The following is a 57671-nucleotide window of genomic DNA, read 5'->3' on the forward strand; positions in this document are numbered from 1 at the left end:
CCTGCTCGCTGCTCCGTCGGCTCACCGCCCGAGGCCCATGGACGAACGCCGAGGGCGTTCGAGGCGAGATTCCTCACTACGTTCGGAATGACAAACGCGGTTATTTGCGTTGATTCGCGCCCATTTGTGAAATTCGCGTTCGGATACCCCTGCATAACAATTGACAATTAACAATTGAATTACGTCAGGCTTACAGCCCTTCGCCGAGATGCGATGCCTTTTTCCCCAACGCTTCGCATTGGGCTGAATTAATGCGCCCTTTCAGGGCTTTTACAGTGGTCAGTAAACAGATCAACAACTAAACATTTCAACCCCTCAACCCCTCAACGCCCCGAAGGGGTTAGCCCGCACGGGGCACAAGGGCTGAAGGCCTGAATTAAATTCATTCTTATTTCTTCTATTGCGGAATCCGGGATAAAAAGAAAATTTGATGGCAGTTGGATTCGTAAAAAGATTAGAATGAACGGTTAAAATGATTTTTTGCTCGGACGATTTTGGGGAATCTTCCGATAAGCGAAGGCCGTTTTCTCTTTACGGGATGCGAAAAGCCGGAGAAGTGCGCTCTTTGTTGGGGGGGAGGATATTTAGAGGTAGCGATCTTTTTGCACAACAGTCGACGCTTCGAGTTCCAGCAGTTTCTTTTTGATGTCGAGCCCGCCTCCGTAACCGGTAAGCGTTCCGTCTGCACCGATGACGCGATGACACGGTGTAACAATCGAAATGGGGTTGCGGTTGTTGGCCATTCCTGTAGCGCGATATCCATGCGGTGATCCGGCAGCTTCGGCTATCTGTTTGTAAGAGCGTGTCTGTCCGTATGGAATTTCACGGAGCGTCGCCCAAACGCGCTTTTGAAAGTCTGTGCCCTGTTCGTCGAGCGGAAGGTCGAAATGTCTGCGTCGCCCTGCAAAATATTCTTTCAATTCCGTTACTGCCTGTTTCAGCAGAGGGGTTTCTTTTTTGCACGCACCGGCAGGCAGAACATGCTCGTTCCTGACGTATTTGATGGCCGTAATCCCTCGACCGTTTTCAACGATGCGTAACATGCCGACCGGCGATGCGTAATCTGTAAAATAATTCATAACGGGTAATTTTGGCGTGTGCGAAGATACATCAAAAAAAGGGATGAAGTTTATGGAAACAGCAATACAAAGGTCGTTCGATGATTGGGGGCGTTCGATTTCAGTGAGATGGAACCTCCCGAAAGACGCATGATCTGGCGTGCAACGGACAGCCCGATGCCGCTGCCTCCTTCTTTGGTCGTAAAGAATGGCGTGAAAATATGTTCGGCTTCTTCGGGCGGGATGGCAGGACCGTTATTGCTGATCTCGATCACGATGGATTCATTGCTGTTGCACGAAGCCCGCACCATGATCTGTCCGTCGGGATGGTCGGGGCCGATGGCCTGTATGGCATTTTTCAGCAGGTTGAGTACGACTTGTCCGATCAGGTCTTCGTCGGCATACAGAATCAGGTCGTCCGGGCGGATATCGGTCTGTATGGCGATATGGGAAGCATGGTGATGGCTGGCGAGCTGTGTCATCCGTTCGATAAACCTGCCGACATAGAAGAGGGTCGGCTGCGGAGTCGGGATATGTGTAAACCGGCGGTACGATTCGACGAAGGAGATCAATCCTTTGCCGGTATCGCTGATCAGTTCGAGGCCGTTGCGGAGCTCTTCCTTCATTTCGTCGTGTCGCGAGAGGAGCGTGCTGCTGATCGAGGTGATGGGGGTGACGGAGTTCATGATCTCGTGCGTCAATACGCGCGTCAGACGAATCCATGTATCGACTTCCTTATCTTCCATTTCGCCGTGAATGTCGTTCATCGCGATAAGTTTCACGCGTTCGCCTTTCAAAACGGTTTCAGACACGCGGACAGAGAGGTTGACCGCTCCGCGTTCGTTACGGAACGAGAGGTGATATTTCTCGCCGGGCTGAAGATCGGTAAAACGTTCGGCAAGTTTCTCATCAATCCGTTCGAGCTGTCTGATGTGAGTAAATACGGGCAGTCCGAGCAGTCGGAGTGACTCGCTGTTTTGTTGGAGTACGAATCCTTTCTCGTTGATGACGACGATCCCTGTGTTGACTGAGTTCATAATCATCTCATAATATTTCTCCCGTTCTTTCGCGTCGGCTTTTGCCTGCAGGAGAATCTGGAGGATACGGTTCAGCGACTCGTTGATGATGCGCTCTTCGGTAGCATGCCGTGCTGTAGCGTAATGAAAAGCGTAATCGTTGTTATCCACGGCGTCGAACATAAAGGAGACCTTGCGGAGGTTGCGACGATAGAGCCGTACGCTCCATCCGAAGGCAAAAGCGACGGACAGCAGGCTTGCGGTAGCGGCGATCCAGCGATGCTGCATCACGAATACCGTGCTTGCGGCAACGAGTGCTGCAAGAACAATCAGTCGAAACGTCAGGCTGTTGTACAATCGCTTGTCCATCGAGGTCAGAGTCCGTAACGTTTGATTTTATTGTAGAGCGTCTGTCGCGAGATGCCGAGTTCGGAAGCCACGAGCGAGAGATTGCCGCGGTGCTTATCCATCGTGCGGCGAATCATGCGGCACTCCATCTCTTCGAGTGTGGTCGCATCGTTCGGCGGAGATTCGGACGGAGGGGCGGCGGACGGAAAATCGAAATCCTCCGCATCGAGCATCTTTCCGTCGCTGATGATAACGGCTTTCTCGATGGCATGTTCAAGTTCGCGGATATTGCCGTACCAGGGTTGCGCCTTCAGTTTGTCGCACGCGGCAGGCGTGAGGATCAGTTCCGGCTTGCCGTACAACTGTGCTTGTTTACGGAGAAGGATATGTGCCAGCGGCGCGATGTCGTCCGTCCGTTCGCGCAGCGGCGGGATATGCAGGTGAATGGTGTTGATGCGATAGAGCAGGTCTTCCCGGAAAAGTTCTTTCCTGACCATGGTGTCGAGGTCGCGGTTCGTGGCGCACAGGAGGCGGATATTGACCGGTATGGGCGTATTGCTCCCGACGCGCACGATGCTGCGCTGTTGCAGGGCTGTGAGCAGCTTGGCCTGCAAATGATAGGAGAGGTTGCCGATCTCGTCGAGAAAGAGCGTGCCGTTATCGGCTGCTTCAAACTTGCCGGGACGGTCGGAATGAGCGCCGGTGAATGCGCCTTTGACATGGCCGAAAAGCTCGCTTTCAAAGAGTGTTTCGGTAACGGCGCCCATATCGACGGCCACCATCGGATGACGATTACGTGCCGACAGCCGGTGAATCTCGCGTGCAATCATTTCTTTTCCCGTGCCGTTCTCGCCCGTGATCAGAATATTGGCATCGGTATACGCCACTTTTTCCGTGAGCATGCGCAGTTGCTGCATCGCTTCGCAGTCGCCCCAAAACATGCGGCTTGTCTCGGCGGTGGAGGTGGCCGCCTGCCGTTTGTCTTGCAGCGTGCGGGCCCGGAGAGCCGTCTGCAAGGCTTCGGTCAGTTTGTCGTTGTCCCAGGGTTTGACAACGAAGTCCGAGGCGCCTTCTTTGATGCCTCGCACGGCCAGTTCGATATCGGCATAGGCCGTGAAGAGTACCACTTGTACCGAGGGGTCGATCTTCTTGATCCGGGAGAGCCAGAAAAGACCTTCATTCCCGCTGTTGATCCCTGCACTGAAGTTCATATCGAGCAATACCACATCCACCGGTTCGTCGTGCAGAATCGTTCGGATGCGGTCGGGCGCGGAGGTTGTGATTACCCGGGCAAACTGTGGTCGCAGCAGCAATTCCACGGCCGCAAGGATGCCCTTGTTGTCGTCGACCACGAGAATGGTACCTTGTCGTTTCGTCTTGTTCATGCGTTTTCTTTGAAAGTCGATTTGCCGCTTAAAAGATTATTTAAATAGTAGATTTCTTTGATCGCTGAGATGGAAGAAACGGGAGTACCTAAGGTGGTAGACAGCTCACTGTGTATCTTTTCAACCTCTTGTGCCTGTTCTTTATTCAACACCTCCGTTTGGATAATTTTCCCAAAGGGGATTGTATAGAGAGGAGTACCCTTGAGGGATAAATCAGTATTGATTTTGATGTTTTTTTGTGAAAGAACACGAATGTATTCGTTTCCTTTGTAGGCGATCTTCACAAAAATCGAATCATCGGGTTTGGCAAAGGAGGTAAAAAATAAAGATGACTTATCGAACAGTGCGTTTGTATATTCGTAATTTTGTTTTTTTGACATTAAGGTAGATACTGCAATACGGTTGACAAAGCCGTTTTCATAGATATACAGCAAGTATCCGGATAGATATTCGTCGTATAACGGCAATGCGATTCGTGTGTTATGTTGGTAGGGGAATTCTTTGGAGAGCATGAATTTTCCTGATTCGAGGATGGAGAAAAATGCAATGGCCTCTTGTTCTTTATTCGTTTTTAAAACGGAAGTGTAAATGGGAGGAACCTCTGTTTGAGGTAAAGGATGCGCCGATTCGACAGGTAGTTTATAGGTCGGTATGTTTACCGGAAAGATATTATCTGCTTGATCGGCAGAAGTATTTTCCAATTCTTTGAAAGGTGTTTCTGTATTTTTTTTCGACAGGATAAGCGCACTTCGGCGTTCTTTCAACAGTCGGATTTCCGGCGTATCCAACGGCCGGGTGGAGTTACCTTGCCGTTGCCATACGATGCCTTTGTAGGAGACTGCCTGATGGTACGAAGGTACGGATACGGCACAAACCGTTTTTTCGTTGAATGAATGAAAGTCGATTAAAATCAGACTGTTTATATCTTTTCCTAAGTCTTTTACAATGTATTTTCGTATCAGCAGTTGATATTTGTCTTCATTACAACGTAAGTAGTTTAAATCCGTTTCGATGCCGCGCGGATAACCGATATCATTTACGCCGATATACAAGATACCGCCATCGGCATTCAGAAAGCCGCAAATCGTTGTAAGGATATGTTCCATCTGCTTATCGATATCCGCTTCGTGATTACTTTCGGGTGGGTAGACGATTGTCGATTTGAACTCTTTGGTATTCCCTTCTCGTCCGAAATTGATATTTTCTGTTTGGGGAGCAGGGGCTTTTCCCTCTTCGATAGCAAGCAGAGCCAAGATTTTTGCATTGACGGATTTAGCGATGTCCGGAAAAGCCGTGCGGGCAAAGTGTTGTATGAGAAGCAGGCGAGCCAAGTCGGAGATTTGTTTTTCGTTGGAAAGGATTTGTGTTTGCAAGGTCGCAACACAATCGATGGAATCGTTCTTTGCCGAGAGCATGGAAAGAATACGCAAGGGCTTGGACAGTCGCGGATATTGTTGTACGGCTGCGTCATCGATGATAGCGTCGTCCATTGTTTTTTTATGCAGGAATTTGTGCAACTCTTTCAAATACAGAATACGATAGGTATAATAAGATTCAAGGGACGAGGAGTTTACGATTTTTGCCAAAAGCCGAGTCGTGTTGAACAGATTGAAACGTAGAATATGGTCTTGGGTCGATTCGGCATGAAGGTCGATGATGTAAATCAGTTGGCGTACATAGTCGCTCTCCAGATAAAAATTGTTTATGCTATTGTCCATCTTGCTTTCGTCGGCATCATAATCTTCTGTTCTCTCATCGATATAGTAACTTATTAGATCGGCTACGGCTTTCGAGGTGTCTATCGTAACATCTTCCGGTGCCGCTTCTTCAATTTCCGCCTTAACGTAACCGTTTTTGTATACACTCGTTAGCCTCAGCATATAAATATCGTCAATCTCAAGTTCCGAAGAAGTATCGGGAGACGGAAGCGTATAGAGCGGATATCCTTTTTCACTGACCCATATATCCAGATTTTCTTTTTGGGCAAGCAGCTTGGCATATGTGTAATCGTCTTTATGAAACCGGGCACTGATGGAAAAACCGATTTCTTCTAAGATGGAAAAAGAAAGCCGGTTATCCGACGTTTCGAGTACATGTGCAGTTACGAGATCACCGACTACGAAAATATCGGATAATGTATTGAGCTTGATACGTGAAACCTGGCTGGCATGCAGGACGCCATACCCCTCATACCGATCATCTTCGATGCTGGCGAAAGCAAGCAGCGGGTAAGCCGGATTCATTTTGGTGATTCTGACTTTTAGCGAGGTGCCTGCAGGGGGTGTTTCTTTCATATGATGCTGTTCGAAGACCGGTTTCGCTTTAAAATCATCGAACGCAGTATTCCAGGCTTTGTACAGCAGATGGATATCCGTACAGGAATTCAGATCGGTAGGGGAGGGGTGGAACGTATTTATTTTAATCGTATCCTCCCATAAAGAAAGTAATTTATGATTCCGTTTTCGGATAAGAGGATTCGGATGGGGAGACAGGGTAATCCGCTGGTCGGATAAGTTAATGACACCGTTTCCTTCGAAAGAAAATGAGTTTTTGTTTTCAAGTATATCTTCAATGAAATATGAGATTTTATCGACGAACAGCGGAAATGAAAAAAGAATCAATTCCTCCCATGTATATTCCGGGGGACGACTGTTCCGTTTTAAAAAAGTACTTAGCATAAGATTTTTCAGGGCTGGTGTACGGCGTTCGTCTAATAGGTATAAATAGCGGTAAAACATCAACCGGTGTACGATATTGATCTCGCTGTCTGCTGCTCTGCTAATCAAAAATTCGGCACCGGCAATTTGGATCAAGCTCTCTGCTTTTTGCCGAATTTCTGCCGTGATTTCTCCTGTGAGTAATATCGTATCTATCCGGTCACATTCTTTTTTTATCAACGATTCGAGGTTGTTTATCCAAAAACTATAGGAAAAAAGAGAAGATGCGTATTCGATAAAAAATCTGAATAAACGAAGATAGGCGATCGTCCTGCCCGTAAGCGCTTGCGGATCGTACAGGAATAAATACATGAGTATGTTTATTTTTTTCTCCAGATTATAAATATGAATGTCCGGTATCTCCGTTTTAGCGGACAAGTCGGAAATAAACAAACTGACTTTGTTTTCTTGAATGATGGACAACGCTTCCTGATGTGCGTAAGCTTTGTGCAACATCTGTTCGGCACGGAAAAGGATGGAAGAATGTTTGTTTTCCGGATAAAGGTTTAAAAAGCGTCTGTTTTCCAGAAGATGTTCTTCGATACGAATATAAAGACTCAGTATGGTTTGCGTTCTATCGGTATCTTCCCGACATTTTTCGTAAAGACGGTCCAATGCTTTTAAGAAAGCGAATATCCAAAAAGGCGAACCCGTTTTCAACAAAGACATAAAATCGGAATCCGAGGATTTATAGACAGCCTTTTTCGACAGTTCTTCAAAGAGGGCTACTTGTTCTTCTGTCGCGTTGATCATTCGCATAAATGCCCTTCCATTCGTATAGTCCTCATATAGAATATCCATATTGTATAAAATAAAATTAATGATAATATAGAAATATAATACATATATAATAATAACGCATATACATAATGCTTCGCAAAGTTAGGAAAAAAAATGAACTGTCTGGGGCATGTCTTTTATTGTTGGCTCGTCTGTTTATGTCCAAAAATTGGACACAGACGTCCAATTTTTGGACACAGGCTGTTCTTGAATGATTTTATAAATTTTTTGATGTTAGTGATTTGAGTGTTTTGGCATGGTTTTGGCATCTTATATATCGTGAACTAATTTTGAAATGATGAGGAAGATTTTTTGGAATATGTTTTTAAGTATCGCGATTACGTCGGGCGGGATAGCTCAGGAACGATACTGGACGATGGACGACTGCATGCGCTATGCGGTGGAAAATAGTCCGAAGGTGCGACAGAAGCAGCATTTGAACGACTCGTACAGGGCGGCGCACCATTCGGCGGTAGCGAGCTTCTTCCCGTCGATCGGTGCAAATGTAGGCGGGCAGTTCAGCTTCGGACGGTCTATCGACCCGAAAACGAATACGTATAACAACATCTCGACGTTTAATAATTCCTACGGAATCAGCGCTTCTCTGCCTCTCTTTGACGGCGGACAGCTGATCAACAACCGGAAGATGACGCATATCCGCCGTTTGTACGGTCTTCAGGAAGAACAACGTGCCAAAGACGATGTGGCGCTGGCCGTGATGGAGGCGTTTATCAACATGATCTACTATCGGGGGACGGTGAAACTGGCTTCCGACAAGTTGAATGAAAGCAGGCATACCCTCTACAAAACACGCCGGATGGAAGAGTTGGGCATGAAGGGCAAAGCCGATGTGGCGCAGTTCGAGGCTCAGGTAGCGGCCGACGATTATAACCTGACCCGCCAACAAAACCTCTACGCGTCGGCCTTCTTGAAACTCCGGGAGAACATGAATTACGGCGGGGCCGACTCGTTACGCATCGATACGGCCGTCTACGTGCCCGAAACGCTCTCCTTCCCCGAGTCGGTCAGCGATATTTACGCGTATGCCGGCACGCATAACCCCGTCGCACTCTCGGCCCAATACCAATCCAAGGCCGCCCGCTACGAATACCGCATGGCCAAAGGAGCCATGTTCCCTCGACTGTCGTTCGAAGCCGGCGTATCAACCAACTATTTCAAAAATCTGTCGAGCGGAGAAACCGTTTCGTTCGGAAAGCAGTTTTTCGACAATAACCGCGGCGAATACCTTGCCATGGTGCTCCGTATCCCCTTGTTCGACGGACTGAGACGATATAGCGAAGCGCGTCGTGCGCGTAACGCCATGCGGATTGCCAACGAACAGCGCGATGAAGTGATGCGACAGTTACAGACAGCTGTCGAACAGGCCGTTTTAGACCGAGACGGATTTGCAAAAGAAACCGTACAGATGGAAAAAAAAGTAGAAGCAGACGAAATCTCCTATCATCTTACCCTGCGCAAATACGAAGAAGGCCTGATGAGTCCGATCGATCTGCAAACGGCAGCCAATACACTGATCGAGGCGCGTGCCAACCTGTTGCAGAAACGATTGTCGTATATGCTTAAAAGCAGATTGGTGGCATATTATAAAGGAGAAGGAATTATCGGGAAATCCGAAGAATAATCACGGCATGTCAAAAGGGTAAAATGCAATGCCGGAAAGGTAAATGCAATGTCAGATCGAAAAAATATATCGTCAGAACGGAAAAATGCGACGTCAGAAGAGAAAAATATACTGTCAGGCTTATATTTATAACATGGAATAGAATATAAATACTTACTGCAATGGATATACAATTGGAAAAAAAGAAAGGGATACGAAAAAAACATCTTCCCTATATTGTCGGGGGGATTGCTTTTTTATTGCTTGTCGGATGGATGATTTTCGGCAATCATGCGTCGACGCTGCGTGTAGACGCGCGAGGCATCAGCATCGGCCATGTAACACATGAACAGTTCAATGATTTTGTGCGTGTAGACGGGCAGGTACAGCCGATCACGGTCGTGCAGCTCAGCCCCGAAGAGGGCGGAATCGTGCAGGAAAAAGTCGTAGAAGAAGGGGCGCAGGTACGCAGAGGAGATATCATCGTCCGGCTGAGCAACTCGAACCTCGACCTGCAAATCCTGAATGCCGAAGCCGAACTGGCCGAAAAGCAGAATCTGCTGCGCAATACACAGGTGACAATGGAACAGGACCGCCTCCGGAACAAGACGGAGAAGCTGCAACTCGACCTCGACATCACACGGCGACAGCGGACGTACCGTCAGCAGGAAAAACTCTACGACGAGAAGCTGATCGCCCGCGAGGATTTCCTGCAAGCGAAAGAAGACTACGAACTGGTGCAGCAAAAACATGCACTCATCATCGAGCGGCTGCATCAAGACTCGATCTATCGATCCATTCAGATGGATCAGATGGAAGATAACCTCGCGAACATGCGGCGTAACGTGCTGCTTATCCGCGAACGCAAGGAAAACCTGAACGTGCGCTCCCAGATCGACGGCGAGCTCGGACTGTTGGACGTCGTGCTCGGACAGAATGTTTCACCCGGACAAAAAATCGGGCAGATCAACGATTTGTCGGACTACAAGATCGAAGCCTTGATCGACGAGCATTACATCGACCGTGTAAAAGCCGGGCTGGCCGCCACGTTCGAGCGGCAGGGCGGGAACTTTGAACTGTCCGTCCGCAAAGTCTATCCCGAAGTGCGAGACGGTAAATTCCGCACGGACTTTGTCTTTACCGGCGAACGCCCCGACAATATCCGAAGCGGGCAAACATACTACATCAATCTTCAGCTCGGACAACCCACCGAAAGCATCATCATCCCGAAGGGTACGTTCTTTCAGAGTACGGGCGGAAACTGGATTTTTGTGCTCGATAAGGACGGGAAAAAGGCTTACCGCCGCAAAATCAGGATCGGCCGGCAGAATCCGCAGTATTACGAAGTGCTTGAAGGCCTCGAAGCCGGCGAACGCGTCGTGATCTCAAGCTACGAAAGCTATAAAAACAGTGAAATACTGATCCTGTCAAAGTGAATCGTTGGTTAGGTTGTTGAGTTGTTGAATTGTTGAGTTGTTGAATTGTTGAATTGTTGAACTGTTGAGTTGTTTGCTGAAAACCGAAAACTAAATAACCATTGACAATTTGGGAAAAAGCCCTGAAAGGGCGCGTTAATTCAGCCCAATGCGCAGCGTTGGGAGAAAAAAGCAACCCCACATCGGAGGGCTGTAAGCCTGAATTAATGTTGGTGTAATTGTTGAACTGTTGATTTGTTGAATTGTTTGATTGTTGAATTGTTTAAGCAACTAAACAACTAAGCAACTAAACAACTAAACGACTAAACAACTAAACATCTAAACAACTCAACATCCGAAGGACTGAAAACTAAAAAAAAAATGAAACGGGAAATGATCATTGCGCTTCGTTCGTTGACCAAACGCGGACGGAACAACGGAATTAAGATTATCTCGCTGGCCGCAGGGCTTGCGATGGGATTGGTGCTGATTGCCAAAATCTACTTTGAGCAGTCGTACGATGCGTTCTATCCCGATTCGGAACGTATTTTCCGGCTGAACCAGAAAATCATTCAGAATAATGAGCTGAAAGAATATCCTCAAGTGAGCGGCGGCGTGGCTGTCGGGATGAGGGAAGAGGTGCCGGGCGTGGAAATGGCTACGCGATGCACCGGAATTTACGACGGCGAAGCCTATACCGACGATGGAAAAGGATATACGGTATCCGTGATTGCCGCCGACGAATACTTCTTCGATGTGTTTCCTCGCAAGATATTGCAGGGAGATGCGAAAGCCGTCTTATCGAAAAAAGGCGCCGTTTTGATTTCGGAAGAGCTGGCTCGGAAGATCGGGGGCGACGTCATGGGAAAAACACTTTGCCTCGGAAGCAAGAATAAGAATAAAATCCCTATCGGCGGCGTCTTCGAAACCGTACCGGAGAATGCTCATCAGCGTTACGATGCAGTCATAACCCTTCAGGTGATGGTTTCACCCGATTACGACGGTACCATGAACTGGTTAGGGAATGACCGTTATCGCGGCTATGTGAAGCTCTATCCCGGTGTCGAGCCCGATAGTCTGGCCGAACCGATGCGGGCGATGCAGAAGAAATATCAGGATTTTGAGGTCTTGAAAAAGGCCGGTGTCGATCTGAGTTATACGCTTACCCGGCTGACCGATCTGCACCGAAAGACACCTGAGGTAAAATCGATGACCTCGTTGCTGATCATGCTCGCTTTCGTGCTCATCTTCGCGGCGGTGATGAACTATGTGTTAGTCGTCATTTCGTCGTTTGTCAGCCGAACGAAAGAAGTAGCCGTACATAAATGTTACGGAGCGTCGGGCAGAAACATCGGCGGGATGATTGTTTCCGAAACGTTTCTTCATCTGTTGATTTCGATTGCGCTGGCGCTGTTGCTTATCTTTGCGTTTCGCGGCACGGTAGAGGAGTTGCTGGCCGCGTCGCTTCGGGCACTTTTCTCGTCACAGAGCATTACAATCCTTGTGGCCGTGTGTATGGTCGTGTTTCTCGTGACGGGGCTGCTCCCCGGTCATCTTTTCGCGCGTATCCCCGTCGGGGCGGCTTTCCGGAATTATCGCGAATCGCGCCGTTACTGGAAACTTGCGTTGCTGTTCGTACAATTTATCGGTGTAGGCTTCCTGTTCTCTTTCCTTGTGATCATTACTCTTCAGCATAGACGCATGACGAACGACAATCCCGGATATAACTATGAGCAGCTCGCCTACTTCAATATGGGGGGCACAGATTCTACGCTGCGCTCCAAAATCGTCGACGAGGTGGGACGTCTTCCCGAAGTGGCCGCCGTCACCACGTTTTCGGAGCTTCCTTTCGAAAAACAGTCCGGAAATAACGTCTACCTTCCGGGCAATGATCGTGAAATGTTTAATATTGCAGACCTGTACTGGGTGGGTAACCGTTATCTGGAAACGATGGAAATCCCGGTCGTGGGAGGACGTTCGTTTACGGAAAACGTCTCATCGTCGCACGAAGTAATGGTCAGCCGCCGGTTTGTGGAGAAAATGAAGAACTTTGCCGACTGGAGCGACGGGGCGATTGGCAAAGAAATTCTGATTACGGAACACAGTCAGAGTATGAAACAGCCTTTTACCATTTGCGGCGTATACGAAGATATCCGCATCAACAGCATCGAGAACGAAGATACGCGCCCTTCGGTGATGTTCTATGCTCCCGATGTGCAATGGACGCGTATGCTGCTGGTTAAGTTTCATACCTTGACGCCGGAAGGTATGACGCATGTGCAGGAAACGATACAGGCGCTGCTGCCCGATCAGAATGTGGCGATAAACGACTGGCGTGCGGAGATGACGAATTTATACCGTTCTTCGCGACTGTTTCGCGATTCGGTAATGATCGGATGTATCATCACGTTGATTATTGCGTTGACCGGATTGATCGGATATACGCGCGATGAGATCAACCGTCGCCGGAAAGAAATAGCGATCCGTGAAATCAACGGGGCAACCTTTAAAGAAGTCTTGTTGCTCTTCGAGCGTGACATCATTCGTATAGCCGTTCCCGCATTGATCGGCGGCTGTGCTCTGGCGGCGTATTTTGCCGCCGGATGGCTTTCGGGCTTCTCCGAAAAGGTGTCGCTGGCATGGTACCTGTTCGCGATATGCGGCCTGATGATGCTGGGAGTAATCATAACCGTGGTGGCATTCCATGTACGGAGTGCGGCGAACGATAACCCTGTGAAAAGTTTGAGGAGTGAATAGGTGAAAAGTGAAAAACGAAAAGTGAAAAGTGAAAAACGAAAAGTGATGCCCTTCGGGCGTTGAGTTGTTGAGTTGTTTGCTGATTACTGAACGCTGAAAACTAAATGACCATTGACAATTTGGGAAAAAGCCCTGAAAGGGCATGTTAATTCAGCCCAATGCACAGCGTTGGGAGAAAAAGCAACCCCACGTCAGAGGGCTGTAAGCCTGAATTAATATTGGTATAACTGTTGAATTATTGAATTGTTTGCTGATTACTGAATGCTGAACGCTGACTGCTAAAAAATAAAAAATATGAACTTAAAATCTTTTTTGAAGTTTCTTTCCAGAAACAAATTGTATACGGTGATTAATGTCGTCGGTCTTTCCGTATCGCTGATGTTTGTGATACTGATCGGTATTTATGTCGTACAGGAGCTGTCGGTCGATCAGTTTCAGCAGGATGGCGACCGCATCTACATCTTGGGAGATGTGAATAAAGACGGTAGCAGGGATTATCTGAATGCTTTGCCCGTAGCATGGCGCGTGCAGGACCGTTATCCGGAGGTAGAAGCTGCCTGTCCCGTGGTGATAGAAACCATGCCTCAACATGTTAAATTGCAGAAGGGAGCGGACGAAAGTCTGAAGACCACTCTGCTCATGGTGGATTCTTCGTTCTTCTCCTTCTTTTCGTTCGGCTTGAAAAAAGGGCTGGAGCATCGTGTCTTGGAGTCGATGCAGTCGGCCGTTGTATCGGAATCGTTTGCGCAGCGTGCATTCGGCAATGAAAGCCCGATGGGCAGGAGTATTTGGTTGAACGATACAGTGTCGGTGATCGTCAGTGGCGTGATGGAAGATATGAAACCGTCCGTCATCCCTTCATCCGATATCGTCATCCGTGTCGAGCATCTACCGACATTCAACTATACTGTCAGTTTAACGAACTATAACAATGCAGGCAGTACGGTGGCTTTCCTGAAATTGAAAGCCGGTGCTGACCTGTCTGTCAAGCTCGACGATATGCGCGACTGGTTCAAAACGTTCTATTGGATGTATGCGAAAGGCTATTCCGAACAACCGACTTTGACAAAGCTGCCCGATGTGTATTTCTCTCAGGCCGGTTGGCCTTTGAAAGGCGGTGATAAACGGTTTGTCCTGATTCTGACATCGGTCGGATTAGTGATTCTTATTTTCTCCATCATCAATTACATCAACCTGACAATGGCGCAATCGGGTTTCCGTGCCAAGGAGATGGCGCTGCGGCGGCTGCTCGGTTCGGAACGTACAATGCTTTTCATGCGATTGTTGTTCGAATCATTCGTGATGGTGCTGGTGTCGTTTGGTGTGGGGATATTGCTTGCGGGCTGCTTCGTGTCTTTCGTGAATGACCTTCTGCAGACCAATATCTCTTTGCGCATCTTACTTACGCCGGCAGGTATCGGAGCTATGGCAGCTGTTATTGCCATGCTAAGCGTCTTATCGGGATTGCTTCCGGCCGTCATGATATCGAACACGAAACCGATCGAGGTGGTGCGCGGTACGTTCCGTCGCCGCACGAAGATGACCTTCAGCAAGGTCTTTATCACGCTGCAAAATGTCGTAACGATCGTGATGATCGCGTGTGCCCTGACAATGTACCTGCAAATACGCCATCTCATCGATGCACCGTTAGGATACCGGACGGAGAATATTATCGATATGTGGAATAATTTCGATAATCCGGAGCAGTCGGGCGTGTTTCGGAATGAGGTGCGGCAGTTGGCGTGCGTGCATCGTGTGGCGGTGTCGCAGGGTACGCCTTTTAACCGAGGTAATAATTACAGCGGAAGCTACGAGGGGAAGAATATCAGTTCGCAAAATATCAATGGCGATTCAACTTTTTTCAGTATGCTCGGTCTGGAGATCATCCGCAATAACCGCCTTGCACCGGGCGAAGGCGCTTTCGTGAACGAAGAATTTCTACGCCAGACCGGTCTTTCGGAAGAGGCTCCGTGTTTTCATTATTATGACCGCGAGATCAAAATAGCCGGTGTGATCAAGGACTTCCAGATGGCAAATATTACACATGTCAAAGAACCTGTTTTTATGAAGGTGCAAAAAGAAGCAGACATAAATGCGTGGAATATCCTGATCGAGGTGCAGGGTGATCCTTACGAGGCTTATCGTGAAATTGCGAGTGTTTATCAACGTATTACCGGCCGCGAGTTCGAAGGAAAATATATTGATCAGCAGGTGATGGACTCGTTCGATTCGCAGCGACGGACGGCGAAGATCGTTACGCTTTTTGCGGGGATTGCCGTGTTGATTTCGCTGCTTGGATTGTTGGCCATGTCGACGTATTTTATCCGTCAGCGGCTGAAAGAGGTGGCGGTGCGCAAAGTGTTCGGTTCGACAACGAATGAAGTGATGAGAAGGCTAGTGCGGACATTCCTCTCGTATGTGGGGATGGCATTCGTAGTTGCCGTACCGTTGATCTGGTATTTTATGAGCGGGTGGCTGTCGGATTATGCGTATCGCATATCGCTCTCGGTGTGGATTTATCTTACAGCCTTTGTATTTTGCCTGATCATCTCGTTTCTTACAGTCTTCTGGCAAGCGCTGCGTGCAGCACGTACGAACCCTGTGAAAAGTTTGAGGAGTGAATAGGTGAAAAGTGAAGAGTGAAGAACGAAAAGTGAAAAGTGATGCCCTTCGGGCGTTGAGTTGTTGAATTGTTGAGTTGTTTGCTGATTACTGAACGCTGAAAACTAAATAAAAAATAACAATCATGATTAAAGTAGAAAATTTGACGAAGTATTTTGAGACGGAAGAAGTGCAGACGATTGCGCTGAACAAGGTATCGATGGAAGTGAAAGATGGCGAATTTGTCGCGATTATGGGCCCTTCGGGCTGCGGCAAATCAACCCTGCTGAACATCCTCGGACTGTTGGATAACCCGACCGAAGGGAATTATTTCCTCGGCGAACATGAAGTCGGCCATCTCAAAGAGAAAGAGCGTACACAGGTGCGCAAAGGCAATATCGGGTTCGTGTTCCAGAGTTTCAACCTGATCGACGAACTGAACGTGTTCGAGAACGTAGAACTGCCGCTGACGTATCTCGGCATCAAATCCGCCGAGCGTAAGGAACGTGTAGCCGCCATCCTGAAGCGGATGAGCATTGGCCATCGGGCAAAGCATTTCCCGCAACAGCTCTCGGGCGGACAACAGCAGCGTGTGGCCATCGCACGTGCCGTGGTCGCTAACCCGAAGCTGATCCTCGCCGACGAGCCGACAGGTAATCTCGACTCGAAAAACGGTCTCGAAGTGATTCAACTGCTGACCGAGCTGCACAATGAGGGTACAACGATCGTCATGGTTACTCACTCGCAGCACGACGCAGGCTTTGCCGACCGCATCGTCAACCTCTTCGACGGACAAATCGTGCATACGACAAGACTGTAGGAGATAAACGAAAAGCGTATTTTCTTAAGTAGTCAAAGCAGTTAATGTAGACGGGCGACCCTCAGTGTTCGCCCGTCATAACGCCGATTATGAACATCCCCCCTTCAAGGGGGGAATGCAAAAGCGAAGCGCACGAAGCCTTGACCTTTTGGTTACTTTTGGGTCAAGCCAAAAGTGACAGAAAAATTATATCAGGCTTTCAGCTCTGCCGGTAGGAGATTCTTCGCTCACGCTCTGAATGACAAAAAACGGTGTCCCGAACGCAGAGGTACATCCCCCAGCCCCCCCCTTCAAAGGGGGAATGCAGAGCAGACCGCTGACTACTGATCGCTAACAAATAAAAGAAACAGAAATGAAAACGATTTACAGAAATCTATTGAGTGTGATTCGCCGTTTTAAAATGGCGACGTTGTTAAACGTGGCGGGGTTGTCGATCGCCTTCGCCGCGTTTATGGTGATTATGATGCAGGTCAATTACGATCGGACATTCGACACCTCCGATCCCAACCACGACCGCATCTTCCGCGTCGAGTTTATGTATCAGGAGAACGCGCAGGTAGTCATCAATCGACCGTTGGCCGAGGCTTTTTTTGCTTCTTCACCGCATATTGTTGCCGGTGCGCTGTCTTCTCCTTATAGTACCGATCGGTTTTTCTCCGTCGAAAATAATGGTATCAAACAGTTTTATGAAGAGAAATGCATACAGGTTTCTCCCGAATATACGGAAGTGTTCACGTTCGATTTTGTCGAAGGAACGAAGGAAGTATTAAAGCAGCCGGATCATGTGATGATACCGCTTAGTATGGCACAGAAACTGTTTGGCAATCAACCGGCCGTAGGCAGACAATTGACCGGTCGGCACAGTAATATGATCGTCGGTGCGGTGTACCGGGACTTCCCGGCTAATACCCTTGTACGGAATATTGTGTACGCTACGATCCCCCCGAACGAGAACAAAACGAATTGGGGAAATTGGAACTATCAGATGTTTGTTCGGATGGACGATCCAGACAATATGCTCTCTGTCTATGAAAACTTTAAAAAGAATAACAAAGCCAATCCGCAGATGATCGGACAAACGGACGAATTCGATTGGGAAAAACTAAATGCAGCCTTGCGTTTTACTCCTTTGACCGAGGTGCATTATGTAACCGATGCGATCTTTGATTTTACTCCCAAAGCCAGCCGGCAGACCTTGCGGGTCTTGTTTGCCATAGCCATTGTCGTGATTGTAATTGCGGGGATTAATTTTACGAATTTCAGCACGGCGCTGACACCTGTGCGGATCAAAAGCATCAATACGCAAAAAGTGCTGGGAGGGAGTCAGGGTGCCATTCGGCGGTCATTGGTCTTGGAGGCGATGCTGATCAGTTTATTTTCGTATGTGATAGCCATCGGGTTAGTGATGTTGTTTGCTCGCACGGAGCTCTCGTCGCTTGTCGATGCGGACTTGTCGGTCGCTTCGCAGCCGCTGATCGTGGGAGGAACAGCACTGATCGCGTTGCTGACGGGGCTACTGGCCGGACTGTATCCGTCGTTCTACATGACCTCGTTCCCTCCTGCGCTGGTATTGAAAGGGAGCTTCGGATTGTCGCCGAAAGGCCGAGCGCTGCGCAACGCGCTTATCAGCGTGCAGTTTATCGCTTCGTTTGCATTGCTGATCGGTGCGTCGTTTATGTATTTGCAAAATCATTTTATGCAGCACACACCGTTGGGATACGAAAAAGATGCGCTGATCGTCACGAATATCAATTCGCAAATTAATAAAAGTCTGGACGCTTTTACGAACCGTATGAAAGAATTTGCGGGAGTCGAAGACGTTACGTATGCCGAGCAGTTGTTGTCCAGCACCGACTTTTATATGAGTTGGGGACGGGATTACCAAGATAAGGAAATCCGATATCAAGTGCTTCCTGTCAATTATTCCTTTTTGGAAGTGATGGGTATTCCGGTTACGGAAGGACGCGATTTCCGTATCGAAGATACGAATACCCGTTACGGTGCGTATGTCTTTAACGAACGTGCACGCCGAGAGTTCGGATTGGAGTTAGGTACGATGATCGACAGCACGGAGGTCGTTGGCTTTATGCCCGACGTGAAGTTTGCTTCGTTCCGTACCGAAGTAACTCCGATGGCGTTCTTCGTCTGGGGCACCCAAAACTGGGGTCATTGGCCGAATCATGCCTATGTCAAGGTAAAGGCCGGATCGGACATGCGGGCGGCAATGGAGCATGTACGCACCGTGCTGGCTGAGTTCGACCCCGAATATCCGTTCAACGTCCGATTCTTTGACGATGTTTTGCAGCAGTTGTATGAAAAGGAGGGAACGCTTAGCATGCTGATTACGCTGTTCAGTATGATTGCTATTTTTATCTCTATCGTCGGTGTCTTCGGTTTGGTGGTGTTCGACAGCGAGTATCGGAAGAAAGAAATCGGCATCCGCAAAGTATTCGGTTCGACGACACCGCAGATTCTGGTGATGTTCAACAAGACCTATCTGAAGATCGTCGTTGTTTGTTTCGTCTTTGCCGCCCCTGCGGCGTATTACGCGGTAGTGAAGTGGCTCGAGAACTTTGCCTACAAGACCCCGCTTTACTGGTGGGTGTTCGCCCTGTCGTTCGCAGTGGTGGCCTTCGTGACGTTCGCCACAGTGACCTTTCAAAACTGGCGCGCGGCGAATGCCAATCCGGTGAAAAGTCTGAGAAGTGAATAGTTAAAAGTGAATAATGAAGAACGAAAAGTGAAAAGTTTTTCGGGTGTTTAACTGTTGAGTTGTTTGACGGTTGAATGGAACAATGACGAATGACGTGAATAACCGCAAATGAAAACTTGCGAACCTTGCGGAATCCTTTGTGAATCTTGCGGTTTATTTTACCGCAAAGCACGCAATGGAAACCGCAAAGGGCGCGAAGGTTGTTATCACGGGCGAACACAGAGGTTCGCTCCTACGCGGCATACCGAACGCTGTGTCCTGGCCTGAAAACTGATGGCTGACCGCTGAATGCACAGTCGCTATTTGCTAAAAAATATAATGTATTCCTGCCTGATAACCGATATAAATCTGTTGTGAGCGGGAGATGCCGGTGTGTTGCCAGAGATTGCGATAGGAAACGAGTCTTTCGTTCGTTTTTCCTGCATTCATATAGCAAAGGCTCGGCCCTCCGAAGAGTTCGAAGTGCGGAGATAAACGAATGGCTGGAAGCACTGAATAACTGATATGGAAGACTGTATGACGCAGGTGATCGTTTTCGATAATCAAGGGATTGTTGGAATATCCGAAGCAGGAAAGTTTCAACTCGTTGTGGATTCTTATCCGTGACAGACAGTAGATATGCGCACCGAAGCCAGCCTCCGTCACATACGAACGTCCCGATGTTTTATGATTATATCCTATTCCGACAATGCCGTAGAGGAATCTGCCCCCCGAACGGAAAGTGGTTACTACACTTCCTGTTTCGTTGTACGTGATGGCAATGCTTTTCTCACCGTGGCGGATCAGATTGATCAGTCCGATCGGATAATCGCTGTTTTCGGCGATGTTGATCAATCCTGCCCATTGTACACCTATTACGTTTCGGGCCTTGTTGACTAGTCCCGCCCATTGCATCCCTTTGACGTCGCCTGATACATTGATTACTCCTGCAAACTGAAAGCCTGCGTGATGCTTCGACGTGTTCGCCAGTCCGGCGAACTGCACGCCACGGCTCTCCTTGCCCGCGATATTGACCAGCCCGGCCAGCTGAAATCCGTTCGCCTCGTTCGTGACGACGTTGGCCAGTCCGCCAACTGTAAGGACGTTTTCATTCTTCGAAAGACCGACAAGCAGATTCAGAGAAACGTCATTCGTATAACGATATGAGTGCAGTCCGTTCGTACTCAACGGCGGGAAAAGACCGAACTGAAATCCTGCTTTTCGTTCCGTTTCGACCTGGGAGAAAGCTTGTCCGCACATCAACGCGAAGGCAAGCATGATAGAGCATATTGTTTTCATTTTTCTATGTTTTTATTTGTTTGACAATCATGAATCATATTTTTCTTTTCGAGCAAGCAAATGTATCGACCGCAAGACTTTTTGTACAATCTATTTGACGAACCCCCTATCTGCTTTTGACGAATGGCACTCTTCTTCTCTTTTTCCCGTCCGTTATATCGTTAACTTTGCGCCATGAAAAAATACTACGTCAATAACTACCGGCAGGTTGTTTTTATCTCGTGGACGGTCATCATCGTACTGCTTTGGATACAATATGTTTATCTGTCATCCTTTTTGACAGCCACACTGCTACTCCTTGTACATATCCCTTCGGTTTATTTGTCTGTTATCCTGACCAATCGATGGTTTTCGAGGGCGATGCACGGAAAAAAACTGAAACGGTTTATGCTTCATTTTGCCGCTGTCACGTTGTTTATCGCTTTCCTGCTGGCTGCCAACTTTCAATGTATGAGATGGGCCGAAACCCATGGATACTTCCCCCGTTCCCGACTTCTGACGAATCATATTTCTTTTACGGTCGATTTTCTTTTCGCCATCCCTTCGGTGTTGGTCATCAACTTCGGCTTTTGCGGATTGAGGCTTCTTTACGATCATATCCACTTGCAGAAGACTCATCTCGAAACACAATTGCATGTTTTACAGTCGCAGATTAACCCGCATTTCATGTTCAATATATTGAATCATATCCATACGCTGATTCAAACCGATGTAGAGTTGGCTTCCTCATTACTGCTTCAGTATGCCGAAATACTCCGTTATCAGCTCTATAACAGTCAAAACACATGGATACGGATGGATCAGGAAATACGTTTTCTGAAGAACTTCGTAGCCGTCGAAAAAATACGGTGGAGCGATAAGGTTCACGTATCCTGTGTTTGGGAAGTAGAGAATAACGACAAGCAGATTCCGCCGTTGCTCTTATTCGTTCTGATTGAAAACGCGTTTAAATATGTATCACGTTCTGTTTCGAAACCGAATTACATCCGAATTTGTTTTACCCAAAAAGGAGATTACGTTTTGCTCGATGTGGAAAACTCAAAATTGGATATGCACGATAAAAACAAGACTTCTGGTCTCGGGCTGGAGAATATGAAACGCAGGCTGGATATTCTTTATCATCGAAATTACCACCTCTCGGTCAGAGAAACGGACACGGTTTATCATTCCCGACTTGAATTATGGCAGAAATAACGATTCATAAGGCAGAATATCCTCCTTTGAGATGCCTCATCGTCGACGATGAAGCACTCGCGATTAAAGGTATTGCACTTTATATCGACAAGCTCGGTTTTCTACAAATTTCCGGTACTTGTTCTTCAGCTATCGAAGCGGTAACAATGCTTAAAGAAAAGGAAATCGATCTGCTCTTTCTCGATGTCAACATGCCTCATCTTTCGGGGCTCGAATTTCTGGAGGCACTCGAACATCCTCCAATGACGATCTTGACAACGGCTTACTCTGAGTATGCGTTGGAAGGCTATCGGCTGAACGTCGTCGATTATCTGCTCAAGCCGGTGGCGTTTCATCGTTTTTTTCAGGCCGCATCGAAAGCTCGGGAACTCTATCGATCGCGTTGTATGTTGCAATATGGCGAACGACAGACAGACGCCGACGCTTTTGTTCGTCAGGGGGACTCATTCCGACGGATTCGGTTGGAAGACATTCTGTATATCGAAGGGATGCAGAATTATTTGAAACTGCATTTTGAAGACAAGACTATTATCATTCATCAGACGATGGCCTCTTTGCAAACAATTCTTCCCGATCATTCGTTTTTTCGCATCCACCGTTCTTTTCTGGTGAACCTTGCTCATGTTGAGAAAATGTCGGGTAACAGACTTTTTATTCATGGGAAAGAATTGCCTGTCGCATTGTCGCGTAAGGAAGAGTTCGTGCGTATGATACATACCAAACTTTTGAGTAAATGACCCGTGGCCGGAGAATCGATCTCTTTTCAAAGGACACCATTGTATTCAAGGTTCTCACAGATGCTGTTTGATACGATTTTTTTCTATGTTAAACGAATGGTAATTAAAATAAAATTTGTATTTTTGGCACAGAAATTATATAGCTGTTTGATTACTAACGAAAAAAAAGAATTTAGCCGTGATAAAATTAAAACCGTTAAGCCATATTGTCGTGCAAAAGCCGAATGCGAGCTTGTTGCTGTTTCTTTCCACCCTTGCAGCCGTTATATTGGCTAATACGCCGTGGGGCGAAGCATATTACCGTCTTCTCGATTTCCCCATCAATTTCCGGTTTGGTGATTTTGTGTTTTTTGCACATCATGGCGAACCGATGACCTTGTTGGCTTTTGTGAACGATGCCTTGATGGCCATCTTCTTCTTTGTCGTAGGGTTGGAAATCAAAGAAGAAATCTTGGTAGGTGAATTAAGCTCTTTCAGAAAAGCATTGCTCCCGGTGATCGCTGCCTGCGGAGGCATGATTATGCCGGTGCTCGTTTATTTCGCGGTTTGCCATCAACATCCCGAGTCGCATGGAGCAGCCATTCCGATGGCTACCGATATTGCATTTGCCCTTGCGGCATTGGGACTTTTCGGGAAACGTGTTCCGTTAAGTCTCAAGATATTCCTGACTGCGCTGGCCATTGTCGACGATATCGGCGGGATTATTGTGATTGCGCTTTTTTACAGCGGTCATATTGCCGTGTCTCCTTTATTGATCTCGGTCGTTTTGCTGGGCGGCTTATATCTTGGCGGACGATTCCATATTAATAATGTATTGTTTTACTATGTCGGCGGTTTTATCGTCTGGCTGCTGTTCTTAGAATCGGGTATTCATCCCTCCATCGCGGGAGTGATGGTTGCCTTTACCGTACCGGCCAGACCAAAGATTAAACTGGACGAGTTTGCCGGAGAGATGAAGGAAAATCTGGCATTGTTGGATTTTTCTCAAGTCAAGCACTCACGTCGATCCTCGGTGTTGAGTTCCGGTCAGGTATTGCTCTTAAGTAATATACATCGCATTTCCAGCAATACGGTCAGTCCGCTGCAACGAATCGTACACCGGCTCAATCCGATGGTGAGCTATTTTATTCTCCCATTGTTTGCATTTGTCAATGCGGGTGTACATTTCGAAGGATTTGAGCTTTCGGCCTTATTAGGGATACCTTTTGCAATTTTTCTGGGGTTGTTTGTGGGCAAAACCGTCGGAATTTTCCTGTTTGTTTATGTGTCGGTGAAAATGAGACTTGTTTCGGTTTCGCAAGGCCTCACCAAAAAAGGAATGTTGGGCGTTTCAATGCTGGGGGGGATCGGTTTTACCGTTTCCTTGTTTATTGCGAATCTTTCGTTCGCATCATTGCCCGAGATCGGACCGGTATTGCTGAACGAAGCCAAACTGGGGATATTTGCCGGATCGTTGGTCTCGGGATTGTGCGGATACCTGTATTTGAAACGTGTTTTGCCTCATGAGGAGCGATCGGAAGAGGTTTTGGAAGATTAAAAAAGAAACATTTATCGAAAGTCGATCAATGTATATATTCAATTTAAATTAGTATTGAACATGGGATTTGTTAAAGAGTTTAAAGAGTTTGCCATGCGTGGCAATGTGTTGGACATGGCAGTGGGTATCGTGATCGGCGGTGCCTTTGGAAAGATAGTTTCTTCTTTTGTTGCAGACTTAATGACGCCGTTATTAGGCTTGCTTGTCGGGGGAGTAAATTTTTCCGATCTGAAGATTGTGCTGAAACAGGCTGTCATGCAGGGTGAAGAAGTGATTTCGCCGGAGGTGGCATTCAGCTATGGGAACTTTATTCAGGTTATTTTTGACTTTTTGATTATTGCGTTGGCTATATTTATACTGTTGAAAGCCGTGAATAAGTTCAAGAAGAAAAAGGAGGAAACATCGGAAGTCCCGGCAGCTCCTCCTGCCGATGTACAACTTCTGACGGAAATCCGTGATTTGTTGAAGAAGAATTAATCCATGTATACCGGTGCATCCGGGTGATGGCGGAGTTCGTCCATCATCCGGATGTCTTCCGGTATCGTTCGGTCCAAGGATAACGGCGGCAGGTTATCCAATGCGAAAAAGCCTTGATCGAGAATATCGAACGAACCGGACAGTACTCCTCCTAACACCTCACAAAGAATAAACATTTTATAGACATAAAACGGCCCGGCCGGATACGGATGGCACCGTTTGTCTATGACGGCCAGCAAACGTTCGGCACGTACATCAAGTCCCGTTTCTTCCCTTGTCTCCTTTACGGCTACCTCTTTAGGGGTATAACCTACGTCGGACCATCCTCCGGGCATAGCCCAACGACCGTCTGCTTTCTCGCGTACCAGCAAAATCTCATTCTTTTCATTGAAAATGACAGCTCTGACGTCAACTTTGGGGGTTACGTATTCTTTTGCGGGAAGATAGCAGGCGTCAATCTCTTCTTCCTTAATACCGCCGGCGATGCCGGTGATACGGTTGCTTATCTTGATCAACTCCTGACAACGGTCGATTTCGTATTCATTGGCAGAATAAGCCAAGCCCGTTTGTGAAAGCGCCCGAATACGTTGTGCAAGTGTAATCAGTTCTTTTCCTTTTTCCATATTTGGAGGATATGCAATGACGAAGTCAGGTATAAAGAATTATGAAGATATCTTGTATTGAGTATAAGCAGGCTTTTTCATGCAAACAGTACTTTTGCACAGAACGGTTGCTCTTTTCACCGGAGACAGTTCACCAAAACAAAGAAAATTAATTTGAGAGGTAAAAACAAAATCTCTTTCTTTTGTAAACATCTGAGGTACTAATTAAGAGCGAACCATTGTGCAAAAGTCACTTCAATCAATGCTCTTTTCTTACCTTTTTGTAAGCACGTATTGATCGGCTAATTCGCCGGCCGGCCTGTTCCCTTCTTTATCAAGCATGGTAACCTTGTCGCCTTCGATTAGCCACTTTGTCATTTCTTCTCCCTGTCCTAACGTGATGATGCTGTTTTCCGCATCCCATGCTAAGGTACCGGATGATTCGAAGCGACCATCTTCCTTTTCCTGATAAACTTGCGTCAGCTTGTACGTCTGATCGCCCATGAGTTCAAGGGTCGTTTCAATACCGCTGCAATCGGCACACGGAAGAACGCCATAATATACGCCGGCCTTGTCAAAAACGGGCGCCTGTACGGTTTCAACCGTCTGATCTTCCTCGCCGGCTTCCGTATTTTTGTTACCGGATTTGCAAGATACGAGTCCAAGCAGGAGTGCTGCGACTCCCCAAAAAAACAAATTCTTTTTCATACGATGTAATATTCAATTGAGTTAATTCAAAACAATAAACAGATGGATCGGTAAAATGGTTGCAGAATTTTTAAAATCGAACATCTTTTGCATTTTTTTAATATTTCTATGTATTCGTTGGGGCGTTGATGGATGTTCCCGGTGCTTGGAGTTTCCGGTCCATGGCGTCCGCAGCCCTGCGCCCGTCGCCCATGGCAAGGATGACGGTGGCTCCGCCACGAACAATATCGCCTCCGGCATACACATCGGGCAGAGAAGAGCGCATATCGTCTTCGCCAACGATGATCGTGCCTTTCGACGAAATCTCCAGGCCTCCGAAGGCTCTTGGGATTAACGGATTCGGAGATACTCCCACGCTGACAATGACCTCATCGACTTCGATCGTTTCTACAGCGCCTTCGATCGCTACGGGGCGGCGGCGTCCGGAGGCATCGGGTTCTCCCAGCTCCATCTTCTGCAGGCGCATCTGTCTCACCCGCCCGTTTTCGTCGCCCAGATATTCAATCGGGTTGTGCAGTGTCAGAAATTCGATTCCTTCTTCTTTGGCATGCTTTACTTCTTCCAGTCGGGCAGGCATTTCTTCTTCGCTGCGACGGTAGACGATCATGGCACGCGAAGCACCTAAACGACGTGCTGTACGTACCGAGTCCATCGCCGTATTTCCTCCGCCGATCACCGCTACGCGTTTACCCTGCAATACCGGCGTATCGGAATCTTCGGATGCCGCATGCATCAGATTGACGCGCGTCAGATACTCGTTCGATGACATAACCCCGATCAGGTTCTCGCCCGGGATATTCATAAAATTCGGCAAGCCGGCGCCACTGGCCACAAAAATACCTTTGAAACCGTCGGCATGGAGATCATCGTAGCTGATAGTTTTTCCTACGATGCAGTTTGTGATGAAGTGAACGCCCATGCGCCGCAGACCGTCGATTTCAAATTCGACGATTCGGTTAGGAAGACGGAACTCCGGAATTCCGTATTTCAATACGCCGCCGATCTCGTGCAATGCTTCGAACACGGTAACTTCATATCCGCGCTTGGCCATGTCGCCGGCAAACGAGAGTCCGGCAGGCCCGGAACCGACGACGGCGATGCGTATTCCGTTGGCCGGCATCATCTCCGGAATCGACGCCTGACCGCTCTCTCGTTCGTAATCCGCCGCGAAGCGTTCAAGATAACCGATGGCTACGGGTTCTTTTTTCATCTTCAGATGTACACACTGTGCCTCACATTGTTTTTCTTGCGGGCAGACACGACCGCAGACAGCCGGCAGGCTGCTCGTTTCTTTCAGCGTTTGGGCTGCCTTCAAGAAGTCGCCCGCTTCGATATATTTAATAAATGTAGGGATGTTGATGCTGACCGGACATCCGCTCATGCATGTGGGATTGGGGCAGTCGAGACATCGTTGTGCTTCCTGCATGGCTTGGTCGGCAGTAAGTCCGAGGTTGACTTCTTCATGATTGCCGCTACGGTAGTCGGCATTAAGCTCATTCATCCGTACACGCGAAATATCGGTGCGTTCTTTGCTTTTCTTCGTTTTGCGCAAAGCTTCTCTCCAGGGCTCGGCACGCCGCAGAGCTATGAGTTCTTCTGTTGTCATACGGATTCCGGTTGTTTCTTATCGATTCCTTTATAAGCATTTAAACGCATCATCATTTCGTCGAAATCGACTTGATGTGCGTCGAATTCAGGCCCGTCGACACAGACGAACTTTGTCTGTCCGCCGACGGTCACACGGCAGGCACCGCACATGCCTGTTCCGTCTACCATGATCGTATTCAGTGAGGCCACCGTCGGTACCTGATATTTCTTAGTCAGCTCGGAGACAAATTTCATCATGATGGCCGGGCCGATGGTCACACACAAATTGACCGGTTCACGGTTGATTACCGATTCGACGCCGTTTGTCACCAATCCTTTTGTTCCGTATGATCCGTCATCGGTCATGATCAGGACTTCGTCGGAACAGGCGCGCATCTGTTTTTCCAGAATAACCAACTCTTTTGTTCGTGCAGCCAAGACGACGATCACGCGGTTTCCGGCACGATGAAAAGCTTCGACGATAGGAAGCAAGGGGGCAACCCCAACTCCTCCGCCGGCACAGACCACGGTCCCGACCTTTTCGATATGCGTGGCCTGTCCCAATGGACCGACTAAGTCTGTAATCGATTCACCGGTATTCAGCTCGCACAGTTTTTTTGACGAACGGCCGACGGCTTGAACGACCAGCGTAATCGTACCTTTCGACGTATCGGAGGCTGCAATCGTCAGCGGAATACGTTCTCCTTTTTTACCTACGCGGACAATTACAAAATGTCCTGCCTTACGCGAACGTGCAATCAGTGGAGCTTCTACCTCCAACTTCACCACGTGAGGAGAAAAATACTCTTTACTTACAATTTTGTTCATGATATTTTCCGTTTGTTATTCAAATAGTTCTTTGTCTCTGACTAACATCAGAATGGCCGAATGCGGCAGGATCAGGTATTTCTCGTCGTTCAGACGGACTTCGTAAGCCGAACTTTGCAGATAAACGGCTAAATCTCCTTCTTTGGCTTGCAAAGGCAGGTAAGTGTTTTTCTCGTCTTTCTTTTTCCATGGCTCATCTTCGTCGGTAGGCAAGGGTAGAGGATAACCCGGGCCAATACGAATAACGTAGCCTGTCTGTAACTTTTCTCCTTCCTGTACCAAGGGAGGAAGTAACAAACCCGATCTGGTTTTTACCTGCGGGTTAGTGGGCTTGACCAATACCTTATCTCCTACCATCAAAAACTTGTCAAACGCTTTATGGTCTATTGACAGTTGCATTTCTTTTCTTTATTTTATAACAGATGCAAAAGTAATATATATATGCAAAGACGCCAAATTAATCCTTTACCAATGCGCGAAAGGCCGATGGGATGGGCGTTTCGAAAGCAATCTCACGTCCTGTTACCGGATGGATGAATGAGAGTCTGAAAGCATGCAGCAAGAGCCGTTCGGCCGGATCGGTCATTGCTCCGTATTTCGGGTCGCCTGCGACCGGATAGCCGGCCTCTTCCATTTGGGCGCGTATCTGATTCTTGCGGCCCGTCTCCAACTCGAACTCCACAAGCGAGTAACGGTTGTTGCTCTGCAATACGCGATAATGCATCACGGCCTCCTTGCCCCGCGAAGCATCGGTGCAGAACACTTTCATACGGCTGTTTTCGGCCAAGTAGGAGACAAGCCTGCCCTGCACAGGGTCAGGTCTGCCTTCGACCACGGCTACGTACGAGCGGCGTGTAATCATGGTCGACCAGTCGTTGCGCAGTTTCTCCTGTACGCCTTTGTTACGTGCAAACATCATCAGTCCCGACGTCCCCCGGTCTAAACGATGAAGCACGAAAATCCGATTGCGCGGATCCTGCTCGCGCACATATCCCGACAGGAAAGCGTAAGCTGTACGCTCCTGTGCCTGCGATTCGGAGACAGACAACAACCCGTCTTTCTTCTCAACCACGATGAGCGATTCGTCCTCCCAAACAATGCGGAGATAAGGATTATTGAATGTCGTCTTGGCGCGCTCATGGCTGATCAATACCTCATCACCCGGATGCAAAGGCGTGTCGAAGTGTGTTTTAACGTTACCGTTGACCCATATTCGCCCGTGTTTGAGCAGACTTTTAACCGAGCTTTTGCTGCGGTCTTTGAGCAGGTCGAAGAGGTAAGAAAGCAAGGCGGCGTCTTGTCTGACCGTTGCACGTTGCCCGCGCGGCAGTGTTTTGTTGTTGGACGACGGGCGGTCGCCACGACCGTATTTCCACTGTGATGTCATTTTTACTTTCTTTTTAGAGCCGCCAAAGTTATACATTTATCCGTGAATGAGGTGGAGATCGGGTCTTTTTATCATGAGATTGGATGGTTTGATATGTAATATGTTGTAATGTAGCAGGGTCGTATAAGTATCGTGCTTTGTATTCTTTTTTTATGCTTTAACTGCCTTGCTGCTTTATGGCATGGATATAATTGATTATCGAACAATTGCTTATGTTCGTTAGAAAGGGGTCTTATAGCCAATATAACAAAGTAAACCTTTGTTTTCAATCAATGACCTGAGATGTTCCATTCGTTCTTCGGCAGGACTTTCCTGTTCATCGAAGAGATATTTTTTGCCCAACTGCCGATATTTGGATTCTCCCCATCGGTGAAAAGGTAGAATGTTAATGACTTCCAACCCGATGTCGCGGACAAATTCTGCTGTCCGGATGATATTTTCATCATCATCGTTAAAATCGGGTATGACGGGGATACGTGGAACAACAATACCTTGCCACTCCTGTTGCATAGCTAACAGTTCGATGTTTTTTAATATCTGCTGATTCTCCACTCCTACCATTTGTTTATGTTTCTCCGGATTCATGTGCTTGATGTCTGTGAAAATCCAATCGACGTACCGGATCACCTCAAGCCAATGAGCCGAGTTGACACATGCCGTGGTTTCAATACAGACATGCATATAGTGTTCTTTACATGCCATTAACATGGGAAGGATAAAATCTTTTTGCAGCAAAGGTTCTCCGCCGCTAAATGTCACACCGCCATGGTCGCCCCAATAAGGACGGTCGCGATCCAAACGATGAATCAGCTCATCAATCGTATAATATTTGCCTGAAATAGAATTTCCTTCATGCAGACAGGCTTCCACACATTCGATCGTCGTGCAGGTGTCGCATATCGAACGATCAAAGATCGGCTCGTGGTCTTCACCGATTGATATGGCATGATAAGGACACACCTGAATACAGGCTCCGCATTTTTTACATTTCGCATGGCTATGTAACATGACCGGATACCTGAATAAACCCTCCGGATTGCAACACCATTTACACATCAATGGGCAACCGTTTAAGAACACCGTAGTTCTTGTTCCCGGACCATCGTGAACCGAATATGACTGAATGCTAAAAATTAACCCTTTTACTTCTTTTTCTTTATTCTCCATCAGCATTAGATATGAATTGTTTGTGTTTATGATACTTTCAATATTGAATTGCGGCTGTTACTGTTGTGGAACAACCGCAATCCTGAATGACCTCCTGTTTTGATTTGTTATTTAGGCGGTTTAACGGTCATCGGCAACGAAACGGCCAATATGGCAGATAGCACAAATGAGCCGATAGCATAGTATATCGAATACGTATAACTACCACTCAAATCTTTCAGCCATCCGCCGATAAAAGACCCGAGGAATGGGCCTATTCCCATGACGATTAACGTTGCCAACCCCCATATTTTGCCGAGCGTCTTCCGTCCGTAGATCGATCCGGTATACCCGACGACACCTCCTGGCACGATGGCCCAGTAAATGGCGAAAATGGCAGCGGCCAAGTAGGCGACAAACGTTATTTTGCTTTCGCATGCCAATAAGAACAAGCAGGCAATCAGACCTACCAGCGGACCTATAATAAGCATGATTTTTCGTCCTTTGACTTCGTTTTTTACTTTCTCTACGATCTTGTCTCCGAAAATACCCAACAACGGCATGCTGAAGATGCCGATGATACCGATTGTTTTATAAACATTAATAGCGCTGGCATCACTCCATCCTTTATCTTTTACCCAGAAACTGACGACTTGTGTCCAGATCAGAAATTCGGCCATCATACTGGTGAGAAACATCAGAATAGCTCCCCAAATCGGATATTTGGAGTAGGCGTCTTTTACCGTCCAGTCTTTTTCGACAAGTACGTTTCCTGCGGCTGAAGCCGGCAATTCCCCGTGGGGCTTAAGACCATAATGTTCCGGATTCCTTTTGGCCAGTATTACGGCTAATACAAGTAAGGCGAAAATAATCACAGCAAGTATCACCATCGTCGCGCGCCATGTATAGTTATTGCTTGTCGAGGCTTTCACCACTTCGGCAAGTAACCATTGTGCCATCGGGGCTCCGGCAAATGCGATACCCCACATCGTACCGTACGTTTTTCCGACATACCATTTCCGTACCGAAACGGTAGACGTAACCCAAAGCATACCGGTTGCTATACCGGCAAGAACACCAAACGTAAAAAGATAGGCCCAATGAATGCTTATCAAGCTGGTTAGATAAAACCCTAATCCTCCGAATATCGCAGCAATGGCATATACCGGCTTGGTACCCCATTTGTCTAAGATCATTCCGGCGAAGAATGCCACAATAGCATAGACTGTCATCATGAGAGAATATCCGAGGGTCACCTCGGCCTGTGTCCATCCTAATTCTGCAGCCATAGGCTCTTTCAGCATGGCAAACGTCGCTCTGTATCCGAACAGGCAGAATACGGCTAACCACGAAGCGCCTACAACCATCAAACCATACCTTTTGGATTTATTTGATAATTCCATAGTTGATTTATTTAAAGTTAATAAATTATTGAACAGGTAAAAAATATAGGGAGAGTTTGGTTCTCCCTATATCTTGGTCTGTTATGCTCCCCGCTCCTTGTATCCCGTACAAGTAACTGCTGCCATATCGGGATAAGCAATAAATTCCTTACCCATCCGACAGATTCCCAATCCTATTTTTTCTTGATTGAGGGTGAAATTCACGCAATGCATGCACTTGGGCATTCGTTCGTAATTGGGATCTACATCATCCGCATTGACACGCTTACCGGTACGCCGATCAATTCCTTTCGCTACATCAATAGGAATATAATTCAGACTGTTTTTATAAATTCTTTCTTCCATGATTTTTATTTTTTAATTACACCAATGAAAAAATTTGACGAATCGATTATAAAGATTCATATTCGGTTCTGGCAATCAATTCGTCCTGAACCTGTTTTCCGATTTCCACCCAATATTGTGTGAATCCGGCAACGCGCACCATCAAATCGCGGTAGTTTTCCGGATGAGCCTGAGCGTCTTTTAGTACCTTGGAGTCAACAATGTTATATTGTACGTGAAATCCTCCTTCTCGCATATAACTGCTTGACATGTCAATCAGTTTTTTCGCACCTTCCTGTCCTTGAATGGCCGAAGGATGAATTTTGATATTCAACTGCGAATTTTGTGACATGGAATGGTCCCAAATGGTAGCAGAGTTCATCAATGCGAACGGTCCGTTCTTATCCGTTCCCGGATAAGCCGACATGGAAGCATCGGCGAAAGTTGTCCCTTGCAAACGTCCGTCAGCGGAAGCCATGGTGGCTGAGCCCATCGCACCATGGGTAGATACGGAAATCTGACACGCGTACAACGGATGTCCGTACAGCGATTCGTGCTTCCGACAGTCGTTGCAGAACCAGTCTTCCCAGCCGAGCAGAATATTGTCGACGTAAGGAATATCATTTCCATACTTCGGCGCATTCAAGCAATCGAAGTGCATCCGATCGTACTTCGTGGAGTCACTCGCTTTTTCCTGTTCCATAAGAGAGAATTTACCGATTTCCTGAGCCGTCTTAAACCCGAAATTATGGATAAAGGCATCCCTCATTTCGTCCAGCGTATATTTTTTATCATCATATACGAGCTTCTTCAAAGCGGCCATGCTGTTAATAAAGGTGATATTGCCGGCACTCTCCACATTGAATGTGGCATTATACCGGTATCCCAGCTCATTAATCAGATGTCCCTTATCCAGACAGTCCGGTTTAAGCAGGGAGTTGACGATACTCATGTTATTCTTCCGCCAGATGTCATGTTGGATATTGTTACACAGGCAAAGAATATCGACGGTCTTTTGCCAGTATGCTTTATATTGTTCAACAAGTTCTTCGTATGTCTCGAGTTTTTTATCGTGTGCCGGATAAACCCGATTCCCCGTACGTTGATCGACTCCGTTGAATAATACAAGCTCCAGTACTTTAGGCTGAGAAATAAAGTGAACTCCTACGGACGTAGGCTGGCCGCATCCTCCCGGAATCCAATACTCTTTGTTATTCAAGTGAAGAGGCTTCCAGCAGCCCGGCGATGTTTCCAAACAGCCTCCGATCGCCCATGCGCGAGCTTCCTCGACGGTCATGCCTTCTGCTCCATACTGACTTAAAATAAACTTTTCTGCAATTTGGTTGTTCATAAATGCCGGATATCCGCTTCCGATTTTAATCACATCTGCAGCTAAGGCAAGGAAATCTTTCGGCGTCGTCTCATCATAGAGTAGCGCCAGGGTGGACTGAGGCATCGCATTCGTACCTCCCGCTTTCAGAATCAGATATTCAAGGCGGTTAACCGCCGTCTTTCCTTTGCGGTTGACTCCTCCGATGGAAAGGGTATTAAATGTATTTCCGGAAAGTACGCCTCCGACCACACCTACAGAGGCAAAACAGTCGATTGCCGTCTTGATTACGCGGTCTTGTTCGCATAATTCCAATACCTGATCTTCCGTGATTCTGCCGGCTTCAATATCCTGTTCGAACCAGGGATAAAGTACCTGACCGATTCTGCCGGGAGAAAGTCCGGATATGGCATCTTCATTCAATACTGCGAAATGCAAGGTCTCGATCATCTGAAAAGCTTCAATAAATGTTCTTGGTTGATACTTTTCGATCCAGAATAATCTTTCGGCAATGTCTTCATATTCTTTCTTTTGTGCCGGATCTTTTTCGCGTTCAGCCAGCCATGTCGCATGCTTTCCATAGTTATGAATCCATGCTTGAATTCCTTCGATCGCTAAGATAATCGCCTGATAGTTATACAAACGATTCATGCCTACCATGCCGTCTCCGTCAGCACGACCGGCTACTTCTTCGATCTTTTCGCGAGCTATCTCCTTAATTCCCTCGAAACCATACTCCAGCGGATAGTAATAATTGATGACTTCACGCCCCTGAGGTAGCGTGAAACCGGAGTCGAACATACAAACCACCGAACGCATGATGGCTTCTTTCACGTCGTAATCGGGAACCATCTTTTCGTATTTGTTCCCCAGATCATCGACGGATTTTCCTTCCCACATCCTGGCAAGTTCCAGCAACATCGGAACTTCTTCCTGGCGCATCCCGAATTTTCCGGCAATCGAGATGACTTTACCGAAACTCTTCGTGACGTTCCCTCCGCCTTGACCAAATGTAGAGTGTTCATCCACACTGGCCGATCCTCTCTTCAAGGCTTCCTGATAGAATTTAGATTCGTTCGCCATGTAAAATCCTTCGGATAACCACGGCATTGGAAAAGAAGCGCGCATAAAAGCGCCTTTACGCATGGTCAACAATTCTCCCGGGAAAATAACCGGTGTCAGATGTGAGAAAGCGCATTTCAGTGCTTTTGCCCGTCGGATAACCGGTATTTCATTGTCGCCCTGAAAATACTCCCGGGTGTACCAGTAAGGAAATTCATTGTTCGTTGATGACAACGAGTCCATGTAAATTCCTTTTAATTTCGCTATTCTGGGATGAGGCTCCCACTTAATTTCTCTGTCAACCAGATGGTCCGGAGCTTTTCCACCTGACTGAAACTCTAACTCCTGGCCTGATTCGACCAGCATTTCTTTGAAACTCTTAGCCATAATAATTAGATTTTAATGAATAAATTAGTACACAACAATGTTGTAACGTCAATTTTAGATAAAGAAATAAGTCAAATATACTTCATTCAAAAATGATTATTAGAAATACACCGCAAAAAGCAGTATGGCCACCCATGAATATTCAATTCTTAAAAACCTGTTAAGAAAAAAGTCAAATTGTATGACTATTTCAAAGAATTGGTATTCCGATCGCAAAATAATCGAAAATAAATCGCAAAAGCAAATATTGAGCGTGTAATTATGATATATTATAGATGGTATACATAATTTATAAAATAACAGGGTGGTCGTTTTATGTGTTTGCGTAATAGTCCCCGCTTTCTTCTTTATCTGTCAGATGAACGGCATGGGTAGGGATACGCAAACCATCCTTCAGGTCGAGCATGGCGTTAATCAAGATCAGTTCGTCGTACTCTTTGAGGGATGTGATATGAACCGGAACTTCTTTGATGTAGCCGGTCTTTAACAGAAGTAGCCGTTGGGTGCCGTTCAAAAGATATGTTTTCGGGGTGATGTATTCATTTTCTCTTCTGAGTACGATATTGGAAAAGGAACTGTCGGTGAGGAAACCGTCTTTTAAAAAGATGACCTCATCGAAGCCTTTGTGCTTCCACTCCTCATATTCCAGAGTTTTTCTGTCGGCGTATTTGAAAGCGTAATCGAGCTTGTCGGCATGGACGGCAATCAGGGAGGATATCTTTCTGGGGGTATAAACCTCGAAAGTAATATCGCGGATAAGACGGTCGTAAAGCAGTCTGCACTTTACCAGACCTGATTTCAGTGAAGTCGGTATGATGCGTGTAAGGTTAGGGAAATCGGGTAGAGGGAATCCGAAGTGTGCGGCTGTTTCTTGCATTCGTGTCAGATGGCCGTCCCGGTTGATCACACGACCGTCTCGGATAGCGATTGTTTCAATAAATTCCATCGTATTCGTTTTGTGGGGTTGCGTTGTTTAAAACGGTAGATATACTTTTTTCACCACTTCGTCGTACTCGTCTTTCAAGCTGCTGTTGACTGTTATTCCTCCTCCACTGCGGTACACATACGGCGAACTCTCCAGGTCGATAAAACGGATAAGCACGGCAGAGTCAAAACTTTTGCCATCGAAATAGCCGGATACGCCGGTGTAAAACCCACGAGGAGCTGCCTCGGCTTTCCGAATCAGCTTGAGAGTTGCTTCTTTGGGTGCACCGGAGATGGAGCCGGCAGGCAAGAGCGTTCGAATGATCTCTCCCAAACGATTTTTCCAATCGCTCGGCAGGTCTCCTTTTATCTCGGAGCTGACTTCGAGGATAGGACCATTCGACGTTTCTATACGGTCGATATAGCGGAATCGTTCTACCCGCACCAGAGAGGCTACCATCGAGAGATCGTTCCGTATCAGGTCAACAATGGTATAATGTTCGGAAAGTTCTTTGTAATCACTTAATATTTTTGTCTCCGCGTCGGGGATATGTGCGTCGATCGTACCTTTCATCGGGTTGGATGAGATGACGCTTTTTTCTATTTTCACAAACCGCTCGGGAGAAAAGCAGACAAAAGTGCCGGGAACATATACCTTATATAATGTATCGGAGCGATGAAAAATTTCCTCGGGAGATAGATCGGTCTCGATGGGCGTTTGGACTGTCAGATTAGTCAGAAAGGAATCGCCCCGAAGTAAACCTTCACGTATGATGGAGAAGCGGTGAGCGTATTCAGCTTGCGTTTCGGGATATTTATTAAACCGATAGCTGGAGGAGGTTGTTGCTCTCGGTCGGCAGTTGGAGAAGCCGTGAAAATCGAAGAGTACTTCCTGCTGTTCGAATGGGTTGGGGATAAAGAACCCCCGGCACAGCTCAAAGTCCAGCCCGAAAACAAATGGGCTTCCTTCAGCCCCTGCCTGATTCATCATCCGAATGACTTCTTCCGCTTCTTTTTTCATGTTGCAAAAATATCGAAAAAACTTGGACTTGTAGACGTTTTAGTTTTACTTTTGCACAGTGGAAGCGATAGAACCGAAACATCTGTTGATTGTCGACAATCACGATTCGTTTGTGTATAATCTTGTGCAAATGGTCGAAGAAAACGGGCATTGCATGTACGATATTGTCCGGAACGATTGCATTATTCCGGAGTATATCACCGGCTATAAGGGTATCCTGCTTTCGCCAGGTCCGGGACTTCCCGGAGAGGCCGGTAAACTCTGTCGGCTGATTGAGGAAACATACAGGCATACGCCGATACTCGGTATTTGTCTCGGACATCAGGCCATTGCCGAAGTGTTCGGTGCGCGGCTGACAAGGCTTACTCAACCGCTTCACGGGCATAGGTCACCTCTCTTTATTACCGACCCAGAGGAGGTGCTGTTCCGAGATGTCGAGGATGGAAGTCCGATCGGACACTACCATTCCTGGATCATTGATCGGGAGAGTTGTCCCGAAGAATTGCTGACGACAGCCGTAGATGACAAGGGTTTGATCATGGCTATCCGTCACCGCTGTTATCCTGTTCGAGGCCTTCAGTTTCATCCCGAATCGATCATGACCGTAGCAGGAATAAAAATGATCGAAAACTGGATAACATCTTTATAATACACTTATTCTATGACAAATATATTGATTTCAGGATTAGGAGGCGTGGGTGGTTATTATGGTGCCAAATTAGCTTTGGCATATGCTGATAGCAAAGATGTTTCCATTTTCGACAAACCTACACGGGTGGTTATCGAGACCGAGGCCGGGATGTTTCTTGTGCTTCTGAGAGAGGCTATTGCTGTAGCTCAAGCGAATGGTATTGATGTCTCGGAGGAGATATGTCGGCAGGTACTCGACCGTTTCTGGAAAAATGACTTGACGACGACGACCTCGATGCACCGCGATTTTATGGCGGGGGGGGAAGACGGAACTCGAGAGTCTTTGCGGATACCTCGTTAGAGAGGGTGCCCGACTGGGCATTCCGGTGCCGACATATCGCATGGTTTATCAGGTGCTTCTTTTGAAATAACTGTATGGTTAACAGGTGATAATTTTTTTTTAAGTTCAGATACTTTCCGGTTTTGTCAGAGGACTAACAACAGGCCGAGTCCGACGGATACTCCGGTGGCAATCAGTCCAGGCATCATAAACGAATGGTTCAGGATGTATTTGCCGATATGCGTCGTGCCGGTGCGATCGAAATTGATGGCTGCCACCACTGTCGGATAATTGGGGATAAGGAAGTAACCGTTGACGGCCGGAAACAATGCGATCAGCATCCACGGCGATAAGCCCAGTGCGATACCGAGCGGGAGCATGGTGCGAACGGTGGCCGCCTGACTGAATAGCAGAACGGACATCATAAACAATGCCAGCCCGAACAGCCACGGCATTGTCGTCACATATTGTTCGATGCCGCCTTTCAGTGCAGCCATATTGCCCGAAATAAACGTGTCGCCCATCCATGCGATACCAAATATGGCAATAACGGCTTGCATACCGGCCGAAAAGACAGACCCTTGCACGGCCCGGATACCGTTGGTGCGGGTGCCGATAAGCATCAGGGCGGCTGCCGAAAGCATCAGAATCTCAATGATATGGGACATCTGCATCGGGACTGTTCCTTCGTTGGTATGAAATACGGGACGCAGTGCTTCCGACGAACCGAAGATGACGATGCCGACGGTGGCGACCAGGAACAGAACGACTGAAAGTAAGGCTCCACGAGGATTCTCCACCTCGCGTGTATGACGATGCTTGCTTTCGAAAGCGCCTTCGGCAAGTCGCCGTCGGTATTCCGGATCGTCCGCAAGTTCTTTCCCGATCTTCATCGAATAGAGTGCGCCGAGCAGTACCCCTGCCATGGTGCAAGGTATGGCGATTTTCATGATGTCGATCAAGGTGATATCATATCCTGCCAGCATACTCAGCAGAACAACTGTTGCCGCTGAGATGGGGCTGGCTGTGATGGCTTGCTGTGAGGCGATAACGGCAATGCTAAGCGGACGCTCCGGACGAACTTTAGTCTCTGTGGCCACTTCGGCAATCACCGGCAGTATGGAATAGGCGACGTGGCCTGTTCCTGCAAGAAGTGTGAACAGGTAGGTCACAAGAGGACTTAGCAGCGTGATATGTTGCGGATGACGTCGCAGCAGACGTTCCGCCCATTTCACCATCATATCTAACCCGCCCGCCGCCTGCATGCAGCTTGCAGCCGCAATGACTGCAGCAATCATCAGCATCACGTCGATAGGGGGGGAGGTAGGACGAAGCCCGAATCCAAACGTGAGTACTGCCAATCCGAGACCGCCGGCAACTCCGAGGCCGATCCCTCCTTTGCGCGCTCCTATGACAATTGCCGCCAATACAATAAGTAACTGGAAAATCATAGTTTGCTTTTTCTATTCGAAAGTGCAAATGTACATGATATTTTGTTTGTGCGTACGTCTGTTGAATGGGTATTTTCTATGCCTCCGGTCCGAGATGGCTATTCTTCCTTTAGGGGTGGTAAGAAACGGTCTGTTCGACTCAATCGGTGTCCTAACAAGAGAGAGCGTTTTCTTGGAAATGTGTATAATATTCACGAAATCTTGATATTCGTAGAATTTTTAACTTTATGATCTAACATTTCTTGATAAAAAGTTTGTGGAAATTAAAATTTGTCTTATCTTTGCACCCGTCAAAAGACAAGGTGCCATAGCTCAGTTGGTAGAGCAAAGGACTGAAAATCCTTGTGTCCCCGGTTCGATTCCTGGTGGCACCACTTTGAAGAAAAGCAAAATGGTGTAGACTCCTGATTTCTAAACGAAGTCGGGAGTTTTTGTTTTCTTCGTTTACGCAAAATTAGGGGTAATCAAGAAAAAGCTTAGGTACTTTGGAGAGTAAATTAAAGACAATTCGTTCGAACAAGAAAAAGCAGGCAGTAAAGAGTATTTTTCTTACTGCCTGTTGTTTGTTACGAGCTTACTGCATTGCCAGCAGTTTGCAATACATCCCACCTATTGCCTCGAGTTCAGCATGCGTACCCTTTTCCGAGAGCAGTCCCTTGTCCATCACGATAATCTGATGGGCATTGCGGATGGTTTGCAGGTGATGGGCAATGACTAAGACCGTGCGGTTTCGGATAAGGGCGGACATCGCCTGCTGTATTTTGTACTCATTGACGGGATCGACATTGCTTGTTATCTCGTCCAACAGGAGGATGGGAGCGTCTTTGAGAAAGGCACGGGCAATAGAGAGGCGTTGTTTCTGTCCGCCAGACAGTCCCAAGCCATTCTCTCCGATTTTTGTTTCATAGCCATTTGGCAGACTGACTATGAAGTCGTGTATCATAGCTTGACGTGCAGCTTCCTCAACTTCTTCCTGTGTGGCATTGCGATTACCCACCTTGATATTGTTTGCGATGGTGTCGGAAAAGAGGATAACATTCTGCATCACTACGCTGATTTTGCCGAGCAGATAATCGTAGTCCATCTCCCGAATGCCCACACCGCCGATACGGATACAGCCTGCCTGCGGTTCCCAAAAGCGGAGCAGCAAATTGGTGATAGTGGTCTTGCCGGAGCCTGACGAACCGACAAGTGCCGTTACCGTCCGTTCGGGGACGCTGAACGTGAGGTCGCTCATCTCAAAGCCCTCTTTTTCGTAGCGGAAACCTACGTTTTCAAACGAGAGGTCAAAGCGGTCAACTGTTTTAGGTTGTTCGGGATTAGTGATAACGGGAGTGTCCAATAGACGGGAAATGCGTCCGTAGCTGTCCTTTACCTTGATGTAGTTCAGCCAATGGCTTTCCATATTGACAAAAGGCTTGTAGAACTCCTTCGAAACGATGACGAACATCAGGTAAGTGAAAAGGGAAAGTTCGCCGCGCCAAGCCCACCAAAGACCGATTGTTGCCATCAGTGCGAAAGCCAGCTCAATGAGAAAGACATATCTGCCCACACTCACAGCCGCCTGCCGTGAGGTCTTCTTGCAGCTTTCCCCGAAGTCACTCACGGAACGATCAAGCCTGTCACGGAACATTCCTTTTCCTCCGAAGACCTTCAGTACAGGTATGCCCTTAACGTATTCCACGAAAAGACTGACCATATCCGCCAGACCGTCTTGTGCCTCCTGTTGCGCTTTCATTCCCGAACGGATGCCCCGATACAAGGAGAAGAGGGCAACAGGAAGGATGGCAATCATCGCCAACCCCATGTGCCAGTCCACACAGAACAGCCCGATGCCGAGTATCAGTGCCACGATGAAATCGGCGGACATTCGCGTCCAAAGATGCCCCACAACCATTTCCATATTATCCACGTCTTTGTGAATGACGGTACTTATCTCGCCCAGCCGTTCATTGGTGTAGAAACCGAGCGAGAACATTTTCAGTTTCAATATGATTTTCTCACGAATACGTTCCACGAGGTCGAAGCCGGCAAAGTGCTTGCTCATATCGGCTATGGCATTGGATATGGTTTTCAAAACCAGCAGACCACCGAGTATCCACGCTACCGAAATGAGTGAAACGCTTTCGCCCGATATATAGCGGTCGATAAGGAACAGGACGGTGAGCATAATCGCTGTGCCACAGAGGGCATAAACTACGAAAAACAGGGCGGAGATAATTAGATGCCGCACTCCGCGAGCGGTCAATTCATTCAGTATATTGCGTATCATTCTTATTCCTCCTCTTCTTTTAATTGCCATTTACTTACCCGTTCCTGTGTTTCCGTCATATTGCGATATAGTGGGCAGTTGTCCATCAATTCTCCGTGCGTTCCCGTCGCCACGACCTGCCCCTTGTCCATCACGACAATACGTTCCATATCCTGAATAGTGTTGAGACGGTGGGCGATGGTAATAACGGTTTTGTTGCGCTGTAATTCGTCCAAAGCCTCTTGAATGAGTTTCTCGTTCTCCCCGTCTAATGCGGCGGTAGCTTCGTCGAGAATGACAATCGGCGAGTCTTTGAGCAGCATCCGAGCAATGGAAATGCGCTGCTTCTCTCCGCCCGAGAATTTTACGCCCGCTTCACCCGCCAGTGTACCGTAACCATTGGGGAGTCCCACGATAAAGTCGTGTATGCGAGCCTTTCGCGCCGCCGTTTCCACCTCCTCTTGCGTGGCGGAGGGTTTGCCGATACGAATATTGTCCCGAATACTCGTGTTGAAAAGGAATACCTCCTGTTGCACCATAGAAAAGAAATCGGCAATGTTACGTTCGGAGAGTTCCGCAAGATTTTCTCCACCCAGTCGAACGGTTCCCGACTGCGGTTGCCAGAAACCCATCATCAGGCTTGCCAATGTGCTTTTGCCTGACCCCGATTCGCCCACAATAGCCGTATGGCTGCCCTTGGGAAATTGCAGATTGACATCATGCAACGCACTGTCTTTCTTATTCGGGTAGGCAAATGTCACGTGTGCGAAACTGACATCGGTCTGCATGGCATCCGTATTTCTGTCTGCCGTATCCTTTGCAGGTACTTCGGTAATCGACTGAACCCTCGCCAACGACTGCCCATAAACAATCCTGAAATGTTGGAACGTAGCCAGTTTGGCAAAGGAAGACGAGAACAGTCCGCCCAATATCAGGGCGAGAATAAAACGTGCCACGGTCAGTTCGCCCGAACTCATCAGCCATAGACCGACAAGCGTCATCATCACAATACCGCCCTCTAAAAACATCGTGATGAGCGTCATCGGCATGGTAACGCTGAACATACTCCGCTTCACCCAGCGGATATAGTCGTGCATACCACCGAGAACTCGCTCTGTTCGGGTCTCCTCGTGGCTGAATGCCTTGACGACCGGTATTGTAGCCACATATTCCAAAAGGTCTTCCGACATTTTTTGCGTACTTTCCATAAAGTGACGAAAGCTCTTGCCCCAAAGCGTTTTGACTGCCATCTGCAAGAGAAATGCCAACGGTAGCAGCGATACGAGTGACAGTCCCAGCCGCCAGTCCAATACCATGACAATTCCCCAGAGTAAGGTTGGGAAAAGCGTTGCCGAGAGGATTTCGGGCAGTCCGTGCGCCAAATAAATCTCGATTTGCTCCACGTCATGATTGATAATGTTCACCAAATCACCCACTTTCCGTTCTTGAAAGAAACCGAGAGGTAACCGTCCGAGATGGCTCACGATGCGCATTCTTAACTGTGTGAGAGCGTTGTAAGCCGAACGATGCGCCCTCCAAATCGAAGTTCCGTAGAAGATGCCATGAAACAAGGCAAACAGTACCATTGCTACCCCGATGCTCCCGACCATGGTAGTAGTAAGCGTGCTATCTATCAGCCTGTCCACCGCCCACACCACAAGTAGTAGGGGCAGCGTACCGAAGACAAGATGCAGTATGACCACAGCATTGGAGAGCAGGCTGCGGCTCTCCCGTTCCTCATCGAGAGGCTTGATTTTTTGTTTATCCATATATCTGTCGTTTTGATTTTCTGAGGAGCAAAAGTACGGAGACATACATGGGTAAAATACCCCGAATGAATACAATACTGCCCGAAAACGACATATTGAAAGCAGAATGACTCAATAGGGGTATAGGTGTGGATGATTGGGGTATTTCTTACAGGGTGACCATCTTAAATTTGCAGAAAAAATCAAAGATGAATAGATTGCATGAAAATTTCAACGTTTAATCATATTAAAAGAGGTGTAAGTTTGATGCTTGTTTTGGGGATATTGCCACTATATCTTCATGCACAGACAAACACTGTCGAATTAAAAGTAGTCGATGCAGAAAATAGAAGTATAGTTGAATCTGCGACAGTCCAATGGAAACCTGTAGGTGTAGCCAAATTCAAAGATGGAGCTTTGACGAACCGGCATGGTGTGGTTCATATATCAATGAAAGAAAAAAAAGCGTATGTAGTTTTGGTTCGATACGTTGGATATGAAACGGTTACAGACACGTTGAAATACCCAACAAATAAACATATGATACACCTTCGCCCAAATGCACAGCAATTGGACGGAGTTGTTGTCACAGGTAAATCAAGGGCTCAAGTTATGCGAGAATCGCCTGAAGCTATTACCGTTATCAGTGGAAAAGAATTACAAGGACGTTCTGTTTCGTTAGAGTCCGCATTAAATAAAACAATCGGCTTGAAAGTAGGACAAAGTGGTGGTTTAGGAAGTAATTCAAGAATTATTGTTCATGGCTTGGAGGGCAATCGTATTCAAATTCTATGGGATGGTATTCCGATGAATACTTCGGACGGAGTCTTTTCTCTTGATGAGATTCTAATAGACATTATTGAACGGATAGAAATATATAAGAGTATTATTCCTGCTCGCTTTGGATGCGATGGTTTAGGAGGGGCTGTTAATATCGTTACGAAAGAGTTTAGTACGGACTATTTGGATGCTTCATACGAACTTGGCTCTTATCAAACGCACAAAGGAAGTGTCTTTTCACGGAAGAATTTCCCTAAGAGCGGTATTCTGCTCGGTGCGGGAGGTTATTATACGTCTGCAAAGAATGATTACCCTTTCAGAGTTCCCGAAAGAGAGAATCTGTTGGTGAAGCGAGATCACGACCGTTTTCGTTCGTATATGCTGAAAGGGAAAATAGCTTTCACAAAACTTTGGTTCGACGAAATTAGTACCGAGTTCGGGTATTACAATCGTTTTAACGAGATACAAGGGGTATTGAAGAATATCCAGCACGCGGAGAACAAATCCGGGATGTTCATGCTCGAAAACAAATTGATAAAAAGTGGAATGCTGAACAATCGCCTCAACTTCGAATCGCATTTCTCCCTCTCGCATACGACGAACAATTTTGTGGATACTGCACGGGTAAATCATGACTTCGAAGGGAATGTTTATCCCGCTCCCAACGGTCAAGGAGAGACGGGAAGTGTTCCTCATGCTTCAGACGATAAGTTTTTTGAACTCAATGAACGTATCAATTTCGATTACAGAATTTCGTCCAATCACAATCTCAACCTCAATGTCTTGCTCAATTACGCACATGAAAAACCGAAGGATGACCTTGCCAGCAAACATGCAGGATTTGAAGTGGCTGGCTTTCCAAGAAAGAAAACAAGTGTTGTGTCTGGGCTTACTTATGAAGCAAAACTATTCAATAGTAAACTAACTAACATGTTATCTGCAAAACATTATTATTTGCATTCGAAAATAGACGATTTGACTTCATATGAAATTTCAACACCTCCAAAACAAAAAGAGAACACAGCTTTGCAGTTCGGCTGGATTGAGGCGATGAAATACGAACCTTTCAACGGATTTCATCTAAAAGCATCTTACCAACGGGCAATACGCCTTCCCAATTCAAAAGAGTTATTCGGGGATGGTATTATTACATTCCCTGCTGCGGGATTGAAACCTGAAAAAAGCCACAACTTTAACTTGGGATTCCTGATAGATAAAAACGAGGTTTTTGGGATGTCAAGACTTCAATTCGAAGTAAACGGTTTTTATATGCAAGTTAGCGATATGATAAAACTCATACATCAGCACATGGCAGCAGGATACGTCAATGCAGAAAAAGTCCGTATTAAAGGCTTTGAAACGGAATTGAAAGCAGATATTACTCCATCAGTATACGCTTATGCCAACTTTACCTATCAGGACGTACGTGACGTGCTTGACTATTTGCCTCATAGCACTACTCCGAATCCAACAAAGGGGATGCGTGTGCCAAACATTCCCTATTTATTTGCCAATTTCGGAGCAGAGTATCACAGTGATAACTTGTTGAAAAATTGGCATGTCAAAGCTTTTTGGGATGGAAAATTCACTGAAGAATTCTTCTATTTCTGGGAACTGACTGAACAACAGAAGCGTCGTATTCCTCGTAGTTTCACCAATGACATCGGTGTTTTAATGACCTATAAGAATAGATATTCCATTGCCTTGGAATGTCATAATATCGCAGACAAAGAAGTGTGGGATCAGTTCCGGCGTCCATTGGCAGGACGCACCTTTCACATCAAATTTAGATATGTATTTTCAAAAGGAATTTTTTAACTCAATAAATAATAAAGTCAATGAAAACAACAACATTTCAGCACATAGCTTTGTGGGCTATGTTTATCGGAGCATTCGGTTTAACATCATGCGATAAGAATGATGAGCCAACCCCAAAACCTGAAGAAACGAAACAGCATTTTGTTTGTTTCAACACGGTCGATCAGAAAATCGATTACTTAGGTACATTTGCAGACCTTACTCAAAAGGCAGTGGACAACAAAAAAGCTTTTGAATTTGCTTTCGGTGCCTACCCTTTTGCACAAGGAAATACGGTGCTTGTCGCTGATGGAAACGGAGGTGATAAAGTTCATAAATTCACACGTGATGCTAATGGTTATCTCATGAGGGGAGAATCCGTGACTTTCGGACAGGGGTCAGCTCCCGGAGAAATCACCTTTTCTAATGATGGGAAAGCTTATGTCGTACTCAGCCAACGTGGTAAAATCAGCATTCTCGACATCCAAACGATGAAGCAAACGGCAGAAATCGATCTCTCTGAGTATGCTTATAAAGATAATAATCCAGATCCAGGCTGTGCAGTTCTCTCCAAATCAAAGGATAAACTCTATGTGGCACTTCAACAGAAGCAAACGCGATATACTGCCTATCCGGGCATTGGAGCGGAAGTAGCCATCATCAATTTGAAAACCAATCAAGTAGAGAAAGTTATAAAAGACGACCGTGTTGGATTTGTTGGTTTGTTCCGACACACGATTGCTTTCACTGACGAATTGGGAGATATATATTTCTACAGCCTCGGCATGGAAGGCAATAATCCTTTGAAGGATGGTTTTGTACGTATCAAGAATGGAACAGATGAATGGGATAAGGATTACCACTTCCAACTTTCAAAAACCCCTGCAACAGGTATTGACAAACCACACAGTTGGATACTCTATTATCACTATGCAGGTAATGGGATTGTGTACGCATGTGTTAATATCCCTTCTCTTACAACGCACGACGACCCTATGCAATCATCTATTCTTGACTTTAATTATCAACCTGTCAAAATTGATGTACGGAATAAAACCATTGAGAAAATCAATCTTCCTCTAACTACAAGTATGGGATGCTTTACTTATGGTAAATGGAAAGATGAAATAGTTTTTGGCATGACTTGCAAGGAAGGAACAGGTTACTATACTTATAATCCAACAACAGGCGCATGCTCACCTAAACCTGTGGTTACGACTGTTGGTGTACCGTCAAGTTTACTCGTATTCGAATAATGAACAAAAGAGGGAGATTGTTGCTTAGTGGTTCTATCTCCCTCTTTGTTTTATCTTTATATTATCAGTACGGGTAAAAATCAGTAATTTCTCCATCTTTTATCCTGATTGATCATTATCTTTGCAAAAAAAACATATGACAATAGAATTTTGTGCGATCAATAAACCTGAAGATTGGATTGAGATGGTTGCTGAACAATTCGGCACATCGGTAACGGATAACGGTTTTACCGTTCCATCTTCGGTGGGCAGCGGTTTTTTCAAACAATACTACCCGTTGCCGTGGCTCACATTGACCTACATTAGTTTCCTATCATACGAATCGATGACAATGGTGCGTCGCTCCGTGGAAAACTCGAAATGGATTCCTGTGATGTTCTATATCAACGAGCATAAACACGAGCAGATTATCGGTACAAGCACGAAGACGGTCGGGGTGGATACACTCGATGGTATCTTTATGCCTTCAAGTAATATCCCCACGGAGTGGACTTTCGCACCCAAACGACAGTATGAAAATATCACATTGACTTTTAACAAGGATTGGATAGAGCAAATGGATACGGCTTGCGAAACCTATATCGGTCGGTTGTTCCAATCGGACAAGTCTTTTTATCTCTTCGAGACTATCACACCTGCGATGCAACGAGTATTGTATGGCATCAAGGCGATAGCCAAAAGCGATGCACCTTTCTCTCCCCTCCATCTGCACGGAAAGGCAATAGAACTGCTGACGATATTCCTTGAAAAACTCGAAAAGCGTTCGGAAGTAAAATCTCTTTCCAACTTAAATTTGAACGATGTGGAGGCTGTCTTCCGTGTCCGTCGTCAGATTTTACAAAGCTTGAGCAACGTACCGAGCATTCCCGAGTTGGCACGTGAAGCTGCCATGAGCAGTTCCAAACTACAAAAATGCTTCAAGCAAGTTATCGGCAAGGCGATTGCCGAGTATGCCCTATCCGAAAAGATGGAATGGGCAAAACGTTTGCTTTCCACCCGTCTTTACTCTGTATCCGAAGTAGGCTATAGAATCGGATATGCCAATCTCAGCCATTTTACAGAGGCTTTTCGCAAATATCACAGAATAAAACCCAAGCAATATCTCGATTCCCTGTGAGTTTAATGTAATAGGGATATTGCTTGCCATTTAATGGTTATTTTACCCTAAACAGTCTTCCAAACTTTGCCTGCAAAAAGGTTCATCCGACATTTCGCGTGCTACGGCAATCATGCAATGCGTATAGTCTCGAAAAAGTCTCATGCCACAAAATATTGATTGGACCACTGAAAATCGACCGTGCCGCCCCCGATTTTTATGGCATACGGTCGTTGTTATTTACAGAAAAGCACTATCTTTGTACCTTAATTTTATTCATAAGGAATGACTCTTTCTGCTTTGACAGCTATATCTCCGATAGATGGACGCTATCGGAACAAGGTAGAAGCGCTGGCTGCCTATTTTTCGGAGTTTGCGCTGATTCGGTATCGTGTACGCGTAGAAATCGAATACCTCTGTTTGTTGGCGGAGATTCTGCCACCTGTACAAGCTTTGAATAAGGACCATGTCAAAACGGCCTTGCGGAGGATTTATCTTGATTTCTCGTACGACGATGCGCGACGGGTGAAAGAAATTGAGCAGACGACAAACCATGATGTGAAAGCCGTCGAATATTTTATCAAAGAACAATTCGATACGCTCTCGTTACAGGCATATAAAGAATTTATTCATTTCGGACTGACTTCACAGGATATAAATAATACCGCCGTTCCTCTTTCGTTGAAAGAGGCGTTGACGGCGGTCTATTTCCCCGGTATCGAAGCAGTGATCGCCAAGCTGAAAAACTATGCTGAAGCATGGAAAGACATTCCGATGCTCGCGAAAACGCACGGACAACCCGCTTCTCCTACCCGTCTGGGGAAAGAGATTCAAGTGTTTGTCTATCGGTTGGAGCAGCAATTGACGCTGCTCAAGGCCGTACCCATCTCGGCCAAGTTCGGCGGAGCAACGGGTAACTTCAACGCGCATCATGTGGCTTATCCGCAGTATGATTGGCAGAAATTCGGACATCGGTTTGTAGAAGAAACACTCGGACTGAAACGTGAAGCATGGACGACCCAAATATCGAACTACGACAATCTGGCAGCACTTTGCGACGGCTTGCGACGCATTGATACGATCCTGATCGATCTTTGTCGAGACATGTGGCAGTACATCTCGATGGAATATTTCAGGCAGAAGATCCAAGAGGGTGAGGTCGGCTCGTCGGCGATGCCGCACAAGGTCAATCCGATCGATTTCGAAAATGCCGAAGGAAATCTCGGCATGGCCGATGCCATACTTACACATCTGAGTATGAAGCTGCCGATCTCCCGGCAACAGAGAGACTTGACAGACTCGACCGTATTGCGTAACATCGGCGTGCCGCTGGCTCATATCGAGATCGCACTCAAGAGCTTGATGAAAGGACTCGGCAAATTGCTGCTGAACGAACCGGCCATATCGCGCGAGCTGGATACGCAGTGGGCCGTCGTGGCCGAAGCCCTTCAAACCCTTCTGCGCCGTGAGGGGTACCCCCGACCGTATGAAGCACTGAAAGCATTGACACGCACCAACGAAACGATCACCGCCTCATCGATTGCACAGTTTATCGACTCGCTCGATCTGAGCGAGTCCGTAAAACAAGAGTTGAGAGCTGTGACTCCACATAATTATACAGGAATATAAAACAGAAACAAAAAACAGAATAACCATTAAAAAACAGTCGGGAGACTGTACAAATACGTTTAACAATCAATTATTACTATTTAGTATGGATTTAGAAGAAAAAGACGGACGCCAACCTCGTCCAGAAAGTGAAAACCCGGAAAATCAAAATCAACGGGACAGCGTTTCGCGTAACGAAAAGGAAGAACGGAGGCCTGCTTACCGCGCTACGAGAGATGGCGGAGGCTATCAGATGGAGGGAGCAAACCGCCCGGTCGCCAAACGCCGTCCGCGTATCAGAGACAGTCGTATGGCTGATTATAACCGACCTTCGTACGGTAGCCCTTTCACGGAAAGAACTTCTTATCGGCAGGCCGACCTTTATTCGCAGGAAGAAGAACGGCCGCTTCACAGCGCCGATACGGAGGGGAACGAACGCCATCCTTATATGCCGTCCTATTCGCAGTCGCCCGAAGGCCGGCCACATCGTCCCTATGTGCCGAATACAGGGAATGAAGGCGGGCATTTCCGTGCACCGAAAAATAACGAACGGCGTCCCGGAGTACCCGGAAGCAACAACCGACCGGGAGGCAAGCCGAAGAAACAAACGAAGAAAGGTGCACGCCCGAACATGAAGTTCAACTTCCAGAAACAGGTGAAATATGAAGAAGAACTGACCGATCCGAACGAACCGATCCGTTTGAACAAATTTCTGGCCAATGCCGGTGTATGTTCACGCCGCGAAGCAGATGCATTTATCCAGGCCGGCGTCGTAAAAGTAAACGGCGAAGCAGTGAAAGAACTCGGCACAAAGATTACACGGAAAGACCAGGTCATGTTCCACGACCAGCCGGTACGCATCGAAAGTAAAATCTACCTTTTACTCAACAAGCCGAAAAACTGCATGACCACCGTCGATGACCCGCAAAATCGCCGAACGGTCATGGACCTTGTCAAAAATGCCTGCCATGAACGTATCTACCCCGTCGGCCGTCTGGATCGTAACACGACCGGTGTACTGCTGTTGACGAACGACGGCAATCTGGCTTCGAAACTGACGCACCCGTCGTTCAAGAAGAAGAAAATCTACCACGTGTGGTTAGATAAGGAAGTGGCCGTAGAAGACATGGAAAAGCTGGCCACCGGATTAGAGCTGGAAGACGGTGAAATCCATGCCGATGCGATCAGCTACGCCAGCGAGACCGACAGAAAACAGGTCGGGGTCGAGATTCACTCGGGACGAAACCGTATCGTTCGTCGTATGTTCGAGGCACTCGGCTATCACGTGACCAAACTTGACCGCGTGTATTTTGCCGGGCTGACGAAGAAGAATCTGGGCCGCGGCAAATGGCGCTATCTGAACGAACAGGAAGTAAATGCTCTGCGTATGGGAGCATTTGAATAAGTATTACAGGAGGTAACTAACAATGAAACGAACAAAGATTACAGACTTATTAAAAAGCGATGCGTGCGGCGCAGACGTAGATGTCTGCGGCTGGGTACGTACGCGAAGAGGCAGTAAGCAGGTGACTTTTATCGCACTGAATGACGGCACGACGATCCATAACCTGCAAGTGGTTGCAGACATCGAGAAGCTGGGTGAAGAAAACCTGAAGCAGGTCACGACCGGATCATGTATCCGTGTCAGCGGAAAACTCGTGCCGTCGCAGGGACAAGGACAGCATGTCGAGGTGCAGGCCGATCGAATCGAACTGCTCGGCGCTGCCGACCCGAACTCATACCCGTTGCAGAAGAAAGGACATTCACTCGAATTCCTGCGGGAGATCGCTCACTTGCGTCCCCGCACCAACACCTTCGGCGCCGTATTCCGCATCCGCCACCACATGGCCATGGCCATTCACACGTTCTTCCATCAGAAAGGCTTCTTCTACTTCCATACGCCTATTATCACGGCCTCCGACGCCGAGGGCGCAGGGCAAATGTTTCAGGTTACGACACAAGACCTGAAGCAGGTAAAAAAGGACGAAGACGGGTCTGTCAATTACGACGACGATTTCTTCGGCAAGCAGGCGAGCTTAACGGTTTCCGGACAGTTGGAAGGTGAATTAGCGGCCATGGGATTAGGAGCCATCTACACGTTCGGGCCTACGTTCCGTGCTGAAAATTCGAACACTCCGCGCCACTTGGCCGAGTTCTGGATGATTGAGCCGGAAGTGGCTTTTAACGAAATTGAAGAGAACATGAACCTTGCGGAAGAGTTTATCAAATATTGTGTGCAATGGGCTTTAGACCATTGCCGCGACGATATTCAATTCCTCAACGATATGTTCGACAAGGGACTTATCAACCGTCTGGAAAGCGTGTTGACAGACGATTTCGTACGTCTGGCCTATACGGAAGGAATACGCATCCTCGAAGAAGCTGTGGCCAAAGGACATCAATTTGAATTCCCTGTGTATTGGGGAGCCGATCTGGCCTCGGAGCATGAACGCTATCTCGTGGAAGAACATTTCAAACGCCCCGTAATTCTGACCGATTACCCGAAAGAGATCAAGGCGTTCTATATGAAACAGAACGACGACGGAAAGACCGTACGGGCCATGGATGTACTGTTCCCGAAGATCGGTGAAATCATCGGCGGCTCGGAGCGTGAAGCAGACTATGACAAACTGCTCCAACGTATCAAAGAACTCCGCATCCCGATGAAGGATATGTGGTGGTATCTCGACACCCGTAAATTCGGTACCTGTCCTCATGCAGGATTCGGACTGGGCTTCGAGCGGTTATTGCTGTTTGTCACCGGAATGTCTAACATTCGCGACGTGATGCCGTTCCCACGCACCCCCAAAAACGCAGAGTTTTAAAAAATCCCCCTTATTTTTATTCGTGCTCTTCCGAACACAGAAAAAAATAGGGGGGGGGTATTTTAGCAAGTACTTTCATTCAGTGCTCCCAACCTTTAAATCTTATCATTCAAAAGAATTCGAGTAATTATAGAAGTTCGAAACCTTATGAATGGCAGAAAGATAAGCATCTGCTTGTTGAAAAAGCTGCGTGATTAAACCGGGATTATCTTTATTATTCTGTGTGATATCAGAATACCCAAACTCTTTTTGTCTGGATATAAACGGATAAAGCACCATTTTATTGTTTGAGATTTGCGAGATCACTCCATCCGCCGTATCATTTTCTTTAAACGCATAATCCAGAATTTTCCGGAAGAACTTTTTATACACAACGATAAACTGCGTACACCAAAACCAGTCTACCCAGTAACGGTTTCTTGCGATGGGAACAGCATAGCCGAAACCTCCGATACCGCCGGAGAGAACATCAGCTCCTTGTTCATGTGCTTCAAGAATATTTTCAATTAAAAATTCTTTAGAGTAATTTTTAGTAAAATAATGATCGTCTTCACAAATGACGATTACATCATCTTCGTTTTCTATGGCAAGCCTGATAATCCTTACGATACTGTTCCAAAGTCCGACCGCTCCGATCGTATGCGTACATGCATCGATATATGTCACGTCAAATTCATCCCGCCCTTTGAATTCGGCTATGATATGTTTTTTGCGGTCGAGACGCTCTTTCATATTAATGACATAAGTCGGAATATAGAAATCCGATCCTTTTTTCATTGCCTCCATAGCATTCTTTATTAACATGTACGATTTGTGTAATATTCAATAGGTAAAATATTCTTTAAGGAATTGGAACTTTGCCATATCATCCGGGGTATCGATATCCATGAACGGAACATTATTCTTTATACAACGGAAACGCCCCGTCCAAAAGGCTTTGTTCGGATCTGTCGACATAACGACCTCACAAATAAAAGCCGACTTAATCAGATATATCGCTCCGTCTATCATGGGAATGGTTTCACACAAAGCACCTTTTCTCTTCATGTCTTTATTCCTGAATGCCGGAACGCTTTCGGTAAACTCCAAATAAAACCGTTTCCTGTCAGAGATTTCGACAAAAGACGTAACAAAATCAATCTCATTTTTCACTTGGGCATATAACGAACAACACTTCCGAATCAAATCTATTTCCCTGAATGGCTGTGTAACGGGAAGAAGAATAAATACTTCATAATCCGAGTTTTTAATAAAGTTACGGCAGGAACTCAACTCGTCTTGTCCCTCTTTCCTTATCTCTACATTCGTCTTGAATCCCAATCTCGAAGCAAAATCACCCAATTCTTGATCATCAGATATAACAACAGCATTTTTTATTAAATTTTGTCGTAACAGATAATCGGCTGTATACGGAAGAAGTTTTCGATTTTTACCGGGACATCTCCGGCTGATTCCTTTTACAGGAATCAATATCGGAATATTATTCATCTCTGACTCGTGTAATAATTCCATGATCGATTAATTTCTTCAGATAATTTTCTTCATATGTTCCCGCTCCCTTGTGCCAATTCCAATACGGATTATGATCGATTAGTTCAGCCCGACCTTCTACATCGAGACAAGTAATGTGAATGTCATAATGTTCCTTCCATCGTGAATTCAGCAGGTAAGCCAACATAAGGACGGCACTCGTCGGGCGCTCAAAACCGATTGCTTTAATCGCATCTTCATCATTTATAATTTCAACCGATTCGTATTGCCTTTTTGTCAAGAAAGCATCCCATTCTCGAAAATGCTCATACCAATATTTATGCATAAAGATATTTTGAGCTTTTTTGATTTCATCCTTGTTTTCTCCACCATGAAAAATGTATTTAAATACATTATTTGCCTCTATGTATATACCGTTGATCTTACGGCCGGCTGCACCCAGGTTATTCATCCGTCCTATCCGGAGTACATAATCGAACGAATCGATCAATGTATGCAATCCGATTCTATACGGAGGCTTATTTCCCACTAAGATGAGTGTCTTTTTTATCACTTCCATGTTTGGATATATTTGCGAAGTTCTTCGGTACTCATCCGGCATACTTTTATCAGTTCATTCACGTTATTTCGATCTCTCTCATCGTATCCGAAGGTCGAATTGATCCCTCTCGGATGGTATAGATGAAACAGAGGACCGGAGACCCGTTCCACAGGTTCCTCCAGAATCTCCATGCGTTTGACACGTTCGGCATCTTCAGGCCCCCATCCGTAAATGTTTTCATTCTCACCGCCGGCCTGCAGGTAACGCTGTTTATTTATGATAAATACTCCTCCGACAGAGGAACGGCCCAATAGAGGTATTAAGCTCTCTTCTTCACAGTTATTGATATAACGATATAGATTCTTTCGGGCGTTTATGCTATCCTCCGGAGATAAATAAAATGCCCGTCCGTCGTATGGTATACACATCGTAACCCCTTTCTTCACCCACTCAATCCCTGCCTTTAGCTGAGATACTGTCAGAAAAACATCCGCATCCCAAATCGCAACGATATTCGTCTCCGATCGTATAAGTAATTCATTTCTGTACCGGGTATAATGAAAAATGACATCCGTATCTTTTTGGAAATAATATTTTATTCTCTTATCTGTGTTCTTCAGAAAAAACTTCTGCTCTTCATCTACTTCCATAACCAAGATTGTTGCATAGGTATAGGAAATAAGATAAGGCAGGATTGCTCTCAAGTTTTCTTCCCGTTCCTTACTATCCATACGTACGGGAATGACAATCGTAAGTTCCGAGGTTATATCCATGGCTTTAAAATTTTCAGTGATTCTATTCCCAATAATTCATAGCGATCGGATACGGGAATGTTAAAATCGACAAACTTCCGGAGACAAAGACACATCATCCGCTCTATCTTGTGGTTAAATACATCCAACCGATGCAATCGGCACAACAGGAAATAGGCATCGTTATAGTCATCTTTCTCTTTCGTTTTCAGCAATAACTCTTCTATCCAATCGATCAGATAAATCAGGTATTCTTTGAATTTAAGTGTTAGCATGCTTTCGTCATTGTCCGGTTTCTTCTTCAGTCGCCGGTATAAATAATATCCCACACCGCAAACGCCGTCTTGCAAAGGGAGGGATTCTATCGGTCTTCTGTCGACGATATTTCGTGCGACAATATCTATCTCCGCAAGAATTTCATCACTGTCTCCTTCGATGAATCCGTGTTCGATCATATATTCGATACCGCATCCGATCCCCAACAATCCGTCACCGTAAAAGAAAGAGGTTCGTTCGGCCAGTTGTTCGTAAACCGTATCCATAAATTCATCTGCCTGACGTTCGTAATTCTCCTCTCCCGTTATCCGGGCAAGATGCAGCAGATAAACGGCAATCCCCATTTTACCGTCCCAAAGGCCGATATTGGGGAAACATTTTCCTTTCTCTATCAAGCGATCGGTATAGTCCTTTAAGAACCCACGTTGTTTTTCCATGTTATTGTTGATTTTTTAATAATTTCTTTATCGGCATAAGGAGGCGTTCGATTAACCGCAAATCTTCGGTAATAATATCCGCACTTCCCAACATCTGGCGGGTGATGGGCAGCGTCTTTCCGTAATTCGTATCCATTCCTTTCGGAAAATCTATTTCCACCACATAAAACCCCTCTGCCGTAGGGACATTTGAAACACTCTCCACTCTCCCGATAAGATAACCGAACTCCTGGTCGGGAAAATTGTTGATGCGCACATTGACCCGTTGACCGACTTTTACTTTCCCTGCTCCCTGAACGGGTAGCAACGCTTTACCTTTGGGTTGGTCTTGTCGTGCGGGAATAACCGTGAAAACGGTTTCTCCCGTATTTACGTTCTGGTTGTTGCTCCACACACCCATTTGATTAACAGTACCTGCAATGGGGCTTACCAATAAATAATTCTGCTCCCACGTTTTGATTTGCGCACTCAATGCTTCTACGGCATTTTGGAGCGATAGCCGGTATTTCCGTTCCAACTCGGTTGCCTGTTGCTGCAAATCGAGCAAGTTCTCTTCTCCCTTCATCAATTGAACTTCCGACTGTTTCAATGAAGCGCTGAAGGAGAGATAAGACTGTTTGTTCTGCAGGAAACTGTTTTTGGAGATGTCATATTCATTCTCCGAAATAACGTTTTTAGACAAAAGAATAGAATCTCTGTCAAAGATATTCCTTGATGTCCGAAACTGTTCGCTCATGACAGGCGCCTGTTTGAGAATGCGATTATAATATTCTCTTTGAGTAACCAACTGCTCTTTTTGGGATGCGATCTTTTGAGGATAATAGTTCAGCGTTTTGTAGTTTCGATAATCATTTAAACTGCTTAAAAAAGAGGCGTAAGCAGCCTGAATATTCCCTAATGACAAGGAGGGGCCGTTAAAGAATCTTCGCACGGTCTCTTCCGAATATCCGTAGATATTCCATGCTTTCATCCTACTTATCAGCTCCAGCATATCTTCGGTTTTTGCCGGATTTTGGATCACTGCCAGTATCGCCTGACATTCAACCGCCTCATTGTTTTTGATAAAGATTTCATCTATTTTCCCCGAAGAGCGGGCAATAATGCTGACGGGCGGGTCGGACGAGGTTACCGTTATTTTTGCTTTTATGGTGTCGGGGTATTTGAAAAACCAACTGCCGGTCAACAATGCCATCACGATAACAAAAAGTGTGGTAATCCCCCATCGGAGA

45 protein-coding genes and 1 tRNA gene (1 of these 46 running past the window's edge) are annotated in these 57671 nt (G+C 46.6%); 20 read left to right on the forward strand and 26 right to left on the reverse strand.

The window, feature by feature from the left end:
- Window positions 1-584: 584 nt before the first annotated feature.
- Genes Tanf_RS01545 through Tanf_RS01560 form a run of 4 tightly spaced genes read right to left on the reverse strand, consistent with a single transcriptional unit; the run spans window position 585 to window position 7325 of the window.
- On the reverse strand, window positions 585-1079 hold the full coding sequence (locus tag Tanf_RS01545) for a methylated-DNA--[protein]-cysteine S-methyltransferase (RefSeq protein ID WP_046824657.1): 495 nt from the start codon (window positions 1077-1079) through the stop codon (window positions 585-587).
- 50 nt (window positions 1080-1129) lie between these two features.
- Window positions 1130-2443 (reverse strand): sensor histidine kinase, encoded by a 1314-nt coding sequence (locus Tanf_RS01550; protein ID WP_046824658.1) that lies wholly within the window; start codon window positions 2441-2443, stop codon window positions 1130-1132.
- 5 nt (window positions 2444-2448) lie between these two features.
- Window positions 2449-3807: a sigma-54-dependent transcriptional regulator gene (locus tag Tanf_RS01555; RefSeq protein WP_046824659.1), complete on the reverse strand. Its 1359-nt coding sequence runs from the start codon at window positions 3805-3807 to the stop codon at window positions 2449-2451.
- A complete protein-coding gene (locus Tanf_RS01560; protein WP_014223630.1) occupies window positions 3804-7325 on the reverse strand; it encodes an RNA-binding domain-containing protein in 3522 nt (1173 codons plus the stop codon). The genes Tanf_RS01555 and Tanf_RS01560 overlap by 4 nt, the downstream gene beginning before the upstream one ends.
- A gap of 277 nt (window positions 7326-7602) precedes the next feature.
- On the opposite strand from Tanf_RS01560, the gene Tanf_RS01565 reads away from it, so the two are divergent.
- The 6 genes from Tanf_RS01565 to Tanf_RS01590 all read left to right on the forward strand — a co-directional run bounded on the left by Tanf_RS01565 (window position 7603) and on the right by Tanf_RS01590 (window position 19231).
- Window positions 7603-8946, forward strand: a complete 1344-nt coding sequence (locus tag Tanf_RS01565; RefSeq protein WP_041591003.1) for a TolC family protein — start codon at window positions 7603-7605, stop codon at window positions 8944-8946.
- Between the two features lie 161 nt (window positions 8947-9107).
- On the forward strand, window positions 9108-10361 hold the full coding sequence (locus tag Tanf_RS01570) for an efflux RND transporter periplasmic adaptor subunit (protein ID WP_014223627.1): 1254 nt from the start codon (window positions 9108-9110) through the stop codon (window positions 10359-10361).
- Window positions 10362-10721: 360 nt separating this feature from the next.
- Window positions 10722-13097, forward strand: coding sequence for an ABC transporter permease (locus Tanf_RS01575; RefSeq protein WP_046824660.1), 2376 nt, complete (start codon window positions 10722-10724; stop codon window positions 13095-13097).
- A 294-nt stretch (window positions 13098-13391) separates the two neighbouring features.
- Complete coding sequence (locus Tanf_RS01580) at window positions 13392-15722, forward strand: ABC transporter permease (RefSeq protein ID WP_080948522.1); 2331 nt, start codon at window positions 13392-13394, stop codon at window positions 15720-15722.
- Window positions 15723-15843: 121 nt separating this feature from the next.
- Window positions 15844-16518, forward strand: coding sequence for an ABC transporter ATP-binding protein (locus Tanf_RS01585; protein WP_046824662.1), 675 nt, complete (start codon window positions 15844-15846; stop codon window positions 16516-16518).
- 352 nt (window positions 16519-16870) lie between these two features.
- Complete coding sequence (locus Tanf_RS01590; protein WP_046824663.1) at window positions 16871-19231, forward strand: ABC transporter permease; 2361 nt, start codon at window positions 16871-16873, stop codon at window positions 19229-19231.
- Window positions 19232-19537: 306 nt separating this feature from the next.
- On the opposite strand, the gene Tanf_RS01595 is transcribed toward Tanf_RS01590, so the two are convergent.
- A complete protein-coding gene (locus Tanf_RS01595) occupies window positions 19538-20509 on the reverse strand; it encodes a hypothetical protein (protein ID WP_041590514.1) in 972 nt (323 codons plus the stop codon).
- A 174-nt stretch (window positions 20510-20683) separates the two neighbouring features.
- On the opposite strand from Tanf_RS01595, the gene Tanf_RS01600 reads away from it, so the two are divergent.
- From Tanf_RS01600 to mscL, 4 genes are all read left to right on the forward strand, one after another.
- Window positions 20684-21703 carry a sensor histidine kinase gene (locus Tanf_RS01600; protein ID WP_046824664.1) on the forward strand — a complete coding sequence of 340 codons (1020 nt, stop codon included), beginning with the start codon at window positions 20684-20686 and terminating at the stop codon, window positions 21701-21703.
- On the forward strand, window positions 21691-22440 hold the full coding sequence (locus tag Tanf_RS01605; protein ID WP_014223619.1) for a LytR/AlgR family response regulator transcription factor: 750 nt from the start codon (window positions 21691-21693) through the stop codon (window positions 22438-22440). The genes Tanf_RS01600 and Tanf_RS01605 overlap by 13 nt, the downstream gene beginning before the upstream one ends.
- Before the next feature lie 178 nt (window positions 22441-22618).
- A complete protein-coding gene (nhaA, locus tag Tanf_RS01610) occupies window positions 22619-23977 on the forward strand; it encodes a Na+/H+ antiporter NhaA (protein ID WP_046824665.1) in 1359 nt (452 codons plus the stop codon).
- A gap of 60 nt (window positions 23978-24037) precedes the next feature.
- Window positions 24038-24454, forward strand: a complete 417-nt coding sequence (gene mscL, locus Tanf_RS01615; protein ID WP_046824666.1) for a large-conductance mechanosensitive channel protein MscL — start codon at window positions 24038-24040, stop codon at window positions 24452-24454.
- Here the strand turns inward: mscL and Tanf_RS01620 are convergent.
- The 12 genes from Tanf_RS01620 to Tanf_RS01675 form a co-directional block, all read right to left on the reverse strand.
- Window positions 24451-25077 carry an NUDIX hydrolase N-terminal domain-containing protein gene (locus Tanf_RS01620; RefSeq protein ID WP_014223616.1) on the reverse strand — a complete coding sequence of 209 codons (627 nt, stop codon included), beginning with the start codon at window positions 25075-25077 and terminating at the stop codon, window positions 24451-24453. The genes mscL and Tanf_RS01620 overlap by 4 nt on opposite strands.
- A 252-nt stretch (window positions 25078-25329) precedes the next feature.
- On the reverse strand, window positions 25330-25764 hold the full coding sequence (locus Tanf_RS01625) for a copper resistance protein NlpE (protein WP_014223614.1): 435 nt from the start codon (window positions 25762-25764) through the stop codon (window positions 25330-25332).
- A 106-nt stretch (window positions 25765-25870) separates the two neighbouring features.
- Window positions 25871-27370 (reverse strand): NADPH-dependent glutamate synthase, encoded by a 1500-nt coding sequence (gene gltA / locus Tanf_RS01630; RefSeq protein WP_046824667.1) that lies wholly within the window; start codon window positions 27368-27370, stop codon window positions 25871-25873.
- A complete protein-coding gene (locus Tanf_RS01635; protein ID WP_046824668.1) occupies window positions 27367-28179 on the reverse strand; it encodes a sulfide/dihydroorotate dehydrogenase-like FAD/NAD-binding protein in 813 nt (270 codons plus the stop codon). Before Tanf_RS01635 ends, gltA begins: the two co-directional genes overlap by 4 nt.
- Before the next feature lie 15 nt (window positions 28180-28194).
- Window positions 28195-28578, reverse strand: coding sequence for a co-chaperone GroES (locus tag Tanf_RS01640; RefSeq protein WP_041590512.1), 384 nt, complete (start codon window positions 28576-28578; stop codon window positions 28195-28197).
- 58 nt (window positions 28579-28636) lie between these two features.
- Entirely contained in the window at window positions 28637-29566 is a 930-nt protein-coding gene (locus tag Tanf_RS01645; RefSeq protein ID WP_046824669.1) for an RluA family pseudouridine synthase, read from the reverse strand.
- A gap of 219 nt (window positions 29567-29785) precedes the next feature.
- Complete coding sequence (locus Tanf_RS01650) at window positions 29786-30739, reverse strand: glycyl-radical enzyme activating protein (protein WP_014223611.1); 954 nt, start codon at window positions 30737-30739, stop codon at window positions 29786-29788.
- 101 nt (window positions 30740-30840) lie between these two features.
- Window positions 30841-32115, reverse strand: a complete 1275-nt coding sequence (locus Tanf_RS01655; RefSeq protein ID WP_046824670.1) for an MFS transporter — start codon at window positions 32113-32115, stop codon at window positions 30841-30843.
- Between the two features lie 81 nt (window positions 32116-32196).
- On the reverse strand, window positions 32197-32460 hold the full coding sequence (gene hpdC / locus Tanf_RS01660) for a 4-hydroxyphenylacetate decarboxylase small subunit (RefSeq protein WP_014223609.1): 264 nt from the start codon (window positions 32458-32460) through the stop codon (window positions 32197-32199).
- A gap of 46 nt (window positions 32461-32506) precedes the next feature.
- Window positions 32507-35218 (reverse strand): 4-hydroxyphenylacetate decarboxylase large subunit, encoded by a 2712-nt coding sequence (hpdB, locus tag Tanf_RS01665; protein ID WP_046824671.1) that lies wholly within the window; start codon window positions 35216-35218, stop codon window positions 32507-32509.
- 313 nt (window positions 35219-35531) lie between these two features.
- Window positions 35532-36164 carry an aminotransferase class IV gene (locus tag Tanf_RS01670; protein ID WP_046824672.1) on the reverse strand — a complete coding sequence of 211 codons (633 nt, stop codon included), beginning with the start codon at window positions 36162-36164 and terminating at the stop codon, window positions 35532-35534.
- Between the two features lie 27 nt (window positions 36165-36191).
- Entirely contained in the window at window positions 36192-37163 is a 972-nt protein-coding gene (locus Tanf_RS01675; RefSeq protein WP_046824673.1) for an aminodeoxychorismate synthase component I, read from the reverse strand.
- A 58-nt stretch (window positions 37164-37221) separates the two neighbouring features.
- On the opposite strand from Tanf_RS01675, the gene Tanf_RS01680 reads away from it, so the two are divergent.
- Genes Tanf_RS01680 through Tanf_RS15720 form a run of 3 tightly spaced genes read left to right on the forward strand, consistent with a single transcriptional unit; the run spans window position 37222 to window position 38224 of the window.
- The gene (locus Tanf_RS01680; protein WP_014223604.1) at window positions 37222-37812 is read left to right on the forward strand and encodes an anthranilate synthase component II; all 591 of its coding nucleotides are present in this window, start codon (window positions 37222-37224) and stop codon (window positions 37810-37812) included.
- A 12-nt stretch (window positions 37813-37824) separates the two neighbouring features.
- Window positions 37825-38154 carry a ketopantoate reductase family protein gene (locus tag Tanf_RS15715; RefSeq protein WP_046824674.1) on the forward strand — a complete coding sequence of 110 codons (330 nt, stop codon included), beginning with the start codon at window positions 37825-37827 and terminating at the stop codon, window positions 38152-38154.
- On the forward strand, window positions 38099-38224 hold the full coding sequence (locus tag Tanf_RS15720) for a ketopantoate reductase family protein (RefSeq protein ID WP_080948525.1): 126 nt from the start codon (window positions 38099-38101) through the stop codon (window positions 38222-38224). The genes Tanf_RS15715 and Tanf_RS15720 overlap by 56 nt, the downstream gene beginning before the upstream one ends.
- Window positions 38225-38279: 55 nt before the next feature.
- Here the strand turns inward: Tanf_RS15720 and Tanf_RS01690 are convergent, their stop codons facing one another.
- Window positions 38280-39584, reverse strand: coding sequence for an anaerobic C4-dicarboxylate transporter family protein (locus tag Tanf_RS01690; RefSeq protein ID WP_046824675.1), 1305 nt, complete (start codon window positions 39582-39584; stop codon window positions 38280-38282).
- Window positions 39585-39885: 301 nt separating this feature from the next.
- Here Tanf_RS01690 and Tanf_RS01695 point away from each other — a divergent pair.
- A tRNA-Phe gene (locus tag Tanf_RS01695) sits at window positions 39886-39958 on the forward strand.
- A gap of 200 nt (window positions 39959-40158) precedes the next feature.
- Here the strand turns inward: Tanf_RS01695 and Tanf_RS01700 are convergent.
- Both Tanf_RS01700 and Tanf_RS01705 read right to left on the reverse strand, forming a co-directional pair.
- Window positions 40159-41856, reverse strand: a complete 1698-nt coding sequence (locus Tanf_RS01700; RefSeq protein ID WP_046824676.1) for an ABC transporter ATP-binding protein — start codon at window positions 41854-41856, stop codon at window positions 40159-40161.
- A gap of 2 nt (window positions 41857-41858) precedes the next feature.
- Window positions 41859-43604: an ABC transporter ATP-binding protein gene (locus Tanf_RS01705; RefSeq protein ID WP_046824677.1), complete on the reverse strand. Its 1746-nt coding sequence runs from the start codon at window positions 43602-43604 to the stop codon at window positions 41859-41861.
- Between the two features lie 246 nt (window positions 43605-43850).
- On the opposite strand from Tanf_RS01705, the gene Tanf_RS01710 reads away from it, so the two are divergent.
- The 6 genes from Tanf_RS01710 (at window position 43851) to asnS (ending at window position 52945) form a co-directional block, all read left to right on the forward strand.
- On the forward strand, window positions 43851-46181 hold the full coding sequence (locus tag Tanf_RS01710) for a TonB-dependent receptor (protein ID WP_371706628.1): 2331 nt from the start codon (window positions 43851-43853) through the stop codon (window positions 46179-46181).
- Between the two features lie 20 nt (window positions 46182-46201).
- Entirely contained in the window at window positions 46202-47416 is a 1215-nt protein-coding gene (locus tag Tanf_RS01715; protein WP_014223598.1) for a YncE family protein, read from the forward strand.
- Window positions 47417-47552: 136 nt separating this feature from the next.
- Complete coding sequence (locus Tanf_RS01720) at window positions 47553-48533, forward strand: helix-turn-helix domain-containing protein (RefSeq protein ID WP_046824679.1); 981 nt, start codon at window positions 47553-47555, stop codon at window positions 48531-48533.
- A 264-nt stretch (window positions 48534-48797) separates the two neighbouring features.
- Window positions 48798-50141 (forward strand): adenylosuccinate lyase, encoded by a 1344-nt coding sequence (purB, locus tag Tanf_RS01725; protein ID WP_046824680.1) that lies wholly within the window; start codon window positions 48798-48800, stop codon window positions 50139-50141.
- A gap of 85 nt (window positions 50142-50226) precedes the next feature.
- Window positions 50227-51525, forward strand: coding sequence for a pseudouridine synthase (locus tag Tanf_RS14050; RefSeq protein ID WP_014223595.1), 1299 nt, complete (start codon window positions 50227-50229; stop codon window positions 51523-51525).
- Between the two features lie 22 nt (window positions 51526-51547).
- Window positions 51548-52945, forward strand: coding sequence for an asparagine--tRNA ligase (gene asnS, locus Tanf_RS01735; protein ID WP_046824681.1), 1398 nt, complete (start codon window positions 51548-51550; stop codon window positions 52943-52945).
- 105 nt (window positions 52946-53050) lie between these two features.
- Here the strand turns inward: asnS and Tanf_RS01740 are convergent, their stop codons facing one another.
- The 6 genes from Tanf_RS01740 to Tanf_RS01765 all read right to left on the reverse strand — a co-directional run.
- Window positions 53051-53731, reverse strand: coding sequence for a glycosyltransferase family 25 protein (locus tag Tanf_RS01740; RefSeq protein WP_046824693.1), 681 nt, complete (start codon window positions 53729-53731; stop codon window positions 53051-53053).
- Window positions 53732-53767: 36 nt separating this feature from the next.
- Window positions 53768-53992, reverse strand: coding sequence for a hypothetical protein (locus Tanf_RS14680; RefSeq protein WP_140230590.1), 225 nt, complete (start codon window positions 53990-53992; stop codon window positions 53768-53770).
- 433 nt (window positions 53993-54425) lie between these two features.
- Window positions 54426-54887 (reverse strand): hypothetical protein, encoded by a 462-nt coding sequence (locus Tanf_RS01750; protein WP_236684357.1) that lies wholly within the window; start codon window positions 54885-54887, stop codon window positions 54426-54428.
- Window positions 54888-54985: 98 nt separating this feature from the next.
- Complete coding sequence (locus Tanf_RS01755) at window positions 54986-55750, reverse strand: galactosyltransferase-related protein (RefSeq protein ID WP_046824683.1); 765 nt, start codon at window positions 55748-55750, stop codon at window positions 54986-54988.
- Window positions 55741-56442: a lanthionine synthetase LanC family protein gene (locus tag Tanf_RS01760; protein ID WP_052448967.1), complete on the reverse strand. Its 702-nt coding sequence runs from the start codon at window positions 56440-56442 to the stop codon at window positions 55741-55743. The genes Tanf_RS01755 and Tanf_RS01760 overlap by 10 nt, the downstream gene beginning before the upstream one ends.
- A gap of 1 nt (window position 56443) precedes the next feature.
- On the reverse strand, window positions 56444-57671 hold the 3' portion of the coding sequence (locus Tanf_RS01765; protein WP_046824684.1) for an HlyD family secretion protein. It continues 86 nt past the right edge of the window; the window shows 1228 of its 1314 coding nt (coding positions 87-1314); its start codon lies off the right edge, out of view; the stop codon is at window positions 56444-56446.

Source organism: Tannerella forsythia (assembly GCF_001006485.1).
Taxonomy (GTDB): Bacteria; Bacteroidota; Bacteroidia; order Bacteroidales; family Tannerellaceae; genus Tannerella; species Tannerella forsythia.

What these genes read in the sequence shown, in the direction of transcription:
- Tanf_RS01635 (WP_046824668.1), bottom strand. Translation starts at nt 28,179, where the DNA reads ATGAACAAAATTGTAAGTAAAGAGTATTTTTCTCCTCACGTGGTGAAG.
- Tanf_RS01595 (WP_041590514.1), bottom strand. Translation starts at nt 20,509, where the DNA reads ATGAAAACAATATGCTCTATCATGCTTGCCTTCGCGTTGATGTGCGGA.
- Tanf_RS01750 (WP_236684357.1), bottom strand. Translation starts at nt 54,887, where the DNA reads ATGAATAACCTGGGTGCAGCCGGCCGTAAGATCAACGGTATATACATA.
- Tanf_RS15715 (WP_046824674.1), top strand. Translation starts at nt 37,825, where the DNA reads ATGACAAATATATTGATTTCAGGATTAGGAGGCGTGGGTGGTTATTAT.
- Tanf_RS01760 (WP_052448967.1), bottom strand. Translation starts at nt 56,442, where the DNA reads ATGGAAAAACAACGTGGGTTCTTAAAGGACTATACCGATCGCTTGATA.
- asnS (WP_046824681.1), top strand. Translation starts at nt 51,548, where the DNA reads ATGAAACGAACAAAGATTACAGACTTATTAAAAAGCGATGCGTGCGGC.
- Tanf_RS14680 (WP_140230590.1), bottom strand. Translation starts at nt 53,992, where the DNA reads ATGAAGAGAAAAGGTGCTTTGTGTGAAACCATTCCCATGATAGACGGA.
- Tanf_RS01590 (WP_046824663.1), top strand. Translation starts at nt 16,871, where the DNA reads ATGAAAACGATTTACAGAAATCTATTGAGTGTGATTCGCCGTTTTAAA.
- Tanf_RS14050 (WP_014223595.1), top strand. Translation starts at nt 50,227, where the DNA reads ATGGATTTAGAAGAAAAAGACGGACGCCAACCTCGTCCAGAAAGTGAA.
- Tanf_RS01550 (WP_046824658.1), bottom strand. Translation starts at nt 2,443, where the DNA reads ATGGACAAGCGATTGTACAACAGCCTGACGTTTCGACTGATTGTTCTT.
- Tanf_RS01570 (WP_014223627.1), top strand. Translation starts at nt 9,108, where the DNA reads ATGGATATACAATTGGAAAAAAAGAAAGGGATACGAAAAAAACATCTT.
- Tanf_RS01605 (WP_014223619.1), top strand. Translation starts at nt 21,691, where the DNA reads ATGGCAGAAATAACGATTCATAAGGCAGAATATCCTCCTTTGAGATGC.
- Tanf_RS01720 (WP_046824679.1), top strand. Translation starts at nt 47,553, where the DNA reads ATGACAATAGAATTTTGTGCGATCAATAAACCTGAAGATTGGATTGAG.
- Tanf_RS01580 (WP_080948522.1), top strand. Translation starts at nt 13,392, where the DNA reads ATGAACTTAAAATCTTTTTTGAAGTTTCTTTCCAGAAACAAATTGTAT.
- hpdB (WP_046824671.1), bottom strand. Translation starts at nt 35,218, where the DNA reads ATGGCTAAGAGTTTCAAAGAAATGCTGGTCGAATCAGGCCAGGAGTTA.
- Tanf_RS01575 (WP_046824660.1), top strand. Translation starts at nt 10,722, where the DNA reads ATGAAACGGGAAATGATCATTGCGCTTCGTTCGTTGACCAAACGCGGA.
- Tanf_RS01675 (WP_046824673.1), bottom strand. Translation starts at nt 37,163, where the DNA reads ATGAAAAAAGAAGCGGAAGAAGTCATTCGGATGATGAATCAGGCAGGG.
- Tanf_RS01690 (WP_046824675.1), bottom strand. Translation starts at nt 39,584, where the DNA reads ATGATTTTCCAGTTACTTATTGTATTGGCGGCAATTGTCATAGGAGCG.
- Tanf_RS01585 (WP_046824662.1), top strand. Translation starts at nt 15,844, where the DNA reads ATGATTAAAGTAGAAAATTTGACGAAGTATTTTGAGACGGAAGAAGTG.
- Tanf_RS01715 (WP_014223598.1), top strand. Translation starts at nt 46,202, where the DNA reads ATGAAAACAACAACATTTCAGCACATAGCTTTGTGGGCTATGTTTATC.
- Tanf_RS01545 (WP_046824657.1), bottom strand. Translation starts at nt 1,079, where the DNA reads ATGAATTATTTTACAGATTACGCATCGCCGGTCGGCATGTTACGCATC.
- Tanf_RS01640 (WP_041590512.1), bottom strand. Translation starts at nt 28,578, where the DNA reads ATGCAACTGTCAATAGACCATAAAGCGTTTGACAAGTTTTTGATGGTA.
- Tanf_RS01555 (WP_046824659.1), bottom strand. Translation starts at nt 3,807, where the DNA reads ATGAACAAGACGAAACGACAAGGTACCATTCTCGTGGTCGACGACAAC.
- Tanf_RS01740 (WP_046824693.1), bottom strand. Translation starts at nt 53,731, where the DNA reads ATGGAGGCAATGAAAAAAGGATCGGATTTCTATATTCCGACTTATGTC.
- Tanf_RS01700 (WP_046824676.1), bottom strand. Translation starts at nt 41,856, where the DNA reads ATGATACGCAATATACTGAATGAATTGACCGCTCGCGGAGTGCGGCAT.
- Tanf_RS01705 (WP_046824677.1), bottom strand. Translation starts at nt 43,604, where the DNA reads ATGGATAAACAAAAAATCAAGCCTCTCGATGAGGAACGGGAGAGCCGC.
- gltA (WP_046824667.1), bottom strand. Translation starts at nt 27,370, where the DNA reads ATGACAACAGAAGAACTCATAGCTCTGCGGCGTGCCGAGCCCTGGAGA.
- mscL (WP_046824666.1), top strand. Translation starts at nt 24,038, where the DNA reads ATGGGATTTGTTAAAGAGTTTAAAGAGTTTGCCATGCGTGGCAATGTG.
- Tanf_RS01710 (WP_371706628.1), top strand. Translation starts at nt 43,851, where the DNA reads ATGCTTGTTTTGGGGATATTGCCACTATATCTTCATGCACAGACAAAC.
- Tanf_RS01600 (WP_046824664.1), top strand. Translation starts at nt 20,684, where the DNA reads ATGAAAAAATACTACGTCAATAACTACCGGCAGGTTGTTTTTATCTCG.
- Tanf_RS01650 (WP_014223611.1), bottom strand. Translation starts at nt 30,739, where the DNA reads ATGCTGATGGAGAATAAAGAAAAAGAAGTAAAAGGGTTAATTTTTAGC.
- Tanf_RS01645 (WP_046824669.1), bottom strand. Translation starts at nt 29,566, where the DNA reads ATGACATCACAGTGGAAATACGGTCGTGGCGACCGCCCGTCGTCCAAC.
- Tanf_RS01620 (WP_014223616.1), bottom strand. Translation starts at nt 25,077, where the DNA reads ATGGAAAAAGGAAAAGAACTGATTACACTTGCACAACGTATTCGGGCG.
- Tanf_RS01670 (WP_046824672.1), bottom strand. Translation starts at nt 36,164, where the DNA reads ATGGAATTTATTGAAACAATCGCTATCCGAGACGGTCGTGTGATCAAC.
- Tanf_RS01755 (WP_046824683.1), bottom strand. Translation starts at nt 55,750, where the DNA reads ATGGATATAACCTCGGAACTTACGATTGTCATTCCCGTACGTATGGAT.
- hpdC (WP_014223609.1), bottom strand. Translation starts at nt 32,460, where the DNA reads ATGGAAGAAAGAATTTATAAAAACAGTCTGAATTATATTCCTATTGAT.
- Tanf_RS01560 (WP_014223630.1), bottom strand. Translation starts at nt 7,325, where the DNA reads ATGGATATTCTATATGAGGACTATACGAATGGAAGGGCATTTATGCGA.
- Tanf_RS01625 (WP_014223614.1), bottom strand. Translation starts at nt 25,764, where the DNA reads ATGAAAAAGAATTTGTTTTTTTGGGGAGTCGCAGCACTCCTGCTTGGA.
- Tanf_RS01565 (WP_041591003.1), top strand. Translation starts at nt 7,603, where the DNA reads ATGAGGAAGATTTTTTGGAATATGTTTTTAAGTATCGCGATTACGTCG.
- Tanf_RS01655 (WP_046824670.1), bottom strand. Translation starts at nt 32,115, where the DNA reads ATGGAATTATCAAATAAATCCAAAAGGTATGGTTTGATGGTTGTAGGC.
- purB (WP_046824680.1), top strand. Translation starts at nt 48,798, where the DNA reads ATGACTCTTTCTGCTTTGACAGCTATATCTCCGATAGATGGACGCTAT.